The organism is Taklimakanibacter albus, from assembly GCF_016595235.1.
Taxonomy (GTDB): Bacteria; Pseudomonadota; Alphaproteobacteria; order Rhizobiales; family Aestuariivirgaceae; genus Taklimakanibacter; species Taklimakanibacter albus.
The window spans coordinates 1-55981 of the sequence record NZ_JAENHL010000008.1 but is presented as its reverse complement, the minus strand read 5'-3'; the positions used below and the strand labels follow the sequence as shown (position 1 = coordinate 55981).

Annotated in this window: 57 protein-coding genes (1 of these 57 cut by a window edge); 25 read left to right on the top strand and 32 right to left on the bottom strand. The window is 63.3% G+C overall.

Annotation, left to right across the window (positions count from 1 at the left end; all coding sequences use genetic code 11):
• Positions 1-1355: the 3' portion of a dipeptide ABC transporter ATP-binding protein gene (locus tag JHL16_RS23175; protein ID WP_200187290.1), read on the top strand. 649 nt of this gene lie to the left of the window's left edge; 1355 of the gene's 2004 nt are visible here — the last part of the coding sequence; its start codon lies off the left edge, out of view; the stop codon is at positions 1353-1355.
• 125 nt (positions 1356-1480) lie between these two features.
• Here JHL16_RS23175 and JHL16_RS23170 read toward each other — a convergent pair whose 3' ends face one another.
• Genes JHL16_RS23170 through JHL16_RS23160 form a run of 3 tightly spaced genes read right to left on the bottom strand, consistent with a single transcriptional unit; the run spans position 1481 to position 3482 of the window.
• Positions 1481-1906 (bottom strand): GFA family protein, encoded by a 426-nt coding sequence (locus JHL16_RS23170; RefSeq protein ID WP_200187289.1) that lies wholly within the window; start codon positions 1904-1906, stop codon positions 1481-1483.
• Complete coding sequence (locus JHL16_RS23165; protein WP_200187288.1) at positions 1903-2820, bottom strand: homocysteine S-methyltransferase family protein; 918 nt, start codon at positions 2818-2820, stop codon at positions 1903-1905. Before JHL16_RS23165 ends, JHL16_RS23170 begins: the two co-directional genes overlap by 4 nt.
• Entirely contained in the window at positions 2817-3482 is a 666-nt protein-coding gene (locus tag JHL16_RS23160; protein WP_200187287.1) for a hypothetical protein, read from the bottom strand. The genes JHL16_RS23165 and JHL16_RS23160 overlap by 4 nt, the downstream gene beginning before the upstream one ends.
• A 144-nt stretch (positions 3483-3626) precedes the next feature.
• Between JHL16_RS23160 and JHL16_RS23155 the strand changes: the two genes are divergently transcribed.
• The gene (locus JHL16_RS23155; RefSeq protein WP_200187286.1) at positions 3627-4253 is read left to right on the top strand and encodes a LysE family translocator; all 627 of its coding nucleotides are present in this window, start codon (positions 3627-3629) and stop codon (positions 4251-4253) included.
• Here JHL16_RS23155 and JHL16_RS23150 read toward each other — a convergent pair.
• Entirely contained in the window at positions 4246-5826 is a 1581-nt protein-coding gene (locus JHL16_RS23150; RefSeq protein WP_200187285.1) for a trimethylamine methyltransferase family protein, read from the bottom strand. The genes JHL16_RS23155 and JHL16_RS23150 overlap by 8 nt on opposite strands.
• 186 nt (positions 5827-6012) lie before the next feature.
• Here JHL16_RS23150 and gcvA point away from each other — a divergent pair, with 186 nt between their 5' ends.
• Positions 6013-6927, top strand: coding sequence for a transcriptional regulator GcvA (gene gcvA, locus JHL16_RS23145; protein WP_137858744.1), 915 nt, complete (start codon positions 6013-6015; stop codon positions 6925-6927).
• 4 nt (positions 6928-6931) lie between these two features.
• Complete coding sequence (locus tag JHL16_RS23140) at positions 6932-8512, top strand: trimethylamine methyltransferase family protein (protein WP_200187284.1); 1581 nt, start codon at positions 6932-6934, stop codon at positions 8510-8512.
• 55 nt (positions 8513-8567) lie between these two features.
• On the opposite strand, the gene JHL16_RS23135 is transcribed toward JHL16_RS23140, so the two are convergent.
• Positions 8568-9155, bottom strand: a complete 588-nt coding sequence (locus JHL16_RS23135; protein WP_200187283.1) for an NADPH-dependent FMN reductase — start codon at positions 9153-9155, stop codon at positions 8568-8570.
• 103 nt (positions 9156-9258) lie between these two features.
• Here JHL16_RS23135 and JHL16_RS23130 point away from each other — a divergent pair, with 103 nt between their 5' ends.
• The 3 genes from JHL16_RS23130 to JHL16_RS23120 are packed head-to-tail and all read left to right on the top strand — an operon-like array spanning position 9259 to position 12115.
• Positions 9259-9654 carry a winged helix-turn-helix transcriptional regulator gene (locus JHL16_RS23130; RefSeq protein ID WP_200187282.1) on the top strand — a complete coding sequence of 132 codons (396 nt, stop codon included), beginning with the start codon at positions 9259-9261 and terminating at the stop codon, positions 9652-9654.
• Entirely contained in the window at positions 9651-10568 is a 918-nt protein-coding gene (locus JHL16_RS23125) for a pseudouridine-5'-phosphate glycosidase (RefSeq protein WP_200187281.1), read from the top strand. Before JHL16_RS23130 ends, JHL16_RS23125 begins: the two co-directional genes overlap by 4 nt.
• Positions 10565-12115 carry a trimethylamine methyltransferase family protein gene (locus JHL16_RS23120; RefSeq protein ID WP_200187280.1) on the top strand — a complete coding sequence of 517 codons (1551 nt, stop codon included), beginning with the start codon at positions 10565-10567 and terminating at the stop codon, positions 12113-12115. The genes JHL16_RS23125 and JHL16_RS23120 overlap by 4 nt, the downstream gene beginning before the upstream one ends.
• 142 nt (positions 12116-12257) lie before the next feature.
• On the opposite strand, the gene JHL16_RS23115 is transcribed toward JHL16_RS23120, so the two are convergent.
• Genes JHL16_RS23115 through JHL16_RS23100 form a run of 4 tightly spaced genes read right to left on the bottom strand, consistent with a single transcriptional unit; the run spans position 12258 to position 16294 of the window.
• Entirely contained in the window at positions 12258-12971 is a 714-nt protein-coding gene (locus tag JHL16_RS23115; protein WP_348647324.1) for a maleate cis-trans isomerase family protein, read from the bottom strand.
• 22 nt (positions 12972-12993) lie between these two features.
• On the bottom strand, positions 12994-13761 hold the full coding sequence (locus JHL16_RS23110; protein ID WP_200187278.1) for a maleate cis-trans isomerase family protein: 768 nt from the start codon (positions 13759-13761) through the stop codon (positions 12994-12996).
• Positions 13761-15014 (bottom strand): allantoate amidohydrolase, encoded by a 1254-nt coding sequence (locus JHL16_RS23105; protein ID WP_200187277.1) that lies wholly within the window; start codon positions 15012-15014, stop codon positions 13761-13763. Before JHL16_RS23105 ends, JHL16_RS23110 begins: the two co-directional genes overlap by 1 nt.
• An 11-nt stretch (positions 15015-15025) precedes the next feature.
• A complete protein-coding gene (locus tag JHL16_RS23100) occupies positions 15026-16294 on the bottom strand; it encodes a M24 family metallopeptidase (protein WP_200187276.1) in 1269 nt (422 codons plus the stop codon).
• A 146-nt stretch (positions 16295-16440) separates the two neighbouring features.
• Between JHL16_RS23100 and JHL16_RS23095 the strand changes: the two genes are divergently transcribed.
• From JHL16_RS23095 to JHL16_RS23065, 7 genes are all read left to right on the top strand, one after another.
• Positions 16441-17358 carry a LysR family transcriptional regulator gene (locus JHL16_RS23095; RefSeq protein ID WP_200187275.1) on the top strand — a complete coding sequence of 306 codons (918 nt, stop codon included), beginning with the start codon at positions 16441-16443 and terminating at the stop codon, positions 17356-17358.
• Between the two features lie 107 nt (positions 17359-17465).
• Positions 17466-18260: an ectoine/hydroxyectoine ABC transporter ATP-binding protein EhuA gene (ehuA, locus tag JHL16_RS23090; RefSeq protein WP_200187274.1), complete on the top strand. Its 795-nt coding sequence runs from the start codon at positions 17466-17468 to the stop codon at positions 18258-18260.
• Between the two features lie 25 nt (positions 18261-18285).
• On the top strand, positions 18286-19116 hold the full coding sequence (gene ehuB, locus JHL16_RS23085) for an ectoine/hydroxyectoine ABC transporter substrate-binding protein EhuB (protein WP_246771134.1): 831 nt from the start codon (positions 18286-18288) through the stop codon (positions 19114-19116).
• A 62-nt stretch (positions 19117-19178) separates the two neighbouring features.
• Entirely contained in the window at positions 19179-19844 is a 666-nt protein-coding gene (ehuC, locus tag JHL16_RS23080) for an ectoine/hydroxyectoine ABC transporter permease subunit EhuC (protein WP_137858757.1), read from the top strand.
• Complete coding sequence (ehuD, locus tag JHL16_RS23075; protein ID WP_200187273.1) at positions 19841-20506, top strand: ectoine/hydroxyectoine ABC transporter permease subunit EhuD; 666 nt, start codon at positions 19841-19843, stop codon at positions 20504-20506. The genes ehuC and ehuD overlap by 4 nt, the downstream gene beginning before the upstream one ends.
• Positions 20507-20511: 5 nt before the next feature.
• Positions 20512-21582 carry an Ldh family oxidoreductase gene (locus JHL16_RS23070; RefSeq protein WP_200187272.1) on the top strand — a complete coding sequence of 357 codons (1071 nt, stop codon included), beginning with the start codon at positions 20512-20514 and terminating at the stop codon, positions 21580-21582.
• A 2-nt stretch (positions 21583-21584) separates the two neighbouring features.
• Positions 21585-22376: a 2-keto-4-pentenoate hydratase gene (locus tag JHL16_RS23065; RefSeq protein ID WP_200187271.1), complete on the top strand. Its 792-nt coding sequence runs from the start codon at positions 21585-21587 to the stop codon at positions 22374-22376.
• A 56-nt stretch (positions 22377-22432) separates the two neighbouring features.
• Here the strand turns inward: JHL16_RS23065 and JHL16_RS23060 are convergent, their stop codons facing one another.
• Positions 22433-22900 carry an Lrp/AsnC family transcriptional regulator gene (locus tag JHL16_RS23060; RefSeq protein WP_137858761.1) on the bottom strand — a complete coding sequence of 156 codons (468 nt, stop codon included), beginning with the start codon at positions 22898-22900 and terminating at the stop codon, positions 22433-22435.
• 136 nt (positions 22901-23036) lie between these two features.
• Between JHL16_RS23060 and JHL16_RS23055 the strand changes: the two genes are divergently transcribed.
• From JHL16_RS23055 to JHL16_RS23045, 3 genes are read left to right on the top strand one after another with little or no spacing between them, the layout of a single operon-like run.
• Positions 23037-24515: an NAD-dependent succinate-semialdehyde dehydrogenase gene (locus tag JHL16_RS23055; protein WP_200187270.1), complete on the top strand. Its 1479-nt coding sequence runs from the start codon at positions 23037-23039 to the stop codon at positions 24513-24515.
• Positions 24516-24528: 13 nt separating this feature from the next.
• The gene (locus tag JHL16_RS23050; RefSeq protein ID WP_200187269.1) at positions 24529-25929 is read left to right on the top strand and encodes an aspartate aminotransferase family protein; all 1401 of its coding nucleotides are present in this window, start codon (positions 24529-24531) and stop codon (positions 25927-25929) included.
• 7 nt (positions 25930-25936) lie between these two features.
• Entirely contained in the window at positions 25937-27244 is a 1308-nt protein-coding gene (locus JHL16_RS23045; protein ID WP_200187268.1) for an aspartate ammonia-lyase, read from the top strand.
• Here the strand turns inward: JHL16_RS23045 and JHL16_RS23040 are convergent.
• The 3 genes from JHL16_RS23040 to JHL16_RS23030 all read right to left on the bottom strand — a co-directional run bounded on the left by JHL16_RS23040 (position 27237) and on the right by JHL16_RS23030 (position 29727).
• Complete coding sequence (locus JHL16_RS23040) at positions 27237-27965, bottom strand: alpha/beta hydrolase (protein ID WP_200187267.1); 729 nt, start codon at positions 27963-27965, stop codon at positions 27237-27239. The genes JHL16_RS23045 and JHL16_RS23040 overlap by 8 nt on opposite strands.
• A 7-nt stretch (positions 27966-27972) precedes the next feature.
• Positions 27973-28800 (bottom strand): helix-turn-helix domain-containing protein, encoded by an 828-nt coding sequence (locus JHL16_RS23035; protein ID WP_200187266.1) that lies wholly within the window; start codon positions 28798-28800, stop codon positions 27973-27975.
• A 126-nt stretch (positions 28801-28926) separates the two neighbouring features.
• Positions 28927-29727, bottom strand: a complete 801-nt coding sequence (locus tag JHL16_RS23030; protein ID WP_200187265.1) for a phytanoyl-CoA dioxygenase family protein — start codon at positions 29725-29727, stop codon at positions 28927-28929.
• Between the two features lie 95 nt (positions 29728-29822).
• Between JHL16_RS23030 and JHL16_RS23025 the strand changes: the two genes are divergently transcribed.
• Complete coding sequence (locus tag JHL16_RS23025) at positions 29823-30710, top strand: LysR substrate-binding domain-containing protein (RefSeq protein ID WP_200187264.1); 888 nt, start codon at positions 29823-29825, stop codon at positions 30708-30710.
• 108 nt (positions 30711-30818) lie between these two features.
• Here the strand turns inward: JHL16_RS23025 and JHL16_RS23020 are convergent, their stop codons facing one another.
• The 8 genes from JHL16_RS23020 to JHL16_RS22985 all read right to left on the bottom strand — a co-directional run bounded on the left by JHL16_RS23020 (position 30819) and on the right by JHL16_RS22985 (position 39524).
• Complete coding sequence (locus JHL16_RS23020; protein WP_200187263.1) at positions 30819-32861, bottom strand: CHAT domain-containing protein; 2043 nt, start codon at positions 32859-32861, stop codon at positions 30819-30821.
• Entirely contained in the window at positions 32858-33703 is an 846-nt protein-coding gene (locus JHL16_RS23015) for a 3-methyl-2-oxobutanoate hydroxymethyltransferase (RefSeq protein WP_200187262.1), read from the bottom strand. The genes JHL16_RS23020 and JHL16_RS23015 overlap by 4 nt, the downstream gene beginning before the upstream one ends.
• A 1-nt stretch (position 33704) precedes the next feature.
• Positions 33705-34163, bottom strand: a complete 459-nt coding sequence (gene rbsD / locus JHL16_RS23010; protein WP_200187261.1) for a D-ribose pyranase — start codon at positions 34161-34163, stop codon at positions 33705-33707.
• Complete coding sequence (locus JHL16_RS23005) at positions 34160-35110, bottom strand: ribokinase (protein WP_200187260.1); 951 nt, start codon at positions 35108-35110, stop codon at positions 34160-34162. Before JHL16_RS23005 ends, rbsD begins: the two co-directional genes overlap by 4 nt.
• 10 nt (positions 35111-35120) lie before the next feature.
• Positions 35121-36587, bottom strand: a complete 1467-nt coding sequence (locus tag JHL16_RS23000; protein WP_348647269.1) for a sugar ABC transporter ATP-binding protein — start codon at positions 36585-36587, stop codon at positions 35121-35123.
• Positions 36588-36654: 67 nt separating this feature from the next.
• On the bottom strand, positions 36655-37626 hold the full coding sequence (locus JHL16_RS22995) for a sugar ABC transporter substrate-binding protein (RefSeq protein WP_200187258.1): 972 nt from the start codon (positions 37624-37626) through the stop codon (positions 36655-36657).
• A 41-nt stretch (positions 37627-37667) separates the two neighbouring features.
• Entirely contained in the window at positions 37668-38690 is a 1023-nt protein-coding gene (locus JHL16_RS22990) for an ABC transporter permease (protein WP_200187257.1), read from the bottom strand.
• Positions 38691-38759: 69 nt separating this feature from the next.
• Complete coding sequence (locus JHL16_RS22985; RefSeq protein WP_200187256.1) at positions 38760-39524, bottom strand: phytanoyl-CoA dioxygenase family protein; 765 nt, start codon at positions 39522-39524, stop codon at positions 38760-38762.
• 165 nt (positions 39525-39689) lie between these two features.
• Here JHL16_RS22985 and JHL16_RS22980 point away from each other — a divergent pair, with 165 nt between their 5' ends.
• The gene (locus tag JHL16_RS22980) at positions 39690-40544 is read left to right on the top strand and encodes an AraC family transcriptional regulator (RefSeq protein ID WP_246771133.1); all 855 of its coding nucleotides are present in this window, start codon (positions 39690-39692) and stop codon (positions 40542-40544) included.
• On the opposite strand, the gene JHL16_RS22975 is transcribed toward JHL16_RS22980, so the two are convergent.
• The 8 genes from JHL16_RS22975 to JHL16_RS22940 form a co-directional block, all read right to left on the bottom strand.
• Positions 40541-42577 carry an ASKHA domain-containing protein gene (locus JHL16_RS22975; protein ID WP_200187254.1) on the bottom strand — a complete coding sequence of 679 codons (2037 nt, stop codon included), beginning with the start codon at positions 42575-42577 and terminating at the stop codon, positions 40541-40543. The two genes, JHL16_RS22980 and JHL16_RS22975, sit on opposite strands and share 4 nt — an antisense overlap.
• A 5-nt stretch (positions 42578-42582) precedes the next feature.
• Entirely contained in the window at positions 42583-43548 is a 966-nt protein-coding gene (locus JHL16_RS22970; protein WP_200187253.1) for a methyltetrahydrofolate cobalamin methyltransferase, read from the bottom strand.
• A 27-nt stretch (positions 43549-43575) separates the two neighbouring features.
• Complete coding sequence (locus JHL16_RS22965; RefSeq protein ID WP_200187252.1) at positions 43576-43878, bottom strand: virulence factor; 303 nt, start codon at positions 43876-43878, stop codon at positions 43576-43578.
• 51 nt (positions 43879-43929) lie between these two features.
• The gene (locus tag JHL16_RS22960; protein WP_200187251.1) at positions 43930-45153 is read right to left on the bottom strand and encodes a CaiB/BaiF CoA transferase family protein; all 1224 of its coding nucleotides are present in this window, start codon (positions 45151-45153) and stop codon (positions 43930-43932) included.
• Positions 45154-45235: 82 nt separating this feature from the next.
• Positions 45236-45772: a GFA family protein gene (locus JHL16_RS22955; protein WP_200187250.1), complete on the bottom strand. Its 537-nt coding sequence runs from the start codon at positions 45770-45772 to the stop codon at positions 45236-45238.
• On the bottom strand, positions 45769-46407 hold the full coding sequence (locus JHL16_RS22950; RefSeq protein ID WP_200187249.1) for a TetR/AcrR family transcriptional regulator: 639 nt from the start codon (positions 46405-46407) through the stop codon (positions 45769-45771). Before JHL16_RS22950 ends, JHL16_RS22955 begins: the two co-directional genes overlap by 4 nt.
• A 79-nt stretch (positions 46408-46486) precedes the next feature.
• Positions 46487-46726: a hypothetical protein gene (locus JHL16_RS22945; protein WP_200187248.1), complete on the bottom strand. Its 240-nt coding sequence runs from the start codon at positions 46724-46726 to the stop codon at positions 46487-46489.
• A gap of 140 nt (positions 46727-46866) precedes the next feature.
• Positions 46867-47343, bottom strand: a complete 477-nt coding sequence (locus tag JHL16_RS22940) for a hypothetical protein (RefSeq protein WP_200187247.1) — start codon at positions 47341-47343, stop codon at positions 46867-46869.
• A gap of 147 nt (positions 47344-47490) precedes the next feature.
• Here JHL16_RS22940 and JHL16_RS22935 point away from each other — a divergent pair, with 147 nt between their 5' ends.
• The 6 genes from JHL16_RS22935 (at position 47491) to JHL16_RS22910 (ending at position 54490) form a co-directional block, all read left to right on the top strand.
• Positions 47491-49206 carry a sulfatase-like hydrolase/transferase gene (locus JHL16_RS22935; RefSeq protein WP_200187246.1) on the top strand — a complete coding sequence of 572 codons (1716 nt, stop codon included), beginning with the start codon at positions 47491-47493 and terminating at the stop codon, positions 49204-49206.
• Entirely contained in the window at positions 49203-49970 is a 768-nt protein-coding gene (locus JHL16_RS22930; RefSeq protein WP_200187245.1) for a CDP-alcohol phosphatidyltransferase family protein, read from the top strand. Before JHL16_RS22935 ends, JHL16_RS22930 begins: the two co-directional genes overlap by 4 nt.
• A gap of 171 nt (positions 49971-50141) precedes the next feature.
• Entirely contained in the window at positions 50142-51311 is a 1170-nt protein-coding gene (locus JHL16_RS22925; protein ID WP_246771132.1) for a substrate-binding domain-containing protein, read from the top strand.
• A gap of 209 nt (positions 51312-51520) precedes the next feature.
• Positions 51521-52606 carry an ABC transporter ATP-binding protein gene (locus JHL16_RS22920; protein WP_200187243.1) on the top strand — a complete coding sequence of 362 codons (1086 nt, stop codon included), beginning with the start codon at positions 51521-51523 and terminating at the stop codon, positions 52604-52606.
• Positions 52599-53600, top strand: a complete 1002-nt coding sequence (locus tag JHL16_RS22915; RefSeq protein ID WP_348647264.1) for an ABC transporter permease — start codon at positions 52599-52601, stop codon at positions 53598-53600. The genes JHL16_RS22920 and JHL16_RS22915 overlap by 8 nt, the downstream gene beginning before the upstream one ends.
• On the top strand, positions 53597-54490 hold the full coding sequence (locus JHL16_RS22910; RefSeq protein WP_200187242.1) for an ABC transporter permease: 894 nt from the start codon (positions 53597-53599) through the stop codon (positions 54488-54490). Before JHL16_RS22915 ends, JHL16_RS22910 begins: the two co-directional genes overlap by 4 nt.
• A 25-nt stretch (positions 54491-54515) precedes the next feature.
• On the opposite strand, the gene JHL16_RS22905 is transcribed toward JHL16_RS22910, so the two are convergent.
• The 3 genes from JHL16_RS22905 to JHL16_RS22895 form a co-directional block, all read right to left on the bottom strand.
• The gene (locus tag JHL16_RS22905; RefSeq protein ID WP_200187241.1) at positions 54516-54806 is read right to left on the bottom strand and encodes a hypothetical protein; all 291 of its coding nucleotides are present in this window, start codon (positions 54804-54806) and stop codon (positions 54516-54518) included.
• Positions 54807-54872: 66 nt separating this feature from the next.
• Positions 54873-55679: a metallophosphoesterase gene (locus JHL16_RS22900; protein WP_200187240.1), complete on the bottom strand. Its 807-nt coding sequence runs from the start codon at positions 55677-55679 to the stop codon at positions 54873-54875.
• 8 nt (positions 55680-55687) lie between these two features.
• Positions 55688-55981, bottom strand: a 294-nt coding sequence (locus JHL16_RS22895; RefSeq protein ID WP_200187239.1) for a Na/Pi cotransporter family protein, incomplete at its 5' end; no start/stop codon positions are given.

Sequence of the window (55981 nt, the reverse complement as noted above, 5' to 3'; positions counted from 1 at the left end):
TCGCCAAAATGTGCGACCGGGTCGGCGTGCTGTATGCCGGCATGCTGGTGGAGGAGGGGCCGACGGCTGAGCTCTTCAATATGCCGCGCCATCCTTATACGGTGGCGCTCTTACGCTGCCTGCCGCGTGCCGGCGAACGCAAGGACCACAACCGCCTCGACACGATTCCCGGCACATTGCCGGCGCCGGGGGCGAAGATCACCGGCTGTCCTTTCACCGATCGTTGTGCGCTCGCCGACGACCGTTGCCGCCGCGAGCTGCCGCCTTTGATCGATCTCGGCGGCCGCTTCGCGCGCTGCCACTATCATGAGCGCGCCGCTTCATTACCGCGTCAGACGCCGGCCGAGGTGAGGCTTCCCACAGCGCATCCCGATGCAGCGCCGGTGCTCGAAATCAATCGGCTGAACAAGACGTTCCGCTCAGGCGATCATGCTTTGCGCGCCGTCGCCGATGTGTCTCTGGCGATCGGAGCCGGCGAGACGCTGGGCCTCGTCGGTGAATCGGGCAGCGGCAAGACGACTTTCGCCCGGTTGCTCTTGGGCCTCCTGCCGCCCGACCAGGGCGGCGTGGTGAGGCTCGACGCCAAGCCCCTGCCGCCGCTCCTCGAAGCGCGTACCGAGGATCAGGTCAAGGCGCTGCAGATCGTCTTCCAGAATCCCGATTCAGCTCTCAACCGCGCCCACAGCGTGCGCCGCATCATCGGCCGCGCGCTGAGCCGGCTTGGCGGCTTGAGCGGCGACGCACTGAGGACGCGGCTCCTCGATCTCATCCAGTCGGTCAGATTGTCGGAGCGCCATCTCACCGTGAAGCCGCGCCAGCTATCGGGCGGACTCAAGCAGCGCGTCGCCATCGCCCGTGCCTTTGCCGGCGAGCCGCGCCTCGTCGTCTGCGACGAGCCGACGTCGGCGCTCGACGTCTCGGTGCAGGCGGCGATCCTCAATCTCCTCGCCGATCTCCAGGCCGAGCGGCAGGTGAGCTACATCTTCATCTCACATGATCTGGGCGTCGTGCGGTATCTCTCCGACAAGATCGCTGTGCTCTATCTCGGCCGCATCATGGAGCTCGGCTCCTCGGAGCGTGTCTTCGACGGCCCGCATCATCCTTATACCGAAGCACTGCTCTCCGCCGTGCCGCGGCTCGAAGCCGACCAGCCGTCGCGCATCCGCCTCGTAGGCGAGATCCCGAGCGCCAGCAACCCTCCCTCGGGCTGCGTCTTCCACACACGCTGCCCGCGCAAGCTCGGCGCCATCTGCGAGGAGAAGGAGCCGCCTTTCGTCGAAGAAGAGGCCGGCCATTCACTCCGCTGCCATATCCCTTTGGCCGAACTGGTGAAGCTTCAGGGCAAGCCTCTTTGACATCCCTCACGCTGAGGTGCCCGCCGAAGGCGGGCCTCGAAGCGTCCATCAGGTTAGAGTGATAATGCTGAAGCACACCCTTCGAGGCTCGCTATGCTCGCACCTCAGGGTGAGGGTGGATGAACTCACTCCGCCTTGGATGGCGCCGCGACATTGGCCCCCCACTGGCCCTGCCGATACTCACCGCCGCTGATCTCATAATAGTCACCGGCGTCATCGCAGAAGATATGACCGGCGAGCTTGAGGCCGGTCGGCCCGTCGAGAGCGCCGGCGGCGATCGCGGTGTAGTCGCGCCCGTCGCCTTTCCAGAACAAGCTCGAGCCGCATTCGCTGCAGAAGCCGCGTTTCGCCGTGTCGCTGGAGCGGTACCATTTGAGGCCGCGCGTTTCGGTGAAGTCGAGATATTCGTCCTTGGTGCCGGTGGCCGACATGTAATTGCCGGTCTGCTTGCGGCATTGCTGGCAATGGCAGGCGATGACGGCACGCAGTGGTCCCGTCACGGTGAATTTCACCGCCCCGCACAGGCAGGATCCGGTCTTGTGGTCGCTCATGAAATTCTCCCGAACGCGTGCGCCAGGGCCGTGATGTGCTGTGGATTGGTGCCGCAGCAGCCGCCGAAGATGGACGCACCTGCGGTCTGCCACTGGCGCGCATAGGTGACGAGCGCTTCGGGCTCGATGATGTCGACGAACTGCCAGTCCGGCATCTTGAAGAAGCCGCTTTCAGGGTAAGCGCCGAGCGGGCCTTGCCAGCTCTGGCGCACGATCTTGAGCGCATCGCCAATATGATTGGGCAAAGTGTGCATGATCGAGATGACGTCGCCGCCCGTCTGGGCCAGGGCCGCCACGACCTTGTCGAGCGGCTGGTCGGGCCTGGCGAAGCCGGTGAGCGTGCCGTCATCACGCGGCTCGGTCGAAATGCCGATCCACACCGGCAGGCCGGTCGCGACCGCGGCTTCGGTCGCCCACAGCGAATAATCGTAGTCGCGCATCATTTCCATCATGATGAGATCGGAGCCGGCATCAGCCATGCTCTCGGCCTTGCGCTTCATGAGCGCACGCGCCTCCTTTTCCGGCCATTCGCGATAGGCCTTCACGCGATCGACGCCTTGCTCCATCGGCCGCATGACCGAGAAGGAGCCGGCAACCGGCACGCGGTCCTGCGCCGCCTCGCGCGCGATCCTGACCGCTTCCTTGTCGATACGGACCATATCCTCATCGCGCCCCAGCGCGTTGAAGAGCAGCGGGCTTGTCGGATAAGTGTTGGCGGTGATGATCTCGGCGCCGGCCTTGATATAGTCCTCATGCACCGAGCGCACGACATCCGGATGGGTCAGATTGGCTTCGGCGCACCAGGTCTCGCCCGCCATCGGTACGCCGCGCGCCTGGATGTCGGTGCCGGTGCCTCCGTCGAGGATGATGGTCTGGCCTTGCGCCAGCTTGCGGGCGATGCGGGAATAGCTCATGCGGGGTTTCCAATCAGATGGGCTTTGCGAAAGGCGCGCATATGGAACTGCGCTTGCGCCGGACCATAGGCGAAAGCGCGGCCGACCGGACAGGCCCGGCGCGCAAGGCAGCCATTCGCCATGCAGTTCTCTCCGGCGGGCGAGGCGATATGGTCGATGCAGCGCGGCACGTCATAGCTCGTGCCCGAGAAGGCATCGACCGGACAGGCGCTGAGGCAGGGCTTGCCGTCGCAGCTCTCACAAGGGTGCGCGCCGAGCGACAAGGACGGCAGATCGAATTCGACCGGAAAGAGCAGGGCGGCGCGAAACGCGTGCCATAGGCCATAGGTCGTATGGATATTGAGGCCGAGCGGCGACACATGGCCGGCTTTGGCGCGCCTCGCCCAGCTGAGAAAGGGCAGAGGCGGCTTGTCGAAAGGATAGACGGCCTTGGCGTCGAGATCCCGCGCCAGCCGGCCGATCACCTCGCGGCACCAGTCGTCCATCAGGTCATGCACGGGATCACGCTCGCGGGCGAAGCGGCGGAACATCTGCGGCCCGGCATTGCCGATCAGGATGACGAAGCGGGCGCCATCCGGCACGCGATCGTCCCGGCCGGGTGAAAACCAGCCGAGCGGCGTGAAGCTTTCACGTGCGATCGCTTGCAGGATGGGGTGGTCCATTCACCTAAACTAGCCTTTGAGCGGCGCGCCGCCAACGGACGCAAGCGGCAGATTATGCGCCCGGTGCGACCCGTGGTGTGAATCGGGTGGAGGCTCTCTCCGGGATGCGCCAGCGTGCCAGGGAAACCCTGGACGGAGCCCCACATGGACCTTTCCCGCTCGATCGCGCTGATCGTCTTTCTCTTTCCGCTGGCCTATAGCCCCGGACCCGGCAATGCCTTCTTTGCCTCGGTCGGCGCCTCCAAGGGCATGCGCGGCGCTATGCCGTCTTTGGTGGGCTATCACGTCGCGACCTTCATCGTGACGATGCTGATCGGCCTCGGCCTCGAGGTGACGCTGCTTTCCGATCCCCAGCTGATGCGCTGGATCGAGCTCGCCGGCGGTCTCTATGTCATATGGATCGGCGTGCAATTCCTGCGCGCCGCGCGGATCGAGTCGACGGTCACGGTGGAAGAGGGGATGGCGCCGCGCGGCGTCGGTTTCATCGACGGCGCCGTCGTGCTGCTCCTCAACCCCAAGGCCTATGTTATCATCATGCTGCTGTTCACCCAGTTCCTGGCCCCGGGTGATGATCGTTTCGGTGAGGTCTTCTTCATCTCGACGATCTTCACGCTCAACAACTTGATCGCGTTCATCGTCTGGACCCTGGCCGGCGTCGCCATCGCGGCATTGTTGCGCGGCAGCGCCGCCAACCGCAACCTCAATATCCTGTTCGGGCTATCGTTGATCGCGGTCGGCGTCTGGATGATCTGGCCGGCTGTCTTTAAGTGAACCACCTTGGATCGCCCGGCTGCATGACCTCGCGCGGCAGCTTGATGTCGTGCTTGGAGCGGATGAGATCGTCGATCTCGGTCGGGATGTATTCCGGATAATAGGTGGTGAGGATTTCCATCTTGCGCGCCGTCGCCCGCTCGACGATGTCGGGCCGGCCGGCCTCGTTCCATTCCTTGGGGCTCATGCGGTTGCCGAGCGCCGGATAGATATATTCCTTCTGCATCAGGCTGAGTGTCTGATCGTGGCCGAGATAGTGGCCCGGCCCCTCGATGCAGACATTGGCGATGACGTCGAATGACAGGCTCTCGTCATTGACCTCGATGCCGCGCACATTGCGGTTGATCGAGCCCAGCATGTCATTGTCGATGAGCAGGCTTTCCAAGCAGAAGCCCAGAAGCGAGGCATGCATGCCGGCGCTTTCATAAAGCAGATTGATACCGGTCATCGCCGCGAGCGAGGCGGTGACGCCTTTTTCATAACCCGCCTGCACATCGGGAAGCTTCGAGTCGCACATGCCGGCGGCCGAGCCGACGGTAAGCCGGTAGAAATGACCCATCTGTGCGCAGGCCGCGGTGATCAGCGCCTGCTCACCCGAGCCGCCCGACATGGCGCCGGTGCGAAGGTCGGAAACGAAGGGCCAGGGCCCCCAGATCGCGACGGCACCCGGCTTGATCGCATTCACATAAGCAAGGCCGGCAAGGCATTCGGCGACCGCCTGGGCCACGGTGCCGGCAAGCGCCGCAGGCGCCGTGGCGCCGGCCTGGCCGGCCGACAGCAGCAGCACCGGCATGCCACCGCGGACCGCGACTTCGAGGCAGCGGCAGGCATCCTCGGCGAATTTCATCGGCGGCACAACGAAGCAATTCGACTGCGAGATGAAGGGCCGAGCCCGCCATTTCTCCTCGCCGCCCGCGACATAATGCAGGATCTCCAGGCATTCGGTGACGTGCTCGGGCGCCACCATGCTGGTGCCGACATGTTTCGACGTGCCGGCCATGCAGGCATACATCGTGTTGATATCGAGATCGTGGCCGGTCAGCATGTCGCGCGCCGTGATCGGGCGCTGATAGAAATGGATATGCTCGCACTGATCGACGATGCGGGCGCAGTCATAGAGATCGGCCAGCAGGGACTCGCGATAGGTCCTGGTCTGGACATCGACGATATGGACGGCGGCCCCGGCGGTGCCGAAATAGACCTTGTTGCCCCAGGGCTCCATGTCGTGCTTGGGATCGCGGCCATAGAGCACGAAGTCGCGGGCGCAAATGGCGAGCGTATCTTCGATCAGCGCCTTGGGCAGGCAGAGGCGGCCATGCTCGTTCATGAAGGCGCCTTTGGCGGTAAGCGCTTCGATGCAGGAGGGAATGGCCTGGCCGAGGCCGACGGTTTCGAGGAGCTTCAACGCCGTCTCGTGGATGCGCTCCATGTCGCGCTCTTTGAGGGGGCGGTATTGCCCGCCTTCCATGCCGGGGCGGACGGCGGCTTCCTCGCGCGGAATAGGCCTTGCGCGCAGCGCCTTGCGGGCTTCGCGTCCACCACGCCGGCGTGAAATATCCTCGACGACACTCATCGGAATCTCCTGGTATAGATGGGCCGGAATGTGCGCCGGGCGCGGAAAAACCGAAAGCCTCAATCTTGTGGGCAGGCACGTGAAAATAATTCACCATCAAACCGACTTTGTTTCCGTTTAACCCCACTTAACACCCTTGTTTTCAAGGTGTTATAGAGCGGACGATAAATGCTCTGGTGAACTCACTTGCCCCGCCGCGATCTTCCCCCCTTGCGTGCATTGACCGCTTTCGAGGCCGCTGCCCGGCTCGGTTCCTTCCGGCTGGCCGCCGGCGAGCTCGGCATCACCCGCTCCGCCGTGAGCCACCAGGTCAAGGCGCTGGAGCAGCAATTGGGCCTGCAGCTCTTCAAACGCGATGCCCGCCGCGCCGAGCTCACCGCCGCCGGGCATGCCTATTTTCCCCCGGTGCGCGATGCCTTCGACCAGATCGAGACGCAGACGCGCAATCTCCGCCCGGCTGTCGCCGACAATGAGCTGACCATCCAGGTTTACGTTACCGTAGCGCTCAAATGGCTTATTCCGCGGCTGCATGATTTCGAGCGTCGTTATCCCGATATGAAGGTCAGGCTCTCGACCGCGTATTTCGACTGGGAGTTCGACGAGAGCAATGTCGACTGCGGCATCGTGCTGGCGCGCAACAAGTCGCCCAGCCACAATTACCGGCCGCTTTTCCGTTCGCTGCTGACGCCGGTCTGCTCGCCCGATCTGCTGAAAGGCCCGAATGCGCTGAAAAGCCCGTCCGACCTCAAGAAGCACAAGCTGCTTTATGTCTACACCGCCGAGGAGGACTGGCGGCTGTGGCTCGAAGGGGCGGGGGTGAAAAATATCGAACTCTCCGATCGCCTCGCTTTCGATAGTTATATATTGGCGCAGGAGGCGGCCATCGACGGGCGCGGCCTCGCTATGACCATCGGCCCCTTCGCCACCGATGAGATCCGCATGGGCAGGCTCGTCCAGCCATTCCCGCTCCTCGTGCCGCACCGCCATCGCTGGCAGTTCGCCTGCAAGCCCGAGGACAAGCTCAAGCCCAAGATCAAACGTTTCGAGGACTGGCTGCTGAAGCAGGTCGCCGCCGATCCCAATCTCGCCGCTTACCGGTAGACCCATGACCGAACAACCGACATCCGAGACATCGATCGAAACCGCCGGCCATCACCGCCGCCGCCGCGAAGGCCGCCGCGGCGGAGATGCCACCCCGCAGGCGCGCGGCATCGCGCAATTGCCGCGCCGCAAGGTGAAGCGGCTTTTCCCGGCGATGGAGATCATCTCCGCCGACGAGGTCGAGTCCATCCACCAGGCCTCTCTCACCGTTCTCGAAGAGATCGGCATGGACTTCATGCTGCCTGAGGCCCGCGAGCTTCTCGCCAAGGCCGGGGCGAAGATCGAGGGCGAGCGGGTGCGCTTCGACCGCGCCATGATCGAGGAGTTGATCACCACGGCGCCGCAGGATTTCACCTTCCATGCCCGCAATCCGGCGAACAGCTTCAAGGTCGGCGGGCCGATGATGACCTTCGGCACCGTCGGCAGTCCGCCCAACAGCGCCGATATCGACAATGGCCGGCGCACCGGAAACCACGCCGACTACAAGAACTTCCTGAAGCTCGCGCAGTATTTCAATTGCATCGGCTTCATCTCGGGCTATCCGGTGGAGCCGATCGACCTGCATGCCTCGATCCGTCATCTTGAGGCCCTGCGCGACATGGCGGTGCTGACCGACAAGCCCTTCCATGCCTATTCGCTGGGCGAGGAGCGCATCCGCGACGGCATCGAGATCGCCCGCATTGCGCGCGGCATTACGCCTGAGCAGCTCACTCGCGAGCCGTCGCTCTTCACCATCATCAACACCAACTCGCCCCTGAAGCTCGACGCGCCGATGCTGCGCGGCATCATGGAAATGTCGGCCTTGAACCAGATCGTCTGCGTGACGCCTTTCACGCTGGCGGGCGCCATGGCGCCGGTCACGGTCGCGGGCGCCATCGTCGAGCAGAATGCCGAGGCGTTGGCCGGCATGGCCTTCACCCAGCTGGTGCGCAAGGGTTCGCCTTTCATCTATGGTGGCTTCACCTCGAATGTCGACATGAAGTCGGGGGCGCCGGCTTTCGGCACGCCCGAATATATGAAGGCCTGTATCGTCGGCGGCCAGATGGCGCGCCGTTACAAGGTGCCGTATCGCACGTCGAATACCTGCGCGGCCAATGCGGTCGACGCCCAGGCCGCTTATGAAAGCGTCTTCTCGCTGTGGGGCGTCACCATGGGCGGCGGCAATCTCATCATGCATGGCGCCGGCTGGCTCGAAGGCGGGCTGGTCGCCAGCTTCGAGAAATTCGTGCTCGATTGCGACCTGATCCAGATGGTGATGGAATTCCTCCAGCCTTTGGCGACGGACACTGATGCGCTCGGCATCGAGGCCATGCGCGAAGTCGGGCCGGGCGGCCATTTCTTCGGCGCCGCCCATACGCTGGCGCGTTACGAGACCGCCTTCTACGCGCCGATGATTTCCGACTGGCGCAACAATCAGCAATGGCTCGCCGCCGGCAAGCCGGAAGCCTGGCAGAAGGCTAACCAGGTCTACAAGCAGGCGCTCGTCGAATATAAGGAGCCCGCCATGGATCCTGCGATCCGCGCCGAGCTCGATGAGTTCGTGGAACGCCGCAAGCGTGAAGGCGGCGCCCCGACGGATTTTTGAGCGCATCGGCCCGAAAAGTTGCAGACTTTTCGGAAAAGCCGATGCGTAGAAAAGACTACGCCGCGGCGCGCGCGGTTTTCGTGGCTTTCGCCCACCAGGCGAGCTCGTCGAGCATCGTTTTGGCGGAGGGGCCGATCGCTTCCTCGATGGCCGAGATCGGTTGATTGCCGGCCATCGGGTGGATTTTGTAGAAGTCGGAGCCGCCGATATGCACACCGGACCGGGTTGGCACCATCTGCAATTCGACATTGATAAGGCGCAGATGCTCGACGGCACGCGCCCCGCCGACACTGCCATAGCCGACATAGGCGGCGGGCTTGCGGCCCCATTCCTTATAGGCCTGGTCGAGGGCGTTTTTGAGCGCGCCGGTGACCGAGCGGTTATATTCCGCGACGACAAAGATGAAGCCGTCGAATCCGCCGATCTTCTCCTGCCAGGCGACCGCCTTGGGATCCTTGCTGGGCATCCACAGATTGGACGCCGCTTCGTTGAAGAAGGGCAGGTCGAAATCCTTGAGGTCGACCAGCTCGACCTCGAGGTCGGGATGCTGCCGGGCGACGGTGTAGATCCATTCCGCCGGTTTCGTGGCGAAGCGGGTCTCCCGCGTCGACCCGATGATGACGGCGATCCTGACTTTGGACATGAGAGTCTTCTCCAACTTTGTCTCTATCGATTGAGCGGTGGACAATCGAGCCGTTGGAGCTATCTTTCAAGTAGGATGGATTTTCTTGTATAGTATGGAAAAAATGACTGAGGAACTTTGCAAGGAACATGCGAAGCTGACCGAGCCGCCGCCCGAGATCGAGGCGACGCTCGCTGTGCTCAGCGGCAAATGGAAGATTCTCATTCTCTGGCAGCTGATGCGCCGCGAATGCCGCTTCAATGAATTGCGCCGGGCCATCAAGGGTGTCAGCCAGCATATGCTCACCACTCAACTGCGCGACCTCGAGAGGCACGGGATCATCACCCGCACCATCTTCCCGGAAGTGCCGCCGCGCGTCGAATATGCGTTGAGCGAGCATGGCGAAAGCCTGAAGAACGTCATCCGCACGCTCGCCACCTGGGGCCATACCCATCTGAGGCGCCAGCAGGCGGCGACGTCTCGTCCCGTAACCCGCGGCAGAAAGGTCGCCGCCGGATGAATCAGTTTCTCAACATCGCTCCGCAAGTTGCTGAAGCGATTCAGGAAAAGCGCCCCGTGGTGGCGCTCGAATCGACCATCATCGCGCATGGCATGGCCTTCCCGCAGAATGCCGAAACGGCTTTCGCGGTGGAGAAGATCATCCGAGATGAGGGCGCGGTGCCGGCGACCATCGCGGTGAGAGCGGGCAAGCTGAAGGTCGGCCTCTCCGAGACCGAGATCGAGACCTTGGCGCGTAACGGGCCTTCCATTGCCAAGCTCTCGACACGGGATCTGCCGCATGCGGTGGCGCTAGAGCGCGACGGGGCGACGACGGTCGCCTCCACCATGCGCATCGCGGCCCTGGCCGGCATCCATGTCTTCGCCACCGGCGGCATCGGCGGCGTGCACAGGGGGGCGGCTGAGACCTTCGACATCTCAGCCGATCTGGGCGAGATGGCACTGAGCAATGTCGCCGTCGTCACCGCCGGCGCCAAGGCCATTCTCGATCTCGCATTGACGATCGAGAAGCTCGAGACGCTCGGCGTGCCGGTGGTGGGCTACGGCACCGACGACTTCCCGGCGTTCTATTCGCGCCACAGCGGCCTTAAATGCCCGATGCGCGTCGATCGGCCGGAGGACATGGCAAGGCTGATGAAGGCCAAATGGGGCTTGGGGCTTGCCGGGGGCGTCGTCGTCGCCAATCCGATCCCCGCTGAATTTGAGATCCCGGCGGCCGAGATCACGCCGCTCGTCGAAAAGGCGGTCGCCGAGGCGCGCGACCAGAAGATCGAGGGCAGGGCGGTGACGCCGTTCCTGTTGTCGAGGCTCGCCCGCGCCACCGCCGGCCGCTCGCTCGCCGCCAATATCGAGCTCGTCAAGAACAACGCTGCTGTCGCTGCCCGGATCGCCAAAGCTTATTGGGAGTTGCCATGACGCTCATCGACAATGAAGCCCGGCATCATTCACGCGGCCGCGGCCGCAGGCCCGATGCCAAGAACCAGAAGATTGGGCAGCTGCCTTTCGCTCAGCCGCAATTGACGCTGGAACCTTCGCGCATCATCTCCGACGACCAGATCGAGACTATCCATCAGCGCGCCCTCGACGTGCTGGAAGAGATCGGCATGGATGTGCTCAACAAGGAGGCGATCTCGCTCTATGCCAAGGCTGGCGCCAAGGTTGATGGCGACCGCGTCCGCATCGGCCGCGACATCGTCGAGGAAGCGCTGAAGACGCCGCCGTCCGAATTCACCTTCCATGCCCGCAACCCGGCGCACAATATTCAGATCGGCGGCAAATGGATCGCTTTCGCGCCGGTGGGCGGTCCGCCCAACTGCTCCGACACCGACCGGGGCCGGCGGCCCGGCACGCTCGAGGACAATGCCAATTTCATCCGCCTGTCGCAGTTCTTCAATTGCATCCATACCGCGGGCGGCGGCTCGGTCGATGCGCTCGATGTGCATGCCTCGGTGCGCCATCTCCATATCATGCGCAACAAGGTCAGGCTCTCCGACAAGATCCTCTATACGATCTCGACCGGCCGCGCCCGCCTCTTCGACGGTATGGAGATTGCCCGCATGGCGCGGGGTCTGACGCCGGAACAGTTCCTGAAGGAGCCGTCCTGCTACACGGTCATCAATACCAATTCGCCCCTGAAGCTCGACGATCCGATGGGTATGGGCATTATCGAGATGGCGCGGCACAATCAGGTGGTGGTCTGCACGCCGTTCACGCTGGCCGGCGCCATGGCGCCGGTGACGATCGCCGGCGCCATCGTCGAGCAGAATGCCGAGGCGCTGGCGGGGCTCACTCTCTCGCAGCTCGCCAATCCCGGGGCGCCCTTCGTCTATGGCGGCTTTACCTCCAATGTCGACATGAAGTCCGGCGCGCCGGCTTTTGGAACGCCCGAATATATGAAGGCCTGCATCATGGGCGGGCAAATGGCGCGCCGCTACAAGCTGCCTTATCGCACCTCGAACACCAATGCCGCCAATATGGTCGATGCGCAGGCGGCCTATGAAAGCGTCTTCTCGCTCTGGGGCGCCATCATGGGCGGCGGCAATCTGATCCAGCATGCGGCCGGCTGGCTGGAAGGCGGTCTCGTCGCGTCCTATGAGAAATTCGCGCTCGATGCCGATCTCCTGCAGATGGTGATGGAATTCCTGAAGCCTCTCGATTTCTCCGAGGATGCGCTGGGCCTCGACGCCATGCGTGAAGTGGGGCCCGGCGGCCATTTCTTCGGCGCCGAACATACGCAGCGGCGTTATCTGTCGGCCTTCTACGCGCCGATCATTTCCGACTGGCGCAATTTCGCCCAGTGGGAAGCCTCGGGCAGCCCGCAGGCCTGGCAGAAAGCCAATGAAGTGTGGAAACGTGCGCTCGCCGAATATCAGCAGCCGCCGCTCGATCCGGCTATCGCCGAGGAGATCGACCTCTTCGTCGCCAGGCGCGAGAAGGAAGGCGGTGAGAAGACGGATTTCTGACTCCCCAACACCCCTCATGCTGAGGTGGCCGCAAAGCGGCCCTCGAAGCATCCATCAGGATAAACCGAGAAGCTGAAGCATACCCTTCGAGGCTCGCTGCGCTCGCACCTCAGGGTGAGGGGCCAGTGACGGGGCCTTTGGTTTAGATGAACAGCCGGCCGTGATCGGCAAGTGTTATCGAGGCTTCGGCCAGGCGAAGACCTTCCCAGATCGATACTTGGTTGGCCGCCAGCACTGGGAGACCGAAGGTCGCCTCGGCACGCCTGACCAGCTCGAAGCCCGGCATGGCCGTATCGGGGATCAGCACGCCATCGGTGCTGGATAGATCCATGTCCGCGAGTGTGGCCATCACCTTCTCTATGCTGAATGCCGCCGCATCGGGTCCGGCCGGCGCATCGAGCCAGGTGATTGGCCCAATCTCGAAACCAAACTCGCTAAGAAAATTGGCAAAGGCCTGCGCCGCAGGCTCGGAATAGGTCGCAAGCAAGGCGAGCCGTTGCAGCCCGAGATGCCGGGCGGCATGAACGAAGGCGAGCGAGGTGCTGCTCGCCGGGCATCCGAGCGTGGCGGCAATCGCCGCGGCCTGCTTTTCGGCATGCGCGCGCCCGTCGATGAAGCTGCCGCTGGTGCACGCCCACAAGGCGGCATCGGGCGAGAGCGGCTTGAGCCCGATCGCGGCCCGGGTGAGGTTGTCGAGGGCGCCGGTGCGCTGGAGATGCTCCGGATCGTGATCGCTGCCCTCGCCGAAGATGCGCACGCCCGTCAGATAGGTGCGTACGCGATGATCGAGACGTTCCTCGAAATGGTAATATTCATATTCCGCACCGCCGAGCGGATAGAGAAATCCGAGCTTCACGATATCCAAAGGCGATCCTCCCTCAATGTTCAGACAGCAACCTGCCATGGCCGGTGATTTTCCGGGTGTTCCCGGCAATGCGCAGGCAATGCCAGGCAAGCGCCTGGTTGCTGGTGATGACCGGGATCCTGATTTCGTCCTCGAGCCGCTGAATGAGCGGCGACGTGCGAAGGCCCGTGCAGGAGATGAACAGCGCTTCGCTGTCGGGCGCCTGTGCCAGGCAGGCGCGCGCCGCCTTGATGAGGCAGTCGGCCGAAACGCGGTTCATGTCGAGATCGCCGGCGAGCGCGAACGTCAGGCGCGCTGCTATCGAGAGTCCATGCTCCTCAAAGAAATTCGCCACAAGATCGGCGGTGGCGGGCCGGTAGGGCGTGAGTAGGGCGATCCTGCTGGTGCCGAGCTTGCGTAGAGCCGCAAGGCCCGCCTCGATCGGCGTGCTGACCGGAATTCCAGGTCGCGCGGCGGAAATTGTCGCATGCACCTTGTCGAGCCCGATGGCGACCGTGCCCGAGGTGCAGCTGAAGGCGATCGCATCGAGCGGTGATCCAGGGAGCAGGGTCCTGGCGGCGAAGCCCAGATGCTCGCCCATGGCGGCGAGCGATTGCGGCGTCACATCGGCTGACATGGGCACGCGGGTCGAGAAGACGCCGATACCAGGCACGTCTTTCAGGAACTGCTCGAAGTCCCACACACCGGCCCGGTCCTCGGCGAGCGCGATCACGCCGATCGACAGAATGGCGCCGATGCCGTCGTCATAAGCGGCCGGAAAGAGAGGCCAGGAGTGATCCATTACCGGCTGCCTCCATTCGAACGCGCCAGAAGCCGCCGCACCGTCTCGAACAGCACATTGGTTCCGGTGACCAGGGACTTGGGCTCGCTATATTCATCCGGATGATGGCTGACGCCGCCGCGGCTTGCCACGAAGATCATGCCGGACGGCACCAGGGATGCGAAATTCGACGCATCGTGGCTGGCGCCCGACGGCATGACCATGAATTTATGGTCGAGATCGATGCAGATCTGGCCGATGAGATCGATCATGTCGGGCGCCATGACGCTCGGCACGTCGCCGCTCAAATAGCGCTTTTCGAGCCTCACCGTATGGCGGGCGGCGGCGCTGTCGAAGGCGCTGTCGACACCATTGCGGATCTGCCGCATGTCCTGGATCCTGATGGCGCGGATCTCGCTCAGGATTCGGGCGTGGCCCGGAACGACATTGCTGGCGCCGGGCTTGATCTCGATATCGCCGAAGGTGATGCGCGCCTCCGGAACGGCCCTGAGATCGAGATCGTCGAAGGCATGCACGATCGCCTCGGCGGCGGCGCGGCCCGCGTCGCGGCGCTCGCCCATGGGCGTGGTGCCGGCATGGCGTGCCTGGCCGTGCAGGACATATTCGGAGACATCGATGCCGATGATGGAATCGACGATGCCGACATCGAGCCCGCGGGATTCGAGCACCGGTCCCTGTTCGATATGGAGCTCGAGATAATTGCTCATCGACTGCCGCGTGCGCTCGGCCTGATGGAGCTTCCGGATGTCGAAACCGGCCGTGGCCATCGCATCAGCGAGCCGGTCGCCCTTGCGGCCATGCGCTGTGTCGACTTCGGTCTCGGTCAGCGTGCCGGTCATGGCGCGCGAGCCGAGCATGCTGAGATAGGCGCCTTCTTCGTCCGAAAAGGCGATGACCTCGACGGCGCGGTCGAGATTGGCGCCGGATTCCGAGAGGCTGCGCAGGCATTCGAGCCCGGCGATGACGCCGAGGCTGCCGTCGAGCGGGCCGCCGCCCGGCACTGTGTCGATGTGTGAGCCGATGAGAATGGCGCTGCCGTCATCGGGGCCGAGCCGGCCGATGACATTGCCGGCTGCGTCGATGCGGGCGCCGAGACTTGCTTCGCGCATCCGCTCGGCGAGCCAGCGTGAGGCCTCTGAACAGGCCGGCGAGAAGGCCGGCCTGTCGATGCCGCCCTCCGGCCGGGCGCCGAAGGACGAGAGGTGGTTGAGATCGTCGAGCAGGCGCTCGCCATTGATATGCCACGAGCGCACGGTCGTCCGCCTCAGTTGTTGATGACGATGTCGCGCGGCAGCTTCGAGAGCCGTTCGCAGCCATCCTTGGTGATGACGATGGTTTCCGAGAAGCCGATGCCGAATTCACGGTATTTGAGGCAGAGCGGCGGCATGTGGAAGGTCATGCCGGCCTGCAATACGCGCGGCTCGTTCTGCTGCAGCGAGATGATCTCGCCCTCACCCCAATCCGGCGCATAGTTGAGGCCGATGCTGTAGCCGAGGCGGTTGCGATGATACTCGCCGAAGCCCGCTTTGGTGGTGACGGCGCGCGCCGCCGTGTCGGCGTCATGCGAGGTGACACCCGGCTTGATGAAGGCGAGCGCCGCCTCGACCGCGCCGATACAGGCCTCTGCCGCGCGGCGCCATTCGTCCTTGGGTTTGCCGACGAAGATGGTGCGCATGAGGGCGGCCGCGTAACGCCGCTGCGACGCCGAGATCTCGAAATACATGAGATCGTCCTTGGCCAGCACATTGGTGCCGCCGGTCTGATGCGGCAGGCAGCTGCGGTCGCCCGCCAGAACGAAGGGCGGCAGGCCCATATATTCACCACCCGCCTCGAAGATCGTCTGGTTGACGACGGCGTTGATGTGATCGCCGCTGGCGCCCGGCCGCGAGGCCGCATAGCCCGCCAGCATCGCCTTGTCGACGATCGCCGCCGAGCGGCGCATCACGGCCACTTCCTCGGCCGACTTGATCATGCGGGCATTCCACAGGATCGGTGTCGCATCGACGAAGGTATTGCCGGAAAGCTCGCGCGTGAACGTCTCGTGCTCGTCGACCGTGTAGAAGAAGGATTGCTTCTCGACGCCGATGCGCTTGCCTGAGCCGAGACCCAGCTGGCGCAGCACGTTGACGGTGACGCTCGGCGGGTGATTCCAGTCATAGACCTTGGTGAGGCGCGTCGACCAGGCGAATTCCGGTGAGTTGATCCATTCGAAATCGCGCACCAGGAAGACCGGCTCGCCGGTGCGGGGCACCACGATGCAGTGATAGCGGTAGTAACCGGGCGTCTCATAACCGCTGAAATAGGTGATGTTCTCGGGGCCGCGGATGAGCACGGCGTCGAGGCCTTCCTTGGCCATCGCCGTCTGGATGACGTCGTAGCGGCGGACATATTCTTCCGGCGAGAAGGCCAGCCGGTCATGCAGCAGCATCGGCAGTTCTTCGCCCGATGCGGTCTTGCGCGTCGACTTTTGGAATGTGACGTGTGTCGTGTGCTTCGCCACGTCCAGAATTTCGTGATCTTTTTCTAAGGCCATCCTTACCTCCTCGATGTTCCTCTGGCCCTCCGGTCCGATAGCGGGCCGGGGCGGCGGGAGAGTAGGTGACCGCCATTTCGAGAAAAATTCGATCTTCCTCAATCTGACTTATTGATTTATCAAAGCGAGAAAACGAGGAGGCTGCTATGCGCCGCGTAATGGATATCGATCTAAGGCTGCTCCGTGTCTTCGTCGCGGTGGCGGAAGCGGGCGGCTACAGCGGCGCGCAGACGACGCTCAATATCGGCTCATCGACCATCAGCCTGCATATGTCGGACCTCGAGGAGCGCATCGGCTTCCGGCTCTGTGACCGCGGCCGTCATGGTTTTCGCCTCACTGAGCGCGGCCGGCTTGCTTATGAGGAGATCAAGCGCGTCCTCACCACGCTCGACGACTTCACCGGCCGCATGGCGGGCCTGCGCAAGCGGCTCGCCGGCAAGTTGCTGCTCGGGATGGTCGATTGCCTCTCGACTCACCCCAACTTCCCGCTCACCGCCGTCATCCGCCGCTTCAACGAGATGGACAATGACGTGCAGATCGAGCTCACCGTGGCGCCGCGCATGGAGCTTGAACGCGCCGTATTGGCGGGCCATCTCCATGCGGCGATCGTGCCTTATCTGCGCCCCATCAACGGGCTCGCCTTCCGCCCGGTCTTCCGCGAGCGCCATGAGCTTTATTGCGGGCAAGGCCATCCGCTCTTTGAGGCGGGTGCAACGCCGATCTCGCGCGCCGAGATCGTCGATTATGACTTCGTGGTGCGCGCCTATAACGAGCAGTTCGATTTGAGCCGCTTCGCCCGGGCGCGCACGCCCGCCACCGTCTCTTCCATGGAAGCGATGCTCGTCCTGCTCCTGACCGGCGGCTATCTGGGGTTGCTGCCCGACCATTACGCGCAGGACTGGGTTGCGCGCGGCCTCCTCAAACGCGTCTATTCCGACGAGTTCGGCTATGACTCGCCCCATATGCTGATCACGGCGACCGCTGCCAAAGCTCCCGTGGCCGTCTCGACCTTCATCTCTCTCATCGACGCCCATGTGGCGGAGGTTCCGACCGCCAGTGGCTGATTCCGGTTCTCATTTTGATAAATCGAAATATGAGAATTGAGTATTCCGGATTTTTTCAAGCTTAGCATCCGTGGGAACGTCCCGGCCGCAATGGGGAGGTGACGTGAATGTCTGACCGGCAATTGGCCGTCGAGTTTCGCGGCGTGTCGAAGCTTTACGGCGCCCTGGCCGTTCTGAAGGAGCTGAGCCTGAGCGTGCCGCAGGGCGAGAAGATCGCGCTGATCGGGCCGAGCGGGTCGGGCAAGACCACCGTACTGCGCATCCTCATGACGCTCGAGACCATCCAGGCGGGCACCGTCTGGGTGAAGGGCGAGCCCCTGTGGCACATGCCGAAGGGTGACGGTCTGGCGCCGGCCACCGAAACGCATCTCCACGCCATGCGCCGCCATATCGGCATGGTGTTCCAGCACTTCAATCTCTTCCCCCATATGACGGTGCAGGAGAATGTCGCGCGTCCGCCGCAGATCGTCCTCGGCGTTACGAGCGGCGAGGCCGAGCAGCGCGCCCAGGATCTTCTGCGTCTCGTCGGTCTCGCTCAAAAGGGCGCGAGCTACCCGGCGCAGTTGTCGGGCGGCCAGAAGCAGCGTGTCGCCATTGCCCGCGCTCTCGCCATGCAGCCCGCCATCATGCTGTTCGACGAGCCGACCTCGGCGCTCGACCCGGAGCTGGTCGAGGAGGTCCTGGCCGTCCTGCGCGACATCGCCCTCGAGGGCAAGACCACCATGCTGCTCGTCACCCATGAGATGAGCTTCGCACGTGAGATTTCGGATCGAATTCTATTCCTGGATGGCGGCGCCATCGTCGAGGAGGGGCCTCCCGACCAGATCTTTTCCGATCCGAAAGAGGAACGCACGCGGCTGTTCCTCAAGAAGATCATCGCCGCCGGCCATCGCATCGACTGAAGAAACAACAAAGGAGGAGACTGACATGAAGAGATTTATGATTGCGGCCATGGCCGCGGCAACGCTGTGGGCGGGAGCCGCTCATGCCCAGACGGCGCTCGAGAAACTGCAGCAGGACGGCACGGTGAAGATCGGCCTGGCGCAGGAGCCGCCCTATACGATGTTCTCGGCCTCGGGCGAGCCGACCGGTGCCGCCGTCGATGTGGCGCGCGCCGTCTTCGCCAAGCTCAAGGTGAACAAGGTGACGGCCGACGTCGTCGACTGGGCCGCCTTGATCCCGGGGCTCCAGGCGCGGCGCTTCGATATCGTCTCGACCGGCCTCATCATCCGGCCGCAACGCTGCACCGCGGTGCGTTTCTCGCAGCCCGATCTCTGCACGGCGGAAGGATTCGCGGTGAAGAAGGGCAATCCGTCCGCGCTCAACACCTATGAGGACCTGGTCAAGACCGACGTCAAGATCGCGGTCTGCGGCGGTTGCGCCGAAGAGAAGCGGGCGATCGAGGTCGGCGTGCCGCGCGACCGTCTCATCGTCGCCACCGACGCCTTCAACGCCATCGCCATGCTGCAGGCGGGCCGTGTCGATGTCGTCGCCTGGCCCGACCTCACTCTGGCCGACACGATCAAGAAGGTCGGCGACACCAATCTCGAAGTCGTGGCCCCGATCGCCGGCGAGCCGGTGAGTTGTGCCGCGACCGCCTTCAACTATGAGGAGAAGGAGCTGCGCGACGCTTATGACGTGGCGCTGGCCGAGATCAAGGCGAGCGGCGAATTCGCCAAGATCGTCGAGCCCTATGGCTTCAATGTCGAGCTCGCCACCAAGCACACGCGCGACGAGCTGTGCCAGGGCGCCAATTGATCTGAGGGCGGGCGGCCCGGCGTGAGCCGTGTCGCCGCCACTCCTCTTTTCGGGATTGGATCATGAGCCAGTTCTCCGACTACGCCTGGATGATCCTCGACGGTACCTGGGTGACGGTGAAGATCACCGTTGTCGCCTCCGTCGTGGCGGTGATCGTGGCGCTTCTCACGGGTGTCGCCCGCACGTCCAAATTCTTCTGGATACGCCTCGGGCCGACGCTGTTCGTCGAGCTGTTCCGCGGCACCTCCTGTTATGTCCAGCTGTTCTGGGCCTTTTTCGCGTTGCCCTTCATCGGCATCAGCCTGACGCCCTTCGTCGCCTCCGTGCTGGTGCTCGGCGCCAATGTCGGCAGCTACGGCTCGGAAGTGGTGCGCGGCGCCATTGCCGGCGTGCCGCGTGGCCAGACCGAAGCGTCCGTCGCCTTGAATTTCACCAAGCTCCAGCGCTTCCGCCATGTGGTCTTCCCGCAGGCGCTGGTGGCAATGCTGCCGCCCGCCGGCAATCTGTTCATCGATCTTCTGAAGCTCACACCCTTGACCTCGCTTATCACCATGTCCGACCTGACATATAACGCCATGGCGGTGCGCCAGCAGACCGGCAGCACCTTCATCGCGCTGGCGACGATCCTGGTCGGCTATTTCCTCATGTCGTCGGCGATCGCCTGGGCGATCGGCCGGATCGAGCGGCGCGCCTCGCGCGGCCTCGAAACGGGACCGAGGGCGGCATGATCTGGGATTGGGACTTCGCGCTGCGCATCATTCCCGACATCCTGCGCGGCCTCGGCACCACCGTCATCGCCACCTTCTTCGGCTCGCTGCTGGCGCTTGCCGTCGGCCTGGTGATCGCGCTCGCCAATCGTTCGGATGTCACGGCGGTGCGCCGCTCCTCGCGCGGTTTCGCCGAATTCATCCGGCGCACGCCGCTTCTGGTACAGCTCTATTTCATCTACTTCGTGCTGCCTCAGGCGGGCGTCGTCCTGCCGCCTCTGTTGTGCGGCGTCATCGCGCTCGGCCTCCATACCGGCGCCTATCTGTCGGAAGTCTATCGTGCCGGCATTGACGGCGTGCCGCGCGGCCAATGGGAAGCGGCGCGGGCTCTCAATTATCAGCAGGGGCAGACCTGGCTCAAAATCATCCTGCCGCAAGCCATCCCGCCGATGATTCCGGCGATCGGCAATTACATCATCCTGATGTTCAAGGATTCGGCGCTGCTGTCGATCATCGCGGTGCCGGAGCTGATGAGCATGAGCCGCAATATCGGCAATGACAGCTATCGTTATCTTGAACCGCTGACCATCGCCGCCATCCTCTATCTGCTATTGAGCGGCATCGCCGTCCTGCTTCTGCGGATCATCGAAAGCCGCTCCGGCATGGCGAGACTCACGGGGTGAAGAAAGTGCCTGAACCAAAGATCCTCATCGCGGCGCCCGCGCTGCACGACTTTATGATCCGGCTGATGGTGGCGGCCGGCATGTCGGAGCCGAATGCCAGGGCGGCGGCCGATGTCCATATCGATGCCGAATTGCGCGGCGTCGGCATCCAGGGCTTCGACTATCTGCCTTACACGCTGGCGAGCCTCGAGCGCGGCCTGATCGATGGCAAGGCTGAGCCGCGGCTCACCCGTCGTACACAGGCGACGGCGCTCATCGACGGCGGCGGGGGACCGGGGCAGGCCGCCGCCATCAAGGGCGCCGATCTCGCCATCGAGATCGCCGGCACGGCCGGCACCGCCACGGTGGCGATCCGCAACTCGACCGACATCTTCATGCTGGCCTTCTATGCCGAGCGCATCGCCAAAGCGGGCAAGGTCGGCATCGTCGTCACTTCCGGTCCGCCGCTCGTCCATCCACCGGGCGGCATGGAGAAATTGCTCAGCACCAATCCGCTGGCCTTCGCATTTCCGCGTGCCGGCGCCGAGCCTTTTGTTTTCGACATGGCGACCAGCGCGCTGGCGAGCTCGCGCGTGCGCCAGGCCGCCTATGACGGAACGCCTTTGCCGGAGGGCTCCGGCATCGGGCCGGACGGCCTGCCGACGACGGAAGCGGCCTTGGTGCGCAAAGGCGCCATCAGCCCGCTCGCCGGCCATAAGGGCTTTGGCCTCGCTCTGTGCGTCGGGCTTCTCTGCGGTCCTTTGACCGACAGCGGCATCGGTCCTGAGCTTGCCGGCTGGCAGGGCGCTTCGGGCGAGACCAAGACCCAGGGCCATCTTCTGATGGCGATCGATCCCGCGTCCTTCAGCGATGCGGAAACCTTCGCCGAACGGACCGGCTGGTATCTCGATCTCATCAAGACCTCGCGCAAGGCGCCGGGTTCGGACGCGATCCGCATTCCGGGCGAGCGTGCCGCGGCCGAGCGTGTGGAATGTCAGCAAACAGGCGTCGAGATCCTTGCCGCCACCTGGCGCAATGTAAAACCTTTCGCCGCGAAGCTCGGCGTCGCGACGCCGCGCGCTTTCCAGGAGAATTGACAATGACGAGCTTGAGCCCGGCGGCGATCGATCAGGCCGCGTCTCTCTTCGCGAAAGCGCGCCTTGAGCGCGGCATCGTCGATGGCCTGCCGCCGGATCTCGCGCCGGCCACCATCACCGAGGCCTACGCGATCCAGGCGAAGCTGGCGGAAAAACTTGGCTGGGCGGTCGGCGGCTGGTTCTGCGGCTGCACCAATCGTGCGATCCAGGAACAGCTGGGCCTTGCCGAGCCTTATTGCGCGCCGCTCTTCCGCCATCTCATCTATCGCGCGCCCGCCGTGCTCGACAGCAAGGATTTCGCGCCGATCGTGCTCGAATGTGAGTTCTCCTTCATTCTGGCACGTGATCTGCCGGCGCGGCCTCTGCCTTATGAGCTGGGCGATGTGCAGGCTGCCATCGCCACGCTGCATCCCTCCATCGAAGTGGTCGCCGGCACGCTCAAGAACTGGCGGCAGCAGCCGCCTTTCACCATCATCGCCGATAATGGCGTCGATGGCGCCTTGGTGCTGGGCGAAGGGAAATCCGATTGGCGCAACCATGATCTGGCGCGCGTGCCCGTCGAGCTCATCGTCGACGGCGATCCGGTGCAGAAGGGTTATGGCGCCAATGTGCTCGGCAATCCGCTCAACGCGCTCCTCTGGCTCGCCAACGAGCAGCGCAAGCGTGGCAATGGGTTGCAAGCCGGCGATGTCTACAACACCGGCACCGCGACCTTGATGCAACCGATGAAAGCCGGCCAGCACGCGGTGGCGTCCTTCGGGCCGCTGGGCACGGTCGAGTTACGGCTCGTTTAAATCCCCCAACCCCTCACGCTGAGGTGCCCGCCGAAAGCGGGCGAGGGGCATACGTTCTAAGCTTCGATCGGCAGGGCGAAGCTCGCTTTCACGCGGTCCATCACCACCAGCGTCTTGAAGCCCTTGATGTCATGATTCTCGTAGAAGAAGCGGCGGGTGAATTGCTCATAATCCTCCATGCTCTTGGCGGTGATGAGCAGCACGAAATCGGCATCGCCGGTGACATAGAAGCCGATCATCACTTCCGCCGTGGCGCGGATCGACGCCTTGAAGCGGTCGACGATATCGACCCGCTCGCGTTCGAGCGACACCAGCACCAGCATGGAGATCGGCCGTCCGACCGCCTTGGGCGAGACGACCGAGACATCCGCCTCGATGACACCCTCGCTGCGCAGGCGCTTGAGCCGGCGCTGGCAGGCGGTGGGCGACAGGCCGACGCGCTCACCCAGCTCCTCGGAGGTGATACGGTTATTGGCCTGCACGGCCTCAAGAATGGCCATATCGATGCGGTCGAGCTCAGTCATGCACTTTTCCTGCGTAGCCAGATCGAATTTTGCACGTTCGCAAAACTAGCGGCGTTCCAAACGCAGTCAATCACCGAGTTGAGACGTTTAGTTTGAGCCACGCCAAAACAACGGACTTTTGGGGAGAAATCTGAACATGAAGGGCCTTGCCGCCACTGCCTTGAGCCGCCTCAAACGGGCGGATCTGCTGCAGAAGAAAGCTTTTGTCGCCGGCGAATGGCTGGCGGGGCAGGGAACCCTGCCGGTGATCGATCCCGCGACGGGCGAGCGTCTTGTGGATGTCGCCAATTGCCCCGTCGAGACCGTCGATCACGCGGTCAAGGCGGCGGCCGCCGCCTTCCCGGCCTGGCGCGACCTGACGCCGGTGGCACGCGGCACGAGGCTGCGCGCCTGGGCCGCCCTGATGCGCGCCCATGACGAGGATCTCGCCATCCTCATGACCGCCGAGCAGGGCAAGCCTTATAAGGAATCGCTCGGCGAGATCGCTTATGCCGCCGCCTTCTTCGACTGGTTCGCCGCCGAAGGCGAACGCTCCTATGGCGAGACCATTCCGAGCCATCTCCCCGGCAGCCGCCTGAGCGTCCATATGCAGCCGATCGGCGTCACCGCGGCGATCACGCCCTGGAATTTCCCCAGCGCCATGATCACCCGCAAGGCCGGCGCCGCGCTGGCGGCAGGCTGTGTAATAGTGGTGAAGCCCGCGCCCGAAACGCCGCTCTCGGCCTTGGCCTTGGCGAAGCTCGCTGAAGAGGCGGGCATCCCCAAAGGCGTGTTCCAGGTGGTGACCGGTGAGGCCGCACCTTTGGCGCGTCGTCTGCTCGAGCACACCGAGGTCCGCGCCTTCTCCTTCACCGGCTCGACCGAGGTCGGGCGTCTGCTGCTGGCGCAGTCGGCGCAGACCGTGAAGAAGGCTTCGCTGGAACTCGGCGGCCATGCGCCTTTCCTTCTCTTCGACGATGCGCAATTCGATCTCGCGGTGCCGGGCTGCATGGGTGCCAAATTCGCGACCTCGGGCCAGGACTGTCTCGCCGCCAACCGCATCTATGTGCAGCGGGGCATCTATGATCGCTTCGTTACCGCGTTCGGTGAGGCCACGGCGCGCCTGAAGGTGGGCCATGGCCTGGAAACCGGTGTCGATATCGGCCCGATGACGCGGCCGTCAGTGGCGGAGAAATGCCGCCAGCAGATCGCCCAGGCGCTGTCGGCCGGTGCCCGTCTCGTCGCCGGCGGACAGGACAGCCCGCTCGGAGGTAATTTCGTGACGCCGACGGTGCTCGCCGACGTGACCGACGACATGCTGATCGCGCGCGAGGAGACCTTCGGCCCGGTCGCCGCCATTCTGCCTTTCGACCACGAAGATGAAGTGGTGCGCCGCGCCAATGCCAGCGAGATGGGCCTCGCGGCCTATGTCTATACGAGCGACGTGGCGCGCGCGATGCGCGTCAGCGACCGGCTCGAATATGGCATGGTCGGCGTCAACACCCCGAAATTCACCGGCGCGCCGATACCTTTCGGCGGCTGGAAGCAATCCGGCCTCGGCCGCGAAGGCTCGCGCCACGGCCTCGCTGAATATCTCGAATCCAAATATGTCTGCTTCGGCAATCTCGCCGCCTGATCAGGAGAACATCATGACCATCAATGTAAAGGAAATCAGCGCGCTCGATCGGGCCAGCGTCCTGCATCCCTTCACCCAGCTCAAGGACTTCGCCAGCGGCAAGGCCGGCGATCCGACCATCGTCGAGACCGGCAAGGGCATCCGCATCAAGGACGCGACGGGACGCGAATATATCGACGGTTTCGCCGGGCTCTATTGCGTGAATATCGGCTATGGCCGCACCGAAGTGGCGGAAGCCATTTCGCGCCAGGCCTATCGCCTCGCTTATTATCATTCCTATGCCGCGCATACGACCGATGAGCTGGCGACTTTATCGGCACGCCTCGTCAAGATGGCGCCCGGCAAGATGAGCAAGATCTTCTATGGCATGTCGGGCTCGGATGCGAATGAGACGCAGGCCAAGCTGGTCTGGTATTACAACAATCTTCGCGGCAAGCCGAACAAGAAGAAGATCATCTCACGCCAGCGTGGCTATCATGGCTGCAGCGTCGTCTCGGGCTCGATGACCGGCATGTCCTTCTATCACGATCACATGGACCTGCCGCTGCCCGGCATCATCCATACCGGCGTGCCGCATCATTATTGGGGCGCCGAGCCGGGCGAGACCGAGCGTGACTTCTCGGCGCGCCGCGCGCGTGAGCTCGACGAGCTCATCCAGCGCGAGGGACCCGACACGGTCGGCGCCTTCATCGGCGAGCCGGTGCTCGGCACTGGCGGCATCACGCCGCCGCCCGAAGGCTACTGGGCGGCGATCCAGGAGGTGCTCAAGAAGCACGACGTGCTGCTGATCGCCGATGAGGTCATCACCGGTTTCGGCCGCTTGGGCTCCATGTTCGGCTCGCATCATTACGGTATCGAGCCTGATCTCATCACCATCGCCAAGGGGCTGACTTCCGCTTATTTCCCGCTCTCCGGCGCCATTGTCGGTGAGAGGGTTTACAGCGTGATCGAGGAAGCCGCCGACCGCGTCGGCAGCTTCTCGCATGGCTTCACCTATTCCGGCCATCCGATCGGCGCCGCCGCCGCCAATGCGGTGCTCGACATCGTCGAGAAGGAGGACCTGCCCGGCAAGGCCAGGGAAGTCGGTGGTCACTTCCAGCAGTGCCTCAAGGCGGCTTTCGCGCAATTGCCGATTGTCGGCGAGGTGCGGGGCGTTGGCATGCTCGGCGCTGTCGAATTCGTGGCGGATCGCGAGAAGAAGACGCGTTTCGATGCCGGCTTGAAGGTCGGCGCCCGCATCTCCAAAGCGGCGCGTGATCGGGGCCTCATTGCCCGCGCCATGCCGCATGGCGACATTCTGGGCTTCGCGCCGCCGCTCATCACCACCAAGGGGGAGGTCGACGAGATCGTCGGCATCGCCGAAGCCGCGGTGCGCCAGGTGATGGACGAGCTCGCCCGCGAGGGAGCGGTCTGACACGATCATGAGTGAAGCCTTCCGTGCCGAGCGGGACTCGCTCGGCCTGGTGATGGTCCCGCGCGAGCGCCTTTATGGCGCTCAGACGGCGCGGGCCGTCGCCAATTTCCCGATCTCCGGGGTGTCGATCGCGACGCTGCCGCATCTCCTGACCGCGTTGGCGGAAGTGAAGATCGCGGCCGCGCTCGCCAATCGCGACGAGGGATCGCTGGCGCCCGAAAAGGCCGACGCGATCATCGCGGTCTGCCGCGAGATCGTTGCCGGTCATCACCGTGAGGAATTCGTCGTCGACGTCTTCCAGGGTGGAGCGGGCACCTCGACCAATATGAACATGAATGAGGTCGTCGCCAATCTGGCGAGTCTCAGGCTCGGCGGTCCTGTCGGCGCCGACCGTCTTGTTCATCCCAATGACGAGGTCAACCGCTCGCAATCGACCAACGACGCCTATGCGACCGCGGCGCGTCTGTCGATGGTGCGGGCAAGCCGCGATGTGCAGGGCGCTTTGCGCGAGCTGGTCGAGGCCTTGCGCCGCAAGGCCGAGGAATTCGCCGCGATCCCGAAGCTCGGGCGCACGCAGCTCCAGGATGCGGTCGGCATGACGCTCGGCCAGGAATTCGGCGCCTTCGCCACCACGATGGGCGAGGATGTGAGCCGGCTCGCCGAAGCGGAAAATCTGTTCCTCGAGATCAATCTCGGCGGTACCGCCATCGGCTCAGGGGTAGCGGCCGGCGCCGTCTATCGCGAGCGTGTGCTCGAGCATCTGCGTGAAGTGAGCGGGCTCGCCGTGGTCCCGGCGAGTGATCTCTTCGAAGCGAGCTGGGACATGGGCGCCTTCATGCTCCAGTCCGGCCTGTTGAAGCGCACGGCGGCGAAGCTGTCGAAGATAGCCAATGACCTGCGGCTTCTGTCGAGCGGTCCTTATGGCGGTTTCGGCGAGATCCGCCTTCCGGCCTTGCAGCCGGGCTCGTCGCTGATGCCGGGCAAGGTCAATCCGGTGGCGGCCGAAGCGCTGAACCAGGTCTGCTTCCATGTCTATGGCCTCGACACCACCATCGGCATGGCGGCGGAAGCCGGTCAGTTGCAGCTCAACGCCATGGAGCCGGTCATCGTCTACAGCCTGCATCAGGCGATGGGACTGCTGAGCACGGCTGTGCCGACCTTCATCCGCACCTGTGTGAACGACATCCGTTCCGACGCAGAACGCTGCCAGAGTAATCTCGCGGGGAGCAGCGCCTTCGCCACCGAGCTGGTGACCAGCATTGGTTATGAAGCGGCGGCGAAGCTTGTGATGGAGCGTCGCCCGGCCGCTACTTGAACTTGGCAAGGAACGCGTCGACCGCCTGCCAGTATTCCTCCGCCTTGCCTTGCGGCTGGAGCAGCGCGCTCGAGCCATGAACGCCTATGCCTTGCGGGATGAATTGTGTTTTGTCCGGCGCGGCGACAGCTTCGAGGATGAGCTTGGCGATGACTTTTTCCCTGTCGCCGCGGGACGTGATGAAGACCGGCACCATGACGCTTTTGGCGGCTTCGCGCACCGACGGCTTGCCATCGAAATATTCGCCGGGTGAGAAGGCGAGGACGCCAGACACATCCTTGTGGTTCGACGCCAGAATAATGGCGAGCGAGGCCGAATAGCTCGAGCCCCAGGCGATGATCTTCGATTGCGGATGTTTCGCGCGCGCCCAGGCGAGCGCCGCTTCGAGATCAGGCATGGCGTCGGTATAGACCCAGAAGCCCTTGGCCTCCTTGGCCGTCCGGTTGTCCACGCCGCCATAATTGCCGCCCGAGCGCTGGTCGATCGCCAGCACCGAGAAACCGCGTTCGACAAGGCGCGGCGCGATCTCGCGATATTCGAGGCGGTTGAAGTCGGCCTGATGGAAAGCGAGGATGACCGGCCGCGTCGCATCCGTTCCGGCATAGTAGTCACCATAGACGGTGATGCCGTCGGCGGTTTTGAACGCGACCGGTTCCTGCGCCCTCGACGCGGAGACGCCGAGGAGAAGCAAGCCGAGTAAAGCGAGAAGAGGGCGTCTCATCGAAATCTCAGCTGTCGAGTGGAACGACCGGGATGAAGAGTGACCATTTGCGATTACCGCGCGGTACCAGCGCCGGATCATTGTGGAAGAGGCGGATGATCGGGCCGTCGGTCCGGCAAAGTCCGCGCGCTGGCAGTGTGTGATCGACGAGCTTCCGGTAGCCGGCATGGGAGTCGAGGAGCAGACCGCGCCGGCGCCACTGGACATGCAGGCCGCCGGCGATGTGGATGACCGGCAGCTTCGTTTCGCGCAAGCCCGCCTCCGGCATCAGCAGCAGCATCTGGCAGCCATAGGGTTTGTCGAGCTCGGGGAAGGGATAGTCGGTACTGAGCGAGGCCGCATGCGAGCCATGGCGTCGCATCAGCGGTCGCGCCAGGCCGAGCAGATGACCGAAGCCGTCAGTGAGGTCGAGATGCGTGCCTTTGAAGTCGAGTGCGATGGCGCGCCTTTCCTTCAGTGTCACGATCTCTGGCGGTAGGTCAGCCGGATCGAGCCTGATCTCGCCCGGCTCGATGCTGCTCGGCGTGCGGTCGAACAAGGCGCGGAAGGCGCGCGCAAAGGCCTGCGAGCTTTCGAAACAGGCTTCCTGCGCCGCCTCGGTGACCGAGACGCCGGTGGCGAGCCGCCGGCGGGCGCGTTCGAGCCTGAGGCGCCGCACCATCGACAGCGGCGTCTCGTGGGTCAGCTCTTGGAAGACGCGCAGGAAATGATAGGGCGAGAAACAGGCGATATCGGCAAGCCGCCTGATGTCCATCTCGTCGTCGAGATGCCAGTCGACATGGCTGACGGCGCGCCCGATGCGCCGGCGATGGTTGGTAAAGGTGGCTGCACGCAACGGACCGCTCCTCCCGTCCCGATTATGCCACGGAACGGGGGGAGGGATGTGACCGAAATTGCGAATCGGCCGCATCGGCCCGAAAAGTTGCCGACTTTTCGGATCAGCCGATGCGCCAAAAAGAGCTTACTGGTTCCAGATGACCGGGAACCAGTCCTCGCGCAGGCGCTGGCCGTGTTTCATGTCATGGCCCGGATAGGGAGGCGAGGTACGGCCCGGCCGGGTGACGTAACGAGCGTCATCGCCCACCCAGCGCATCGAGAATGCACGGCGTCGCCTATCCGAGTTGTTTCCACGCGCGCCATGCACGGTCTTGTAGTGGAAGGCGACCGCGTCGCCCGGTTCCATCTGCCATTCGACCACATTGTATTTGCCGGGCTCGGCATCGGGATCGGGCACCGGGATATAATCGTGTTCGCCGGCATAGAAATTCTGCTCCGACAGCCAGCGCACCGGCAATACCATCTTCGGCCATTTATGCGAGCCCGCGATGCAGCGCAGTGCGGCTTCCTTCACCGGCTCGACCGGCACCCAGAAGCTTATCGTCTGCTCTCCGTCGACGAAATAATACGGCGCGTCCTGGTGCCAGGGCGTCGGCTTGGAGGTGCCCGGCTCCTTGACCAGCACATGGTCATGGAAGATCTGTGCCGATTTCGACCGCATCAGCTCGGCGGCGGCCTGGGCGGCGGGCGACTTGCGGATGAGCTCGGTGAATTCCGGGATGCGCTCCCAATTGCAATAGTCGTCGAAGAAGCGGCCGCCTTCGCCGGGCTTGAGGTTCTCAGCGGCATATTGGCTGGGCTCGCGCATATTGCGCTCGATGCCTTCGCTGATCACCGGTACCCAATCCTTGAACAGCCCCTTGATGCAGACGACGCCGTCGCGCTGGTAATCGGCGATCTGCTCGGCGCTCACATATTTGCTCATCGGTTCCTCCTGATCTCGTCGGGGAGGACTTTGCAGGACGACAAACATCAAGTAAAATAATGATTGATAATATGAAACATAAAGAAATCCTATCTGTGACTCTGAAGCAGCTGCGTTACGCGGTGGCGGCGGCCGATGCCCGCAATGTCACGGCGGCGGCGGAGACGCTTCATGTCTCGCAGCCCTCGATCTCGGTCGCCATCGCCCAGATCGAGGCGCATTACGGGCGCAAGCTGTTCGTCAGGCGCAAGGGCGAGGGCGTCGAGCTCACCTCCTTCGGCGCGAGCTTCGTCCGCCAGGCGCGTTATGTGCTCGACCAGGCGGTGGGCTTGAGCCGCCTCGGCAGTACCGCGGAGGCGGTCTCCGGCGCGGCGATGCTCGGCTGCTTCACCGATCTGGCGCCCTATTATGTACCGCGTCTACTGGGCGAATTCCGCAAGGCCATGCCGGCGATCACGGTCGACTTCCGCGACGCGGGCTTCGATGAGCTGGCGAGCCAGCTCGGCAAGGGATCGATCGACCTGGCGCTGACCTATGATCTGGGTCTCGGCCCCGACATCAAACGCGAGACGCTGATCGAGCTCCGGCCCTATGCGATGCTGCCGGCCAATCACGCCTTGGCGCGCCGCGCCAGTGTGGCCCTCGCCGATCTCGCAAAATTCCCGCTGATCCTCACCGACCAGGCCTTGAGCTGGCAGCATATAGTGGCCTTGTTCAACGCCGAGGGGATTGAGGTCGATGTGGCGGCGCGTGCCTCGTCTTTCGAGCTGCAGCGCGGCATGGTGGCGAACGGCCTCGGCGTGGCGGTCGCCTATACGCGGCCCAAGGCGGATCAGAGTTATGACGGCCGGAAGCTCACGGCGCTGCCGATTTCCGACACGCTGCCGGCCCAGCGCATATTGCTCGCCTGGGCGAAAGCGCCGGAGCTGACACCCGCCGCTTCCGCGCTGCGTGACTTCATCAAGTCCCGTTTTGCCGATTAGCGCGCATCCCGGCGAAGTGGACTCACTTCGCCGAAAAGGATTCGCGCCAAATCAATATCCTGGAGCAAACCCTTATCGCCAAAGTCTTCAACTTTGGCGGGATTTGCTCTAGGGCTCGCCGAAGAGCGAGAAGGGCGCCCAATAGGACGGCCTTGCCGTTTCCGGGCTTGTCTTGATCACGTCGAGCAAAGCCTGCCGGAAGGCGAAGGCGAAATCGCGTCCCGGCTTGCGCGAAGTCCAATGGGCGACCGTGCCGGTCGTGATTGTCACAGCCGCATCCGATTTCACCGGCCAATGTGACACCAGGACAGAGCGCGCCCCGGCTTGCAGGAAGGCCGAAGCGAGGCCGGAATAGGCTTCGAAATCGATCTGGCTGTCGGCGCCCGTGTTGCAGGCCGACAGAACGACAATCCCGGCCTTGAGCGCGAGCTGCGGGATTTCCGAAGTGGTCAGCAGCCCGTCGGCACTGGTGAGGAGGCCCATAGCGGAGGGCACGATGAGCTGGCCGGCGTCCTTTTCAACCGGTGTCAAAGCGAGCGCGGCCTCATAGAGACCGTCGATCTCGCCCGGCAGCAATCCATGGGTGGCGAATGTCAGCATGCGGTACTGCGCCAGCGCGCCGTTCTTCGAAAGCGCATAGAGGTTCTCTTCCGAGGCATTCCGGCCGAGAAGCAGGTCCTGTGCCGACGCGCCGAGCGTGTGGGCGATGCGGCGCACCTCGCTTTCGGATTCGGGAAGAGGCGTCAGTGTTCCAAGCGCCCGGACGGCGCTGATGAGACCAGTGTTGCCGGCGAGCGCCGAATAATCCGGATTGCCGATGCCCAGAAATGCGCGCGGCGGATCGTCAGAGGCCGAAGCGTCCTGGTCACGCGCAGTGATCGCGGAGAGCGCCGGCAGCATGGTGACGGCATGATCGCGCACCAGCCAGGGCAGCTCGCGATAGTCGGTGACTGAAGCAGGCGGTGCCTTCGTCAGCAAGGCCTCGAAGGGAAGTTTCGCCAGGGCGCCGTCGGTGACGACGATGAGATGGGTCTTGCCGCGCAATTCATCCTGGAACGGGCCGAGCAGCGCCTGATAGAGCTGCCATGCCGGCGAAAGGATGTCATCGGCCGATGGCGTCTCATCCGGCGCGGCGATCGCGCTGGCGCTGCGGCCGAGCGGCGCACCGATCGCGGTCCGGAAACCTGAGACCAGGGCTTCGACGTCCGGCAGCTTCAATGATATCTCCCGCCAACGGATGGTCTGGCGCGTGACGACGAAGCCATGGATCTCGGCCATATTGCCTTCGACGAAGAAGACCAGAGCCTCATCCTCGGCGAGGCGGCGGGCGACATCGTCGGCTTCCAGCGGGCGCGGCAGAAGGATATCGGCGATATCGATCTTCTCTCTGGCGATGAGCGCGATGGCCTCTTGCAGGTTCTTCTGCTGGCCGGCATTGAGCGCTTCCATCTGTGAGCGCCCGGGGCTGCCGGCCTCCCCGTGAAGGCCGGCCGCGATCTCGCGCGCCGTCTGCAAGGTCGGTCCGATCGTGTCGGCGACCATCTGGACGAGCTTAACTTCATCGCCGCGCCGCCCGGCCGGTGCGATCCGGTTGGTTTGCTGGCGCAGCACCGCAAGTCCGGCTTTGGTCATATGAGCGAGCTGGGCGACCTTGAAGGCTTCGCCGGTCAGGCGCCGCGCTAGAGCTGCGTCGGCGCCATCCATCATCACATAACTTGTCGAGAGGAAGTCGCGGAAAGGCTCGGTCTGCTCGAAAGCCGGCATGCCCATCGTCATGCCGCGATAGAAGATGTAGCTCGCCGCGAGAGATCGCCCGATCGCGACGGCTTTGTTTCCATAGGCGAGTGCCGCCTCGGCATCGCCGGCGATCGCGAAATCGGACGCCGCTTCCTGGTAAAGCGCTGCCTTTGGCCGACCTGATCCGATAATCGCATCTGCTTTGTCGATCGCCGCTTTTATGCGGGCGCTGTCGCCTTGTTCGGCGGCATCGAGCGCATGATCAAGCAAATCGCGAATTTGCGGGTCATTGCGGATAAGAATGCTGCCCTGCGGCTGGACGAGGACAGCGGGAGGCTCTTCCGCCTGAGAGGGCTGCACCAGCATGAAGGCGATCGTGAGGACCGCGATCAGGCGCGTGCAGCTTGAGCTCATGATCGCGGACGGACCTTTTCCGAATTATCCAGCTTGGCGCTGAAACTAGCCAATTCGTCCTCCGGAATCGAGGCAGTTTCATGTTGGGCCGGAAAACCACCAGCTGTGACGGCTTGGCGGAACTGGCCGAGCGCGTCGATCCGCTCCTGCCGGATCTGGTCCTGCAGGCGCCTGAGATTGCCCCAGGCCCGCGCATGGCGGGGAAGCCGGGCGCTCTCGCCGCAGATATCGGAGGTGAAGAGAAAGATCACATCCGCCGCGGGGCCGGAGCCCAGCGACACGGTCACGAGCGAGGTGCGTTTGTTGATCTCTTCCATCACCGGGGCGGCGATGACCTCGCATTCGGCCGCGAAGGCACCGGCGTCCTCGAGCTGGCGGAAGCGGTCCCACAGGTCGAGCGCTTCCTGAGCCGTCTTGCCGACCGCGCGCATGCCGCCGGTCCAGGTCGATTTGCGCGGCACAAGGCCCAGATGGCCCATGACCGGAATCTGCTCGTTGGCGAGGAGGCGCACCATGTCGGGGCTGCGCCCGGTGATGACCGCATCGGCACCGGAGGTGACGGCGGCGAAGCCGGCACGCAAGATCTCATCGCCGGTGATCGCCTCGGCGAAGCCCAAAGCGGCGGTGACGAAGACGCGGCGTGAGCCTTCGCGCACTCGTGTGACATTGCTGCCGCGGCACACGACCATCTCGATGCCGGCGGCCTCGGCGGCGGCCGCTTCCTCCGCCGTCTCGGCGGTCACTTGCGTGACCTGCTTGCCGCTGCCTTTGAGCCGGCGCAGATCGGCGACCGTCAGGCTGCGTTCGACCTCACGCCCGCCGAAATCGAAGATACGCGGCATCTCACTTCATCTTCTTGGCATAGTAGTCGGGCGGCACCGTGCCGTCCTTGGAGAACCAAGCCGGCACGTCGACGCCGGAATAAAGCAGGATATTGCCCCACGGATCGAAGGCGCCGGTGCGCACGATGACCTTCGCCTTGGCCGCCATCTCGGTCAGGATCGTCTCATGCTTAGGCGTTTCGAAATCGGCGCCCTTGAAGATGCGCTGCACCTTTTCGAGGAGGCGCGGATTGTGCTTCGGCAAGGTGTCGGCATAACCGACGCGCTCACAGATGAGATTGGCGGCGATCGGCGTCAGCACCGTTTCGAGATCGGGCAGGTCTGGTGCTATGGCGAGATCGATGCGCCAGGCCGAGGAGGGGATCGGGAAACCCGCATCGCAGACGATCATCAGATCGCCATGGCCCATCAGCGCGATGGCATGGCTGAGTTCGGCATTGAGCAGTCGGTTGCGGTTCATGTCTTGTCCTTCCACACGCTGTTGCGGGCTTTTTCATACATGGCGTCGGCCTCGGCACGGTAAGCGAGGCTCGGGATCACGCCGAGCTTGGTGCAGGCGATGGCGCCGCAGACGACGCCGAAGCGTACCGCATTTACGATGTCGCGGCCTTCGGCGAGCGCTACCGCGAAGCCGGAATTGAAAGCGTCACCCGCGCCCGTGGTGTCGACGACATCGACCGGCACCGCCGGCACCATCTGGTCGAGATCGTCGGTGAGGATGAGGGCGCCCTGGCGGCCGAGCGTCACCACGACATTGCGCACGCCCTGCCGCCGCAGCTCCGCCGCAAGCTCGCGCGACGAACGCGGATCGTCCGCCGGAAGTCCCAGCAGGATGCGCAACTCGCTTTCATTGGGGGTGAGATAATCGACAGAAGCGAATATCTCGGGCGGCAAGGCGCGCGCCGGGGCCGGATTAAGGATGGTTCGGGCGCCATGTTTGCGGCCGAGCTCCATGGCGCGGCTTGCGGCTTCCGTCGGCACTTCGAGGACGGTCATCACCACATCGCTTTCGGCGATCCGGGCCTCTGCAATATCGACCGACTTGGCGTCCATCAGCTCATTGGTGCCCATATCGAGGATGATGAAATTCTCGCCCTTGTCATTGAGGATGATGAAGCCGACTCCGGTGGCACGCGCACTCTGCGAGGTCACGAATTCGGTGTCGACGCCTTCCGCCGCATAGAGATCGGTGGCGATGCCGGCGAGCTTGTCGGTGCCCAGAATGGCGCGCAGCGACGATTTTGCCCCGAGCCGCGCTGTCGCGACTGCTTGGTTCGAGCCCTTGCCGCCGGGGCCCATGTCGAAATCAGTGCCCAGCATGGTTTCGCCGAATATGGGCAGTTTCGGCGCCCGCATGGTGAGCCCCACGGCGAAGCTGCCGACAATCGTGATCTTGGGTTTCGTCATTCTCTAGTCCTCACGAGGCCATGGCGCGGGCCAGGATGGCTTCTTCATTGACGTCGGCTCCTCTCAGCTCCTCGCTGAGCCGGCCTGAGCGCATTACCAGCACACGTTCGGCATTCATGACCAGCTCCGGCATTTCCGACGATATCATGATGATGGCGACGCCTTCGCCGGCGATCTGGCGCAGGATCTGGTAGATCTCGGCCTTGGCGCCGACATCGATGCCACGCGTCGGCTCATGCAGCACGAGGAGACGCGGATTGGTGACGAGGCTGCGGCCGAGAATGATCTTCTGCTGATTGCCGCCCGACAAGGTCGCGAGCTTCTGGCCCAGATGCGAGATGCGGGCATCGAGGCGGGCCACCTGGGCGCGCGCCTCGCGCTTGATCTGGGCGCGGCGCAGGAAACCCGAAACGGAGAAATTCTTGAGCGCGGCCGAGACGACATTGTCGGCGACGCTCATGGTGAGGAGGGCGCCGGCGCCGCGCCGGTCGGCCGGCACATAAGCCATGCCGTAACGGATCGAGGCTGAGGGAGCGGCGGCCGGCAGCTCCTTGCCGTCGATCGTCACCTTACCACTACGCGGGATGAGACCGAACAACACGTCGCCGAGACGGTCCTTGCCGGAATCGGGCAGGCCGCCGATCCCGAGAATCTCACCGGCCCGCACGGTAAAGTTGACCTGGTCGAGACCGGGCGCGGTAAGATCATCGACCGTGAGCACGACCGGATGGGCGGCGGAGTTCTGCTGCAAAGTCCACGGCCGCGCCGAGCCGAGATCACGTCCGACCATGGCGCGGATCAGTCGGTCCTGCGAGACATTGTCGTTGATCATCGTTTCGATGGTGCGGCCGTCGCGCATGACTGTAATGCGATCGGCGAGGTCGAGCACTTCATCGAGATGATGCGAGACATAGATGACGGCGACGCCGTCGGCGCGCAGCTGCCGCACGATCTCGAACAGTTTTTCGCTTTCACGGGTGGAGAGCGCCGAATTGGGCTCGTCCAGCACCAGGAGGCGCGCTTTCTGGCGGATGGCGCGGGCGATCTCGACGAGCTGTGCTTCGGCGACGCTGAGGCGGCCGACCTTGGTGTCGGGATCGAGATGATCCATGCCGAGCCGGGCCAGCGCTGCGCGCGCCTCGCGCCGCATCTGGTCGCGCGGCACGAACGTCGCGACGGAGCGTGCCGCCATGTCCGGCATCATGATGTTTTCGGCGATGCTCAGTGTCGGGCAGAGCGCCAGCTCCTGATAGACGACAGTGATGCCATGGGCGCGGCTCACCAAAGGCGTCGCGATGACGCTGGGCGCGCCATCGATGAAGATCTGCCCGTCATTGGGCTGCAGGTCGCCGGCGAGGATGTTCATCAGCGTCGATTTGCCGGCGCCATTCTCGCCGATCACGGCATGGACCTCGCCGGCGGCGAAGGCGACATTGATGCGGTCGAGCGCCAGGACGCCGGGGAACCTCTTGGTCACCCCGGCGATCCTGACGATCTCGGTCTGTGGATTTGACGCGTTCATAGAGGTCGCTTGTAGGAGCGCCTTACTTCTTCGTTACTTCGCCGATATTGTCCTTCGTGTAGACGCCCACACCGGTGTCGAGATTGTCGATCGTCTCGCCCTTCACGAATTTGACGATGAGATTGACCGCTTCAAAACCCTGGCGTTCCGGCGCCTGGTCGATGGTCGCCTGGATATTGCCGCTTTCGACGAGTTGCACCGTCTGGTCGAGGAGATCGAAACCCACGACCTTGACCTTGTCGGAGGCCTTGTTGCGTTCGACCCAGGTGCCGGCCGCCGGCGTCGAGCAGCATTCGAGCGACAGGATGCCGTCGATATCGGGATTGGCCAGCATGGCGTTTTCGATCGCCGAATAGATCTTCTGCGGATCGGTGCCGGTGTTGAGGGTCTGCACGACCTCAATGCCGGCTTCCTTCTTGAGGGCTTCGCGGGCACCATTCTCGCGGTCGATCGACCATTGGGCGGCGGCGTCGATCGTGGTGATGATGACCTTGCCCTTGCCGTTCAATGTTTTCGCCATCAGGGCGCCGGCTTCGCGGCCCGACTGGATGAGATCCTGGCCCGCGAAAGCGAGGCGCTTGCTGTCCGGATTGTCGGTGTTGAAGGTGACGACCGGGATGCCGGCGGCGAGCACGCGGTCGATGAGCGGCGCCAGCGCGTCGGTCGAGACCGAGGAAATGGCGAGGCCGTCCATCTTGCCCATCAGCGTCTCGATTTCGCTAATCTGGCCGTCGGCATCGGCGCCCACCGGGCCGATGAAGTTGGCATTGACCTTGTCCTCGGCGGCGGCGCGCGCGACGCCCGCCTTCATGAAGGGCGCAAACTCATTCGAGACATCGTGATAGGACACATAGATGTCGAGCGGCTGGCCGGCCGCGACCTTGGCCTTGATGCGTTCGGCCAGCGGGAAGTCGGCGAGCTTCGATTCCGCCGCCGCCTGCTGCAGGGGCAGCAGGCAGAGTGCTGTAGCGAGAATGACGTTTCTGAGTTTCATGTGGATAGTCCTCCCTTTGATATTCGCGTGTTGGTTGGTCTTCAGGCGCGCCGGCGGGTCGACCATTTGTCGATCCCGACGGCGATGATGATGACGAGGCCGATCATCAGCTCCTGCACGAAGGGGTTGACCCCCATCAGCACGAGGCCGTTGCGCATGACGCCGATGATGAGCACGCCGAGAATGGTGCCGAGGATGGTGCCTTCACCGCCCGACAGCGAAGCGCCGCCGACGATGGTGGCGGCGATGACGTCGAGCTCGAGGCCGAGGCCGGTGCGTCCCGCCTGGCCGCTCGGCAGGAAGGCGAGGCTCAATATGCCGGCGAAGGCGGCGAGCGCGCCCATCAGCACGAAGGCCCAGATCTTGACGCTGTTGATCGAGATGCCGGAGACGCGCGCCGCCTTGGCGCTGCCGCCGACGGCGAAGACACGGAAACCGAAATTTGTGCAGGAAAGCACCACCCAGGCGAGAGCGGCGATCAGGATGAAGAAAACGAGCTGCATCGGCACGATGCCGAAGAGATAGCCCTGGCCGATGAAGCTGAAGATCTCGAGCACGCCCGGATCGGCGCCGTTGCGCACATTGACCGTGACCGGCTGGCCGTTGGTGAGGATGAGGGCGGAGCCCCGCACCACCGACAGCATGCCGAGCGTCGCGATGAGCGAGGGCAGCCGTCCATAGGTCGACAGCACGCCGTTGATGAGGCCGATCGTCATGCCGGTGACGAGACCGACACACAGCGCGGGAACGAGACCCCAGCCGGCGATGATCAGCATGCCGGTCGCGAGGCCGGAGAGCGCATAATTCGACCCGACCGAAAGATCGACCTCGCCCGAGATCAGCACGAAGGTCATGCCGACCGCCATGATGCCGAGCAGCGAGATCTGCCGGCCCACATTGAGCAGATTGACCGAGGTCAGGAAGCCGTCAGTGGCGAAGGTGAGGAACAGGCATAGAACCACGAGCGCGAGAAACACGCCTGTTTCGCGCGCGCGCAACAGTCCCGGCAACGAAAAGCGGTCCATGGCAGGTGCGCGCGCACCGGTCCTGACCGTGTCGGTCATCCTGTCCTCCCATCGGGCCCCGTCGGGCCCTTTATGTTAAAAGCCGGACGTCGCCGTCCGGCTTCAAATTCACGATGCCTTACGGAACGAGCCCGCCGGCACTTTTTTCATCTCGTCGAAATTGCCGTATTCGCGCACCTTCTTGAACGGCGCGTTCTCGACGGCGTTGTAGGAGCAGATATAGCCCCAGCGATAGGTATCGGAGCGGTTGGCGTCCGAGCGATGCAGCAGGTTGCCGTCGAACACCAGGGCGTCGCCCGCTTCCATCTCGACATAGATATGCTCGAAGCGCTTCAGCGCGGCTTCCAGATGTTCCTGCTCGACATTGGTCTGGTCGTTTTCGCGGATGTGATTGAGACGGCCGAGCTTGTGTGTCGCTTTGAGCACCTGCAGGCAGCCATTCTCCCGCGTCGCCTTGTCGAGCGCGATATAGATGCTCATCATGTCGGGGGCGAGACAGCCGTAATTGTACCAGTAGCCGAAATCCTGGTGCCATTCCCAGGCGCCGCCTTCATGCGGCTGCTTCATCGTCATCTTGTGGCTATAGAGATAGATCGGCTTGCCCACCGCGCCTTCGGCGAGACCGACCATGCGCTCATCGCGCGCCAGGAGACCGTATTTGTCGTCCTCGGCCTTGGTCCACATCTTGAGAAGGGTGGTTTTGCCCTCCTTGTCGCCCTTGGCCATGATGGCCCCGGAGGCCTTCTCGGCCTCGAGCTGCTTGCGCGCGTGATCGCGGAAATCGGCGACCTCGTCCTGGCTCAAGAGGCCCTTGCGGATGATATAGCCGTCGCGCGCATAATCCTTGGCTTCTTGCGCGGTCAATCCCAGCATTCTTTCTCTCCCATTCATGAACGAAACAGGCCTGAATTGGATCACTGCCAAAGGTCGGGTTTCGATCTTGATTTGCTGTACGCTTTGAACTGTTGAGCGCAATCCTAAGTCCGCATTTGCGGGCTGGAAATGGACAAAGGAGTCCATTCTTTGTATAAAACGCGCATGTCCGAGACGACCTTCTTCGAGAACCTTCATTATGTGCCGGAGCCCGGTTGGACCTTGGCCGCGGCGAGTGTTCTGCGGGCCGGGAAGGTCAAGGCCGCTCCCGATTACCGGGTCCTGCGGGCGGCCCATCCGGGGCAGGACATTCTTTATTGTCTCTCGGGCGCCGGCATCGTGGAAACCTTGGGCGAGCGGGTACAGATCCGCCCAGGCCAACTCGTCTGGATCGCCAATGAAGAGCGCCATGGCCATTTCGCCGACCGTAAGGCGCCGTGGACCTTGCTGTGGTTCAGGCTCGATGGGCCCAACCTCCCGGCTTTGCGCCGCAAGCTGTTCGGCGATGGATTTCCGCGCGCGACGCTCGCCGAAAGCGTCAATCTCGTCCCCTGGTTCGATCGTCTCTTCACGGCGCTCAGGCGGCGCGAGCCGGGGCTCGATCTGAGGCTGAACCAGCTGGTGGCGGAATTTCTCTCGATGATCGATCGCGGTCTCGCCGGCAGCGGGCCGCGCGAGCTCCCGCCGGCGCTCGCCCAGGCGATCACTGCAATGCGCGGAAATCTCAGCCTCGCCTGGGAGGCGGAGGATCTGAGCGCGGTATCAGGACTGGGGCCGTCGCAGATCCGCCGCCTGTTCCGCAAGCATCTGCGCGCCAGCCCGAGGCAATGGCTCATCCGCGAAAGATTGATGCAGGCGCAGTCGCTGATGGTTGCCGGCCGAAGTCTCGCGCAAGTGGCCGAGCTCTGCGGCTTCTGCGACGTCTATCATTTCAGCCGCGAGTTCAAGCGCTCGACCGGCGTGGCGCCGTCATCCTGGCGACGCAGTGAGTTGGGCACTTCTCAGATCGAGAGGGACTAACTCCGCCGACGCTTGCGTCTTTCGCTGCCATCCGATTCGAGCGGGATGATGGTCTTGGGCTCGGGGAATTTCACTTCCTTGGCGAGATTGGCGAAGAAGGCCGTCTTGTGCGGGATCGCCATCGCCTCGACGAAATGCTGCTGGAACAAGGGCTCGACCGCCGTCTCGATCTTCTCGATCCGCCGCACCACATGCTCGATCTCGTCGCGCGCCTTGGCATTGAGGAGCGCGATACGCGCGCCCGTGCCCGCCGCATTGCCGGCCGACTGCACCTTGTCGAGCGGGCAATCGGGGATGAGGCCGAGGATCATCGCGAATTTGACATCGATATGGCTGCCGAAAGCGCCGGCGAGGCGGATACGGTCGACATGCTCGATACCGAGCTTGTCCATCAGCAACCGGGTGCCGGCGTACAGCGCCGCCTTGGCGAGCTGGATGGCGCGCACATCGTTCTGGGTGATCGAGATGAACGGCTCGCCCTCGCGCACCACATAGGTGAAGGTGCGCTTATGCGGGCGGATACGGGGGGATTTCTCCGCCATGCCGCCATCGACCAGGCCATCCTGGTTGATGATGCCGGCGAGATACATCTCGGCGATCACCTCGATGATGCCGGAACCGCAAATGCCGGTGACGCCGGTCGAGGCGACCGCTTCCTCGAAGCCCGGCTCGTCCGACCACAGCTCGGAGCCGATCACGCGATAGCGCGGCTCGAGGGTGACGGGGTCGATGCGGATGCGCTCGATGGCGCCTGGCGCGGCGCGTTGTCCGCAAGTGATCTGGGCGCCTTCGAAAGCGGGGCCGGTCGGCGACGAGCAGGCGAGCAGGCGGTTCTTCGAGCCGAGCACGATCTCGGCATTGGTGCCGACATCGACGATGAGCATGTTGTCTTCGGAATATTGCGGCGATTCCGACAATACGACACCCGCCGTATCGGCGCCGACATGGCCTGCGATGCAGGGCAGCACGTAGACATAGGCGCCGGGATTGAGCTGCAGATCCAGCTCTTTGGCGGGCCGTGTCACCGCGAGACCGGTGGCGAGCGCGAAGGGGGCGCCGCCGAGCTCGGTCGGGTCGATGCCGAGGAAGAGGTGATGCATGACCGGATTCCCGACCAGCACGGCTTCGAGAATGTCGGTCTTGTCGATCGAGGCTTCGGTGGCGACTTGCGCGGCAAGTGTGTTGAGCGCCTCGCGTATCGCGGCCGTCATTTCCTTCTCGCCGCCCGGATTCATCATCACATAGGAGACGCGGCTCATCAGATCCTCGCCGAAGCGGATCTGCGGATTCATGAGGCCGGAAGACGCAACGACGTCGCCCGTCGACAGGCTGCACAGATGTGCCGCGATGGTGGTCGAGCCGACATCGACGGCAAGGCCGAAGGCCTTGTCGTGGAAGCCCGGCCAGATCGCGGTCATGATGTTGCTTCCGCTCGCCGGTCGCGAGAAGACCGCTACGGTAATCTTCCATTCGCCCTGGCGCAGCACCTTCTGCAGGTTCTGCATGATGGTGAGATTGCACGATACGTCGGCCACGTTCCACTGCTCCGCCAGAGCGCGATAGACGCGCTCGAGATCGGAGGAGGGCTTGTGCATGTCGGGTTCTTCCACCTCGATGAAATAGAGGCGGGTGGCCGGATTCATGTCGATGGCACGCGCCTCGGCGCGTTTGCGCACCACCTGCTTGTGCACCTGGCTCTCGGGCGGCACGTCGATGACGGCGTCGCCCAGGAGCTTGGTCTGGCAGGAGAGGCGCCGCCCGGCGAGGAGCCCGCGCTTGTCGTCATAGCGCTTCTCGACGGCGGAGAATTCGGAGAGATGCGCCGCCGTGGAGCGGATGCCATGCTTGGCGAACTCGCCTTCGCCGATGGTGATCTGGCAGCGCCCGCAAATGGCGCGGCCGCCACAGACGGAATCGATATCGACGCCGAGCGAGCGCGCCGCCTGCAGCACCGGCGTGCCGATGGGGAAGCGCCCGCGCTTGCCGGAGGGCGTGAAGACGATCAATGCATCGTCAGGCGTCGTATCTGCCATGTCGTTTATCCGCGCCGGCGCCGGCGCTCCTCGCGGGCGCGACGGCGTTCGACATCTTCAGCGGAAGCGCCGGGCAATCCGTCGCCGACCGCCTGTGACACCGCCGCGGGGACTGACATTTCGCGGAACTTGTTCGTCCATACTTTGCAGTTCCGGTCGGTGCCGTTGAGGACATTGGCGGCCAGGATCGCATGCATGTCTTCGTCATGCAGCGGGTTCATGATCGCCGAGGTCATACCGTGCGAGGCGGCCATCGCGAGGAAATAGCCGGTGAGCACACGCCGGTTCGGCATGCCGAAAGCGATATTCGACGCGCCGCAGGTCGTGTTGACTTTCAGCTCCTCGCGCAGGCGCCGCACCAGGCGGAACACTTGCTGGCCGGCCGTGCCCATGGCGCCAATCGGCATCACCAGCGGATCGACGACGACGTCTTCCGGCTTGATGCCGTAATCGGCGGCGCGCTGCACGATCTTCTTCGCCACTTCGAAGCGCACATCCGGATCTTCCGAGATGCCGGTCTCGTCATTGGAGATGGCGACCACCGCCACATTATATTTGGCGACGAGCGGCAGAATGGCCTCGAGCTTCTCTTCCTCACCGGTCACCGAATTGACCAGCGGCCGGCCCTTGGCGGTTTCGAGGCCGACTTTCAGCGCCGCCGTCACCGATGAATCGATGCACAAAGGCAGATCGGTCACCGACTGCACGATCTCGATGGTCTGCTTGAGCAGCGGCGGCTCGGTTTCATTGGGATTGACCGAGGTGACGCCGGCATTGACGTCGAGGATATTGGCGCCGGCTTCCGCCTGCGCCAGCGCGTCCTTGATGACAGTTTCGAAATTACCCGCCTGCATTTCCGCGGCGAGCTTCTTGCGCCCGGTCGGGTTGATGCGCTCTCCGATGACGCAGAAGGGGCGGTCGAAGCCGATCAGGAAGGACTTTTTTTCGGAAGCGATGAGGGTCTGGGTCATTGAGGTCCTCGAAGAACGGATTGAAAATCAGGCTTTGGCCGTGCCGCCATTGGCGATCAGGGCTTTGAGCCGTTCCTTGTCATAGGTTTGTTCGATATCGGCCTTGGCCTTGTCGACCTCGGCGGCGAGATCATCGCCGACCGGCACCGGTTCGGCGCGCCGCCAGTCGGCCAGATAGGCGTCGGTGTCGGAGGCGCCGCCGCGCATGGCGGCCATGTCGATGGCTTCCTGGAAGCGGTCGGCCAGCATGCGCTTCTCCTCCTTGCGTCCGGCCTTGACCGAGACGGCGGAGGGGATGTCGCGCCAGTAGGTAATAATGAGGTTCGCCATGTGGTGGTCTATGCGCTGTCCTTGAAAGGTGAGTCCGTCCGAAAACGACATTTACCCGATGGAGGCCGAATCCCGAAGCTTGCCGACCTGCTCCGGCGTAAGCCCGAGGACCCGGCGCAGGACCTCTTCGGTCGCGTTGCCAAGCGCCGGGGGAGCTGTCGAATACTCGATCGGCGTCGCCGAGAAACGGACCGGATTGGCGACCCCAGGCGTCTTGGTGCCGTCCGCGCGCGCCAGAGTGACATTGAGGCCGCGGGCCTCGACCTGCGGATCGGCGAAGACCTGGTCGATGGTGTTGATCGGCCCGCAGGGGACCGCCGCGGCTTCCAAAGCAGCGATCCACTCCGCCGTCTTGCGCTGCTTCATCGGTTCGACGAGGAGGGCGATGAGCGCCTCGCGATTGCCGACCCGGTCGCTATTGGTCAGGAAACGCGGATCCTGTGCGACCTCCGGGACACCGGCGATCTTCGTATATTCGCGGAACTGCCGGTCATTGCCGACCGCGATGATGACGAAGCCATCCGCCGTGGCGAAGGTCTGGTAGGGCACGATATTGGGATGGGCATTGCCGAGGCGTTTCGGCGCCTTGCCGCCGACCAGGAAATTGAGCGCCTGATTGGCGAGCACCGCCACCTGCGAGTCGAGCAAAGCCAGGTCGAGATACTGGCCCTCGCCGGTCTTGTCGCGGTGATGCAGGGCGGCGAGTACGCCGATCGTAGCGTAAAGGCCGGTGAAGACATCGGCAAAGGCGACGCCGGTCTTGACCGGTTCGGCGCCGGGCGTGCCGTCAGGCTGGCCGGTGATCGACATGATGCCGCCCATGCCCTGGATCATGAAGTCATAACCGGCGCGCTGGGCATAAGGTCCGGTCTGGCCGAAGCCGGTGATCGAGCAATAGATGAGCTTGGGGTTGATCGCCTTCAGGCTCTCATAATCGAGGCCGTATTTCTTGAGGCCGCCGACCTTGAAGTTCTCCATGACGACATCGGAATTGCGGGCGAGATCCTGCAGGAGCTTCTGGCCTTCGGGCTTTGCCATGTCGATGGCGACCGACTGTTTGCCGCGATTGGCGGAGAGGTAATAGGCGGCGTCACCCCGCGAACCGTCGGGATTGGTCAGGAAAGGAGGGCCCCAGCCGCGCGTGTCGTCGCCTTCGCCGGGCTTCTCGATCTTGATCACCTCGGCGCCGAAATCGGCCAGGATCTGGGTCGACCACGGGCCGGCCAGCACCCGGGTGAGATCGAGAACGCGGATATTCTGTAACGGCCCGGCCATGAGCGACTCCAAGGAAAAAAGGAGCCCGCTTCTAGCCTTTGCCTCAAGCCCTTGCAAACTTGTCCGGCTGGACCCGGATCGATCAGGCATTGAGCCGTGTATTGACCGGAATATTGGGCGTCCGCAACCCCATGGCGATCCAGGCGGCGAGGAGCTTCGCATAGAAGACGAGAGTTGGCCGTGTTCCGCTCGGAACATCGTGGCCGAGCGTGACTTCCGCCGGGAGGTCGCTCGTCATCGTCCGCAATTCCAGCGCCGGCAAGCTGTTTTCCGGCCACAGGCTGGCATAGAGACTGAGCCAGTGACCGTTTTTGAATTCAAGAAAGACCGGCGTATTGCAGCAGCCGGCAACCGCCCGGCGCGTGGTGGCGTCGGCCGCGAGATGGAAATCCCGGAGCAGCTCGGCGCCTTTGAGGAAGCGGATGCGGTCCTTGCGATAGAGGACGAAATGCGTGCCGCCATTGGGCTGCAGATAGGGCGAGGCGCCCGGCAGATGCCGCAGCCTTTCACCCGCCGCGCGGCAGCTGTTGCAATGACATTCGGTGCTGATGATCGGCGCGCCCTCCACGGCGATATGAACCTGTCCGCACGTGCAGGCGAGTTGTGTGATCTGTGTCATGGCGAGCTCACTTCCTTGTTGGGGCATCCGAAAAGAAGGCGGATATATTGTTCGAGGTGATCGAGGCTTTCGCGCGCCAATTCCGGGCTGTTTCCGGCCTTGGCGAGGATGAAGGCGCCCTGGATCACGGTCTGCGTGTGGCGCGCCAGGCTTTCGGCCGTCCAGCCTGAGATATTCCGTTCCTTCATGGCGGCGCGGATATCGGGTTCGAGCGTTGCGGCATGGCCGAAAATGCTCGCCGCACAAGCATCGCGTATGGCTGGAGAGCTCGCATAGACCTCTTGGACCATCGTGCCGACCAGGCAGGTGAATTCCGGCAACGCTCCCACGATTATCGACTTGCGGAAGGCCACATAAGCGAGGATCCGATCGAGCGGATTTTTCGGCAGATGATAGGGGGCCTCGGCAAAGAAGGCGGTCGTCGTTTCGGCCCAATGCTCGGCCGCCGCCACGCCCAATTCGTCCTTGCTTTTGAAGTGATGAAAATACGAGCCCTTCGTGACCGCGGCCGCCTGGCAGAGATCATCGACCGATGTCGCGGCAAAACCCTTCAGCCGAATCATCCCGAGCGCAACGTCGAGGAGGCGGGGGCGGGCATTGCCGCGTTCGGGGTGATGTTTCGTCGGGCGGGACATGATAAGTACATACCGTACGAATGGTATGAATTCAAGTCACTTGTGCAGCGGGGCGATTTCGGCGCCTGTGGCCGACTATTTAGATGAGTCCGTAACCCGTCAGGCCCTTCTGGCGACGCTCGAACCGGTCGAGGATCTGGCTGATCCGCAAATGAAGGGTGACGTCATAGCTGTCGGCGCCGCGCGCCTCATAGGCGCGCAATTCTTCCACCGTGAGGCCGGATTCGTTGGCAAGCTCTCCTTCGCTGACGCCGAGGGCGACGCGGCGGTGACGATCAGCGGTGGGGGAGAAGCGGTTTTCGACGGGTCTGTCAGACATGTGAGGCTCCTTGCAGGCGGGCGACCCGCTGACGCCGTCCCGATAAGGGCGCCGAGCCATGCTCAAACGATATGGCCATCGGTCTTTTCCCGATCAATTGATGAGAGGGCGGCCTTCTGCAATTTAATGTTGGCCGGTGCTCAGCCCGTCGCCCTGGCCCAAAGCACTTCGTCCACGGCGATGCCACTCTGGCGCGCCAGGACCAGCTTCTCCTCATATGGATTCTTGCTCCGCTCGCCGCCCAAAGCGAAGGACGGGTCGACCGGGCAGCCGATGCCGATATTGGCCCTGACCGAGAAGGGCACCAGATAGAGCCCGTGCCGCACATTGCGCAGGAACAGCCGGCCGCGCTCGGCCACCAGCCGGTCGATCCGGGGCGCCAGAAAGACACAGGAAATGTTCTGGAGATCGAGGCCGAGCACGTCGGGTTCGAGAGTGGGGTGGCGGGCTTCCGAAGGCGTCGTATCGAGCGCCTCGAAGAGGAGGGTGAGGCCCGGATAGGAACAGGCTTCGAGCCAGGCGCAAGCCCAGCCGATGTCTTGCGCGAGTTCCGTCTCGCCGTGCTTCTGCAACAGCCCCGCGGCTGTGGTGGCGAGATCATCAAAGCCGATCTGCACTCTTAACTATCCTCGTCCTTAACGCGTCCTTCACTTCCCTAGCATGGCGGGAAGGGCAGGTGGCCCCTTCTTTGCTATGCCGTCATCCAGCTGTATCAAAACTGTTACCCGGCCGTCATTTGGCACGCCGGGCGGGAGGAAGGCTCGATGCGCAATTACCGGCTGTGGCTCAAACTGGCCCTGGTTTCAGCGTTTATCATCTTCACCAATGTCGGTTTCCTGGGACGCATCCAGCTCCTTTGGGGGCAGACCCGCTACGACACCCTGGTTGGTTTCATCGGCATCTGGCTCATTGCCGTCGTGGCGATCTTCGCCGCCGCCTTCCATCCGCGCTGGCCCTGGCGGCTCGGCTGGGCCCTGGTCTTCTCGGCGACCGCCGCCTTTGCCGCTGCCTATTACGCCATCAGCGGGTCGGATTTCTCCGTCTTCGACTTTGTCTCGTTGTGGAACGCCCGCCACGAGGCCGGCCGGGCGGCGGATTTCTATGGGGTTCAGCTTCTGCACACGGCAGGCCTCGTCTTCGTCGCCGGGTTGGTGGCCATGGGCTTCTCCGCCCCCTTGTCTTCCGCGCGCGCCACGGTCTGGACCCGCCGGCTGGCGCTTCTGCCGATCCTGCCTTTCGCCGCCATCGCCGGCATCGTGCTTATGAAATCGGGCGGCGGCTATCAGGCTCTGCCCCGGCAATTCGCCCCGCTCTCCGTCGCGGCCGTCGCCGCGACCAAGGTCGCCACCCAGGGAGCCCATGCCCGTGGCGAGGTCGCCTGGACGCCCGACCCGCAGAAGCGGGTGAAGAGCATCATCTTCCTCGTCGATGAAAGCGTACGCGCCGACTATCTCGATTTCACCGCCGGCAATTCCTTCACGCCGGACCTGCCGGCGCTCAAGGCAAATTTCGTCGATTTCGGCCCGGCGGCCTCGGGCGGCAATTGCAGCCATTACTCGAATGTCATCCTGCGCAGCGGCGCCCGGCGCGACGATCTCACCGTCAGCATCAATGAGAGCCCGTTCATCTGGAGCTATGCCAAGAAGGCGGGCTATCGCACCGTCTTCGTCGATGCCCAGGGCGCCGTCGTCAAGGACCCGAGCCGGCTCACCAATTTCATGACCGTCAATGAGGCGCGCAACATCGATCGTTATGTGTCGCTGAACAACGTGCCGCCCGAGCAGGCCGATTTCGAGCTCATCAAGATCATCGCCGAGGAGACCAAGGGCGACCAGCCGGTGTTCCTCTATGCCAACAAGAATGGCGCGCATTTCCCCTATGACGCAACCTATCCCAAGGACCGCGTGATCTTCGGCCCGACCATGACCGAAGACGGCACCGAAGCCTCGTTCGAGGACAAGACCCATCGCATGGCGTCCTACCGCAACTCGATCGCCTGGTCGGTCGATCAGTTCTTCGTGCGCTTCTTCAAGGAGGTCGATCTCAGCAATCTGGCGGTGGTCTATACGTCCGATCATGGCCAGGCGATCGCCGAGGGCAAGCTCACCCACTGCACCATCGAGAACGCCAATCCGCGCGAGGGTCTGGTGCCGCTGCTCGCTTTCGCCAGCGATCCGACAATGCGCCATGAGCTCGAAACCGGCGCCAAGGCGGGCCATCTGCGCGCCAGCCACTTCACCATCGCGCCGGGCATATTGGAGATGATGGGCTACCGTCGCAACGACATCGCGCAATATTACAACGAGTCGCTGTTCACCTCACCCAAGGGTGATCCGGCTTTCTCGAGCGGCGACATCTTCGGCATGTTCTCCAAGGACGTGCTCTGGCATCCGATCGACCTCGCCAAGGATTATCGTGAGCCCGAGGCCATGGCGCTGCGTCCCCGCACACCCGCTTTGGCCCAGAGTGTCAGCCAATGAGAGTTCTCTCCCGCAAGCTGGGCAAGAGCGAGCACGATCTCCGCTTCATCCTGCCCAATCTCTTCACCGCCGCCGCTTTGTGCGCCGGCATGACGGCGCTGCTGCTCGCCGCCGAGGGGAGGCCGGAGCTCGCCGTGCTGTCGGTCATCCTCGCCGCGCTTTTCGACGCCTGCGACGGCCGCATCGCGCGCCTCACCGGCACCGCTTCGCGTTTCGGCGCCGAGCTCGACTCGCTCGCCGATGTGGTGAGCTTCGGCGCTGCACCTGCATTCATTCTTTACAACTGGGGGCTCGGCCAGTTCGGTATAGCAGGATGGCTGCCCTGTCTGGCGCTCGGCACCTGCTGCGCGCTCAGGCTCGCCCGTTTCAATGTGATGGCGCATGACGCATCGGCCCCGGCCTGGACGGCGAATTATTTCACCGGCGTCCCGGCGCCGGGCGGCGCTTTCCTGGCGCTGAGCCCGATGCTGGCCGAATTCGCAGGTCTCCTCGACAATGGACAGGCTTCGCTGGTGGCGCTCTTCGTCACGTCCGCCGTGGCGTTCCTGATGATCAGCACCTGGCCGACCTTTTCGGGCAAGTCCTTGGGCCGCAAAGCTTCGCGCCTCATGCTCCTGCCGCCGGTGGCGCTGGTCGGCCTTGCTGCGTTCGGCTTGCTTTATTGGCCATGGGCGACACTCCTGGTGATCGCTCTCCTTTATGTGGCGACATTGCCGCTGTCCAAATGGCGTCACGGGGTGCTCAGGGCGCGAAGCACGGGCTGAGGAGCCAGCGCCGTGGTTGGCATGGAGCCAGGCTTTCGTACCCCATTGCCCGATAGTCATCGGGCCGTCATACTACGCTGAAATCAAGGAAGAAGCCGGACCTGCCGGCCAATAATGATGGGCGTTAAACCGGGCCGCGGGAATGGTCCTGCGGCTCCTCGGAGGAAGCAGATGACGAAATACGATCCCAAAAAGGCGACTTTGGATCTCGTGCGTGCCGCACAGATGAGCCGCCGCGGCTTGCTCAAGGCAAGCCTTGCCGTGGGAGCGGTCGGACTGACCAGCCCCCTTTATCTCAAGCATGCCTGGTCTTCGTCGGGCGAGCTCAGTCTTCTCAACTGGTCGGACGAATTCCCCGATCCGGTGATCCCTGAATTCGAGAAGGCGACCGGCATCAAGGTCAACACCACACCGTTCTCGCAGAATGAAGAGCAGATCAACAAGCTGCAGGCGACCGGCGGCGAAGGCTTCGACCTCTGCCAGCCGACGATGAACCGCGCCCCGCAATATAAGGACCTTGCGGTTCTGACGCCTTACGACGCCAACAAGCTGAAGAATATCGGCAACATCATTCCGTCCATGCTCGGCAGCGCGAAAGAGCTGTGGGAATGGGAAGGCGGTCTCTTCTGGCTGCCGCATGTCTGGGGTTCGGAAGCGATCTCTTATCGCACTGACCTCTGGAAGGGCGACCCGGCGCAGATTTCCTACGGTTCGCTGTGGGATGAAGGCGTCAAGGGCCATGTCCAGGGCCGTCCGCATTCCTACCTGCTCAGCATCGGCCTGTGGTGGGATGCCTCGGGCAAGATGCCGTCCAACCGCATGCGCGACGGCTACAAGGATGTCGACAGCTTCAAGAAGCTGTGGGATCCGATCCTCGCCTTCGCCATCGAGAACAAGGCTTTCGTCAAGCAGTTCTGGGATTCGGCCGACAACACCAAGTCGGGCCTGATGGAGAACGATGTTTGGATCGGCCTCACCTGGGACGGCCCGCCGATCTCGCTGAAGAAGGAAGGCAAGCCGGTCAACTACACGGCGCCGAAGGAAGGCGCCATTGCGTGGGTCGACGGCCTGTCCCTGATGAAGTCGGCCAAGAATATCGACCAGGCCTATGAGTTCATCAACTTCCTGCAGACGCCGGACTACTCGGCCAAGCTCGCGGAAGGCTCGGGCTACAACCCGGTCGTCACCGGCGCCGACGCCAAGCTGTCGGATGCCGCCAAGAAGATCTTCCAGGAAGCCTTCCCGGGCGATGCGCTCAAGAACCTCTGGCCGTGGCCGGTGGAGCCGACCTGGTATGCCGAGATCCGCAGCCAGTATGCGGACAAGTTCAAGGCCGCCTGATCGGTCTTTGATAGTCACTGCAACGCCGGCCCCGTCGACCTCGTCGGGGCCGGTTTCGTATCAAGTTAGAAATTCTCACCCAATCGGGTGCGATCCGATGGTCCAGATGAAGAATTGTTCTGGACCGTTGCGCCGGAACGGTTTTTACTGGCGCCAAGATAGACTTCGCAAAGAAGCATCCGGGTAGGGCTTGCAGGATAGGGCAGGGGATGAGTGCCGACGTCGAACTTGATCGCGTTACCGTCAGATTTGGTCAGTTTACCGCCGTAAAGGAGGCGTCGCTCAAGATTGCGGGCGGTGAGTTCTTCTCCTTTCTGGGGCCTTCGGGCTGCGGCAAGACGACAATCCTCAGGACCGTTTCTGGTTTCCTAGACCCGTCCGAAGGTGCCGTGCGCATTGCCGGGAAGGACATGATCGGCATCGGCGCCAATAAGCGCCCGACCGCGCTGATCTTCCAGAATCTGGCGCTCTTCCCGCTGATGACGGTTGCCGAAAACATCACCTATGGCCTGCGCGTGCGCGGCATGAGCAAGGCCGACCGCCGCAAGCGCGCCGACGAACTGCTCCATCTCATCGCCTTGCCGGGCCAGGGCGATAAATTGGTGAGCGAATTGTCGGGCGGCCAGAAGCAGCGCGTCGCCATTGCGCGCGCGCTTGCCGTCGAGCCCCAGGTGCTCTTGCTCGATGAGCCGCTGTCGGCGCTCGATCTCAAGCTGCGCCAGCATATGCGCAACGAATTGCGCGCCATCCAGCAGCGCGTCGGCATCACCTTCATTTACATCACCCACGACCAGGGCGAGGCGCTGACCATGTCGGACCGCATCGCCGTCATGAACAATGGCGTGATCGAGCAGGTGGGGGACGGCAAGGCCGTCTATGATGAGCCCAGGACATCCTTCGTCGCCTCCTTCGTGGGCGAGAACAATCCCTTTGCCGGACGTGTCGCCAAGGCCGACGGGACGGGCGCTGTTGTCGAGACGCCTTTCGGCCTGCTGCGCGGCCGTAATCCCAATGGCGTCAAGGAGGGCGACAAGGCGATACTTTTCGTCAGGCCTGAAGCGCTCAGGGTCGGTGAAGGATCCAAGGACGCGACCGTGACCTCGACGGTGCTCAATGTCGCTTTCGAGGGCAATGCGAGCCATATCTTCCTCAAAGGGGCCGACAAGAAGGATATCACCTTGACGGTCGGCCGCCTGGAGCGCGTGGAGATTCCTGAGCAGGGAAGCACAGCCTCGGTCACCTACAATCCGGATCTCGGGCTGGTGCTGCCGGAGGGGAAACTGGCCCGTGAGTAGGCTGTTCGTCTATCTGATTCCGGTTTTCGTCATCGCCGTCTTCATGGTGATGGCGCATTATGAGAAGCGGCTCGCGCATGACCCGACGCATCGCGGTTTCTTCGATCGCAACGGCACCGTGCTCGGCGTCACCTTCATCGCGCTGGTGGCCTTCTGGACGCTTTTCCTCGTCGTATTGCCCTATCTCTACATGGTGCAGGAGAGCTTCCATCCGAAGCTCGTCGCCGCCGAGCGCGGCGGCCCCAAGGACATTCTGACCCTCGAGCAATATCGCTCCTTCTTCATCCAGCCGACCGACGGCGAGGTCAACACCACCCATCTCTGGGCCTTCTTCTTCTCGCTTGCCGCTTCCGCCGCCGTGACGGTGCTCAATTTCGCGATCTGCTATCCGCTCGCTTATTATATGGCGCAGGCCGGCAGTGTGCAGAAGGTCCGCCTTCTGATGCTGGCGCTGATCGTGCCCTATTGGGTGAACGAGATTTTGCGCGCCTTCTCCTTGCGTCTTCTCCTCGCCAGCAAAGGTTTGATCAACCAGGTGCTCATGGGGGTGGGCCTGACCGACGCGCCGGTCGATTTCCTCGGCAACAATGTCGGCCTCTATGTCGGCCTGTCCTACGCCTATCTGCTGGTGATGATGTTCCCGCTCTACAATGCGGTCGAGAGCCTCGACAAGAACCAGATCGAGGCGGCGCGCGATCTGGGCGCCCCCTGGTGGCGCATCCACAAGGATGTGGTCGTCCCCTATGCCAAGCCCGGCATCGCGTCGGGCTGCACCATGGTCTTCATGCTGTCGGCCGGCTCGCTCGCTGCACCGCAGTTCCTCGGCGGGCCCCAGACCTTGTGGTTCACCTCGATCGTTTACGATTTCTTCTTCCAGGCCTTCAACTGGCCGCGGGGGGCCGCTTACGCCTTCCTGCTGCTGGCCGGCTGTATCGCGCTGGTGATGCTGATGCTGCGGGTCTTCAAGGTCAGCCTTGGGGAGACGATAAAATGAGCTCTCAAAGCATCATCAAGGTGATGATCGGCTTTTATGTCGTGCTGTTCTTCGCCTATCTCTTCGGGCCATTGATGGTGATGAGCATCACCGCCTTCAACACGCCGAGCTACCCGAGCGCCTATCCCTTCGAGGGTTTCACGCTCAACTGGTTCGTCAAATTGTGGAATCACCGCGCCATGATGGACGGCCTGGTGAACTCGATCATCATCGGTATCGGCGTCATCTGCGTGTCGGTGCCGGTCGGGCTCGCCGCCGCGATCGTGATGAACCAGATCTATCACCGCGCCCGTTCGCTCTATTATCTGGTGACGGTGTCGCCGGTGCTCACCCCTGGCGTCATCATCGGCATCTCGACGGTGATCTTCTGGCGCGACTTCTCCGAAATGACCGGCACGCGCGGCCTGTTCTACAAGGGCATCATGCTGTCGATCTTCGGTCAGGCGAGCTTCATCTCGGCCTACTGCCTCCTGATCATCATGGCGCGGCTGCAGCGCTTCGACCGCGCTCAAGAGGAGGCCGCCCTCGATCTCGGCGCCAGCTATCCGCAGGTCTTCTGGCACATTTTGCTGCCCTTCCTCCGGCCGGCGCTGGTGTCGGCGGCGGTCATCGCCTTCCTGTCGTCCTTCGAGAACTACAATACGACGACCTTCGCCATCCTCGCCGACAAGACGCTGGTGACGGTGCTGGCGGGCGAAGTCAGGCAGGGCACGACGCCGGCTCTGTCGGCGCTGGCCGTCATCATCATCGGCCTCTCGCTTTTTGGCGCCATCGCCTATGAAGTAGCGAAGCGACGGGAAGAGCGCCGCAGCGCCAGGATCGCCGAACGCGCCAAGCTCGCCGAACGCGGTGAGCTGGCACCCGCAGACGCGACCCCGCAGCCGGCCTGATCAGGAAAAGCGAGAACCGCTTCGCTTAATGACAGGGCCTGCCACTGGCGGTGCATTGATATTTCGTGCCGATGCGATCGCATTTCAGGCTTTTGGACTGGGCGTTGCTCCAGGAAGACCAGTCAGATCCGTACTTGGCGTTTGCGGTTGTCTTCCAGACGCCGCGTGCCGCGATCTGAGCCATCTCCTTGACGATATGCATCCCGTTCGATTTGCCGAGCAGCACCGCTTTGCATTCGGCGGCGAATGTCACGTCATTCATTGCGAGCAGAGATCCGAACATCATAAAGGCGCCGAGGAAGATCTTATTGTTCACGGGACACTCCGATTGGAACGTCCGGAATGCTTGCAGCAATATCACCTAAAGTCAAATTTTGCGCAGTCAGTACCAGGTCCCGCGTTCCGCCTCGGGCGCCATTTCGGCGGGCTTGCGGTTGAGGAATGCATCCATATGCACGAGCACTTTATCGGGTCCGGCATGGACCACCGCATACATCGGCGGCTCATCGCTATAGATCGTCGGCACTGAACCTCCGACCAGCGGTAATTGATGGACGAGGCTCGGGGGCGCCGAGAAGCTCATGCCGTGGAACTGGCCGCTGATCGGGCGATGGGCATGGCCAAAGAAGATGTGCCGCACCTGGTCCTTGGGCAGGAGGGTCAGGAACTCCTCCGGGTCATCGAGCATGATGAGGTCCATGAGATCATGCGCGATCGAAAAGGGCGGATGATGCATGAAGAGATAGACATGCCGCTTGCCGGCCCGGGCCAGCTCCTTTTTCAGCCAGGCCTTGCGTTGGTCGCAATAGAGCCCGGCCGAGGAGGGCGGACCTTTCAGCGTGTCGAGCATGAGATAGACGGCATTGTCGTGTGTGATCACGCTTTGCACGAAACCCGCTTTGTCGCGCGGGCCGTCCGGAAAGACCGACTGGAAATGACTGCGGTCATCGTGGTTGCCGAGCATCAGATGCGTCTCGATCGGGAAGTCGGCGAGGCGCGCTTTCAGCTGGCGATAGGCCAGGACTTCGCCGCGCTCGGCGAGATCGCCGCTGATCACTACGAAGGCGGCGTCGCGGTGGAACTGGATGATGTCGTTGAGGCAGGCCTCGAGGCGGGCAAACGGATCGAGCCCCCAGAGCTTGTCGCCCTTGGGAACCAGATGCAGGTCGCTCACTTGGATGAACTTCACGACGCCACTCACTTTGTTTTCTTCTCAGATTTTATACGGGAATCGCGCAGGAGTCCCGCTGCTTCGATGATGGGATAGGCGGCGGAGACGATATGTGAGTTGATCCGGTGCAGGTCGCGGATGATATCGACGAAGAGCGCGCTCTTGCGCAGGGAGGCGCCTTTGGCCTTGCCGCTTTCGCGGAAATGCTCCTCGATAATCTTGTGCTCGAGCGCCCGGAAGGCGTCCTTCTGCTCGACCAGCCGCTTGGCGCCGTCGACGTCGTTCGAGGTGAGGACGCCGGTGGCGAGCCTGAGCGACTG

Bases quoted from the DNA above. Each gene is read 5' to 3' on its own strand.
- JHL16_RS23170 (WP_200187289.1), bottom strand. From the start codon at position 1,906: ATGAGCGACCACAAGACCGGATCCTGCCTGTGCGGGGCGGTGAAATTC.
- JHL16_RS23165 (WP_200187288.1), bottom strand. From the start codon at position 2,820: ATGAGCTATTCCCGCATCGCCCGCAAGCTGGCGCAAGGCCAGACCATC.
- JHL16_RS23160 (WP_200187287.1), bottom strand. From the start codon at position 3,482: ATGGACCACCCCATCCTGCAAGCGATCGCACGTGAAAGCTTCACGCCG.
- JHL16_RS23155 (WP_200187286.1), top strand. From the start codon at position 3,627: ATGGACCTTTCCCGCTCGATCGCGCTGATCGTCTTTCTCTTTCCGCTG.
- JHL16_RS23150 (WP_200187285.1), bottom strand. From the start codon at position 5,826: ATGAGTGTCGTCGAGGATATTTCACGCCGGCGTGGTGGACGCGAAGCC.
- JHL16_RS23140 (WP_200187284.1), top strand. From the start codon at position 6,932: ATGACCGAACAACCGACATCCGAGACATCGATCGAAACCGCCGGCCAT.
- JHL16_RS23135 (WP_200187283.1), bottom strand. From the start codon at position 9,155: ATGTCCAAAGTCAGGATCGCCGTCATCATCGGGTCGACGCGGGAGACC.
- JHL16_RS23130 (WP_200187282.1), top strand. From the start codon at position 9,259: ATGACTGAGGAACTTTGCAAGGAACATGCGAAGCTGACCGAGCCGCCG.
- JHL16_RS23125 (WP_200187281.1), top strand. From the start codon at position 9,651: ATGAATCAGTTTCTCAACATCGCTCCGCAAGTTGCTGAAGCGATTCAG.
- JHL16_RS23120 (WP_200187280.1), top strand. From the start codon at position 10,565: ATGACGCTCATCGACAATGAAGCCCGGCATCATTCACGCGGCCGCGGC.
- JHL16_RS23110 (WP_200187278.1), bottom strand. From the start codon at position 13,761: ATGGATCACTCCTGGCCTCTCTTTCCGGCCGCTTATGACGACGGCATC.
- JHL16_RS23100 (WP_200187276.1), bottom strand. From the start codon at position 16,294: ATGGCCTTAGAAAAAGATCACGAAATTCTGGACGTGGCGAAGCACACG.
- JHL16_RS23095 (WP_200187275.1), top strand. From the start codon at position 16,441: ATGCGCCGCGTAATGGATATCGATCTAAGGCTGCTCCGTGTCTTCGTC.
- ehuA (WP_200187274.1), top strand. From the start codon at position 17,466: ATGTCTGACCGGCAATTGGCCGTCGAGTTTCGCGGCGTGTCGAAGCTT.
- ehuB (WP_246771134.1), top strand. From the start codon at position 18,286: ATGAAGAGATTTATGATTGCGGCCATGGCCGCGGCAACGCTGTGGGCG.
- ehuC (WP_137858757.1), top strand. From the start codon at position 19,179: ATGAGCCAGTTCTCCGACTACGCCTGGATGATCCTCGACGGTACCTGG.
- ehuD (WP_200187273.1), top strand. From the start codon at position 19,841: ATGATCTGGGATTGGGACTTCGCGCTGCGCATCATTCCCGACATCCTG.
- JHL16_RS23065 (WP_200187271.1), top strand. From the start codon at position 21,585: ATGACGAGCTTGAGCCCGGCGGCGATCGATCAGGCCGCGTCTCTCTTC.
- JHL16_RS23060 (WP_137858761.1), bottom strand. From the start codon at position 22,900: ATGACTGAGCTCGACCGCATCGATATGGCCATTCTTGAGGCCGTGCAG.
- JHL16_RS23055 (WP_200187270.1), top strand. From the start codon at position 23,037: ATGAAGGGCCTTGCCGCCACTGCCTTGAGCCGCCTCAAACGGGCGGAT.
- JHL16_RS23050 (WP_200187269.1), top strand. From the start codon at position 24,529: ATGACCATCAATGTAAAGGAAATCAGCGCGCTCGATCGGGCCAGCGTC.
- JHL16_RS23045 (WP_200187268.1), top strand. From the start codon at position 25,937: ATGAGTGAAGCCTTCCGTGCCGAGCGGGACTCGCTCGGCCTGGTGATG.
- JHL16_RS23040 (WP_200187267.1), bottom strand. From the start codon at position 27,965: ATGAGACGCCCTCTTCTCGCTTTACTCGGCTTGCTTCTCCTCGGCGTC.
- JHL16_RS23030 (WP_200187265.1), bottom strand. From the start codon at position 29,727: ATGAGCAAATATGTGAGCGCCGAGCAGATCGCCGATTACCAGCGCGAC.
- JHL16_RS23020 (WP_200187263.1), bottom strand. From the start codon at position 32,861: ATGAGCTCAAGCTGCACGCGCCTGATCGCGGTCCTCACGATCGCCTTC.
- JHL16_RS23015 (WP_200187262.1), bottom strand. From the start codon at position 33,703: ATGCCGCGTATCTTCGATTTCGGCGGGCGTGAGGTCGAACGCAGCCTG.
- rbsD (WP_200187261.1), bottom strand. From the start codon at position 34,163: ATGAACCGCAACCGACTGCTCAATGCCGAACTCAGCCATGCCATCGCG.
- JHL16_RS23005 (WP_200187260.1), bottom strand. From the start codon at position 35,110: ATGACGAAACCCAAGATCACGATTGTCGGCAGCTTCGCCGTGGGGCTC.
- JHL16_RS22995 (WP_200187258.1), bottom strand. From the start codon at position 37,626: ATGAAACTCAGAAACGTCATTCTCGCTACAGCACTCTGCCTGCTGCCC.
- JHL16_RS22990 (WP_200187257.1), bottom strand. From the start codon at position 38,690: ATGACCGACACGGTCAGGACCGGTGCGCGCGCACCTGCCATGGACCGC.
- JHL16_RS22985 (WP_200187256.1), bottom strand. From the start codon at position 39,524: ATGCTGGGATTGACCGCGCAAGAAGCCAAGGATTATGCGCGCGACGGC.
- JHL16_RS22980 (WP_246771133.1), top strand. From the start codon at position 39,690: ATGTCCGAGACGACCTTCTTCGAGAACCTTCATTATGTGCCGGAGCCC.
- JHL16_RS22975 (WP_200187254.1), bottom strand. From the start codon at position 42,577: ATGGCAGATACGACGCCTGACGATGCATTGATCGTCTTCACGCCCTCC.
- JHL16_RS22970 (WP_200187253.1), bottom strand. From the start codon at position 43,548: ATGACCCAGACCCTCATCGCTTCCGAAAAAAAGTCCTTCCTGATCGGC.
- JHL16_RS22965 (WP_200187252.1), bottom strand. From the start codon at position 43,878: ATGGCGAACCTCATTATTACCTACTGGCGCGACATCCCCTCCGCCGTC.
- JHL16_RS22960 (WP_200187251.1), bottom strand. From the start codon at position 45,153: ATGGCCGGGCCGTTACAGAATATCCGCGTTCTCGATCTCACCCGGGTG.
- JHL16_RS22955 (WP_200187250.1), bottom strand. From the start codon at position 45,772: ATGACACAGATCACACAACTCGCCTGCACGTGCGGACAGGTTCATATC.
- JHL16_RS22950 (WP_200187249.1), bottom strand. From the start codon at position 46,407: ATGTCCCGCCCGACGAAACATCACCCCGAACGCGGCAATGCCCGCCCC.
- JHL16_RS22945 (WP_200187248.1), bottom strand. From the start codon at position 46,726: ATGTCTGACAGACCCGTCGAAAACCGCTTCTCCCCCACCGCTGATCGT.
- JHL16_RS22935 (WP_200187246.1), top strand. From the start codon at position 47,491: ATGCGCAATTACCGGCTGTGGCTCAAACTGGCCCTGGTTTCAGCGTTT.
- JHL16_RS22930 (WP_200187245.1), top strand. From the start codon at position 49,203: ATGAGAGTTCTCTCCCGCAAGCTGGGCAAGAGCGAGCACGATCTCCGC.
- JHL16_RS22925 (WP_246771132.1), top strand. From the start codon at position 50,142: ATGACGAAATACGATCCCAAAAAGGCGACTTTGGATCTCGTGCGTGCC.
- JHL16_RS22920 (WP_200187243.1), top strand. From the start codon at position 51,521: ATGAGTGCCGACGTCGAACTTGATCGCGTTACCGTCAGATTTGGTCAG.
- JHL16_RS22910 (WP_200187242.1), top strand. From the start codon at position 53,597: ATGAGCTCTCAAAGCATCATCAAGGTGATGATCGGCTTTTATGTCGTG.